Source organism: Pseudoalteromonas luteoviolacea, from assembly GCF_001750165.1.
Taxonomy (GTDB): domain Bacteria; phylum Pseudomonadota; class Gammaproteobacteria; order Enterobacterales; family Alteromonadaceae; genus Pseudoalteromonas; species Pseudoalteromonas luteoviolacea_G.
This window is the reverse complement of sequence record NZ_CP015412.1, coordinates 57672-115342: the sequence shown is the minus strand read 5'-3', so window position 1 is coordinate 115342 and position 57671 is coordinate 57672. Positions and strand designations below refer to the sequence as shown.

Below are 57671 nucleotides of genomic sequence, written 5' to 3'. Positions count from 1 at the left end.
TAATAATCGGCTCCTCACAAAACAACTCTTCGATCCAGACAGTACACTCAAATTAGACGCTTTTGTTTACAATAATGGTTATTTGGCGGTAGATGCCACCCTCAACACAGCAGCCATGCTTGATGATATATTCTATTGGGGTTCAGGCAGCGGTCTAACTTACTTCAAGCCAGACTACTTAGAAATTGAGCCGAGTCTAAGCACGCAGTTACTCGAAATAGCTTCCTTAGATAAAGATGGGGAATACAAATACCCATCGACCGAGTCAAAAAATAACGCTACTCTGTTTTCACCAGACACGTTGCAAATTTTATTCAAGTTCACTCATAATGATTGGTCTTCTCCAGAAAGAGCCATGTATCAAACTCGCTTACTTGGCAGCAGTGAAATTTGGAGCGAGCCGTCCATCTCAAGCGAGATCACTTATAATCACTTATCTCCTGGCGAATATGAGTTTCAGGTCAGAGCCAGTTCGCAAGATAAGTTTGGTGACCCTGTGAGCTACTCCTTCCAATTGTTAGCGCCGTGGTGGCAAACCAAGTGGGCATATGCGTTGATGCTAGCCCTTTTACTCATGTTTATGTATCAAGCTATGAAGTGGCGATTTAAGATTTTAGCAACACAACAAAGAATCAAAGATCGTGCAGAGTTTTCCGAAGCGTTACTGGCACGGAAAAAGCAGCTACTTGCCGAAGTTTCTCATGAGATCCGCACCCCATTAAGTGTATTGAAAATGTCCATTGAAGGTTTGGAGTACAACTTATTAGACGACAGTGAAAAAACTTACGAGCTGCTACACAGACGGATTGGAGATATTAATCAGCTTGTTAGTGACATTGAACAACTGGCAGTGAGCGAACTAGAAGAACGAGCGCTAAACTGTAAAGATATGGCAGTTAAACCTTGGCTCACAGCTTGGTGTCAAGATGCTCAAACAAGGGTGGCACAGAGACCAAATGTACAGTTTAATTTCAATATAAAAGTGCCTATAACAACAAAGATCTATGCAGATATCGACCGCCTTACACAGGTACTCTCTAATTTGCTATCTAACAGTCTCCGATATAGCGCTCCCCCCGCAACGATAGAGTTAAACGCCTATTTAAAACTTGGACAGCTTGTGATCTCAATTCAAGACAGTGCGCCTGGCGTATCAAGCTCTGAGCTCATAACGATATTTCAGCGAATGTATCAAAGTGAAAAAAATAAATCTCTTTATAAAGGGGGGACTGGGCTTGGTCTCGCTATTTGCCAAGATTTAATCACCCGCCATGGAGGCAGTATTTCCGCCACACATAGTGAGCTGGGGGGCGTTAATATGACCATTACCTTGAGCACTTTAAACTCAAAATAACGACAACTCTACAATTCATACAAGCATCTCCGTGCTCGCTAATTATTCAATAATAAAGCGCCCCCTCTTGAGTTTCTAAAGCGAATACAAGACAATAGATTTAATTGATAATGGTTATCAATTGCAATACCAAAAAGGAGATAAATGGGTATGTCGATAAAAACTATCAAGAAGGGTAAATCAATTTGGTCACTGGCCTTTGCAGGCTATTGTGGTTTTTCAAATGTCGCAATGGCAACTCCGGCAGATCAGCAACTCAGTGCTGAAGAGCGAGCATGTATGTCACTTAGGTTTGATGACTTCTCTAAACTCGAGCGTGGAGAGGCCGCTACAAATGTCATTGAATCCAGTTTCGTAAAAGGATATACAATGAGTGCCACGGAGTCAGAGTGGGCATATAAACACAGCAGACTCATGGGTGCACCAATCCCTAAATCGCAAACGAGCTTACCTGATCATTGCCTTGTTCGCGGCTATGTTGCACCAACAATACGTTTTGAACTGCGTCTACCGAGCCGAGCACTTTGGAATCAAAAGTATTTGCTCAATGCCTGCATGGGCTTTTGTGGTGATGTTAGTCCATATCCGCCAATGGCGGGCATTGTGAGGCACTACGCCACAATGAGCCATGACGGAGGTCATACTGCATATGGGTTTGATGGCAAATGGGCACGAAACAATGAACAGCTCAAAATAGACTTTGCGTATCGCGCAAACCATGTCGTTGCCGTTGCCGCCAAAGCAATCATTGAAAAGTTTTACCACTCACAGCCTCAATATTCATTTATTACCGGCTGCTCCAAAGGTGGACACGCAGGTGTGATGGCCGCAAAACGATATCCCAATGACTTCGATGGTGTGATTGCCAGAGGCCCCACAGTAAATTACACCGATGTAAATCTTATTAACTGCATGGATAATGCACTTGCAGTGCTCAATGACAGAAATGAACCGATTTTATCTTCGAATGATATCCCAATGATTGCCAGTGCCGTGATGACCGCATGTGACCACAAAGATGGGGTAATAGACGGTGTCATAAACGATCCCAAACTCTGTGATTTTGACCCACAAACACTTGCCTGTGCAGCTGGGCAAGTCTCTGAGTGCTTGTCTGCCCAACAGGTCGACGCTGTAAAGGCCCTTTACGCTCCGTCTAAAAATGTCCATGGTGAAGTGATTTATGGCGGATTACCCTATGGCTCAGAGCCTGAATGGGTTGGCTGGGTAACACCACTACTTAAACAGTTAAAACCTTTTGCCTATTATGCCGCTACAGAGTATCTAAAGTATATCGCTTACCCAGAAGCCCTTGATGTGGACTATGATTGGCGAGATTTTTCTTACCAAGATGAAAAAGATAACTTACAAGAAGTGAGTCAACTGATCGATGCTGATGATCCTGATTTACGCGAGTTCAAAGAAAGTGGTGGTAAAATGATCGTGTTACATGGCTGGGCTGATGCTGCGATCCCCGCCTATGCGACAATTGATTGGTATGAAAATGTCGATGCTTTTATGCAGAGTCATGATCACGAAGTCAGAGACTTTGCGCGCCTCTTTTTACTACCCGGTGTTATCCACTGTGGTATAGATGGACCGGGCAATGCCACTTTCGATGCCATCAGCGCTTTGGAAGCTTGGATAATTGGTGGTGTTGCACCAGATAGCCTGCTAACGCAAAAGGAAAATACACAGGGCACTGTAGTAAGAGAGCAGCCAGTCTACCCTTACCCACTGCAAGCTGTTTATGATGGCAAAGGCAATCCTGCAAAAGCGTCGAGCTATAATCCAGGTTTTCTGACACCTTAATTTAAATAGGAGCATTGATACACCTGTATCCTTGCTCCTCAATTAATCTATTCAGTAAACATACTAAGACACAAAGTATTGAATGACTTTGGCTTCATTCACTTATCAAAAGCTTTGCTCAGTATTTACCTCACTCGACTTAGCGCGAAGCAGCTTAATAAATATAACCAACATGATTGCCGCAAATAAGTTGAAGCCAATATGCGTATGCTCATGGGTCAGCGCAATGTAAAATGAAATAGGGCTTTCGAATGACCAAGAAAAACCAGATGTCTCGATACGTATCACTTGTATTAAGAAATAAAGCAAACCAACCCATAATGCCCAACGTTGATTTTTAAGCGTGTATATACCTGATACAATAGGCAAAACCGAGACACCAAACAAGAAAACTAATAGTAAGTTCAGCTCCATAGCTTTAAAGAAGAAATACCCAGTCAGCCCCAACCCAACGACCCCAGATATAATCAATGCCCAACCTGCTATTTTTTGTATCATACTACGTCTCCATATTTATTTTCTGCCATTAAAACCATTCTCTCTGTTTGTTCTGGCTAGATGAATACACCTAGAAAAAGTTACCCTATGAGCGGAGCGCACACATATTATTAGCAATTACTAAATAATGCACGTTTTTTGTACTTGATATGGAGAGAAATTCAACATGACCTAATTCAGTCTTTCTGGAAGCTAAAGTTGCCCTATACGTGTTGATTTTTGATGCAATAACGGTGCTTGTAACTACGAGTAAACCTTGCAAATGCAATGGTACTGACAAGCTCAATACCATTAATTTTATTACATTAATATCAAAATTACTAAAGACAAGGCTTGTGATAGCGTTTATTCAATTAACTCACGCTCCAAAATTGCGATCATTTTTTCGGACTGCCCCATATTAGATGAGGCCGGTAAAACCATTTGCTTTAAGCGCCACCCGTTCTTACCCTCTTCATTCAACGCTTCGTCAATATCTGGTGTGCCCTGTTTAAAAATGCCAAATTTGAATGGCAGTTCTAATGTTTTATATTCATACTTTGTCATTATCCTTGGCTCCTCATAGTCTAACTCGCTAATATCCAACTCTAATGCTGATGCAATCGCTTTTTTTGATTGTAACGATGCTGTACCTTCTGATTCGATCCTTTGCACCGTTCTTAGATTAAGCCCAGAAGCAATGGCTAATTCATCTTGAGACCATGCTTTTTCTTGTCTTTCACTAAGCACTAATTCAGCATTTATTTTCATATTTTTTATGACCGTTAATTCTCTGAGGTTTTATTATCTAGTATAGGCTCATATGCTGTTACGCAAGTTTACCGGCTGTTTTACGACATTAATACGACAGCATTGCTTGTATTCATTTATATTCTAGACTCAACTCATTGAAAGTTATACTTATAATTATTCATCTACAAATTAATGACAATCAGAACTTTAGCTTGGACTGCCTCTGTGTTCTAGCGCAATGCAAGCTAAAAGGACTCAAATCCACTAGGGTTTCTTAAGAGCCGCACTTTCTTTCAGTAAGATATAGCTAAAAGCAATAAGTGGTATATTGGTCGTAACCGGATTAAATGCTTCAATTAACAATTGAGGCTGCAGCACACAAACTGCGATGAGCAAGCCTATTAAACCAAGTATATTGAGTACATTGATAACTTTACTCTTATAGAGAAAGAAAAACACCAAACCAAATAACACCTCGCCTACCCCAGCCGCACGAGTAATCATCATTGACATCTCTTCTGAAAAACCTGCGCTAGAAACCATCAGGCGTTCCAGTGGTGCAACGTGAACTAACTTCGGAAATATACCGTGGTATATAACATATCGAGCAATTTGAATGGTAGGCAAAGCGGCTCCTCAAGTAACACGGTGTAAAATTATTAATTCCAATAAATTTTTTATTTAACTGATATATAATAATGGGATTATATCAAATGAGATTAATTTCAAAACACGATAAAAAATATTTGTCATGAAAGTCGATACTCTTAAGACGAGTACCCCATATTGTGAAGACTCCAAAATCGCGTTTTTTCTTAGTTTTATTTCATTAAATAACCAAGCGGTAATGACATCACATGCAGCCTACGGAGCCTCTTCTAGCGCCTATCAATTGCATAAGAACTATATTCTTTTGGGTTTAAGGCCATTGCAAACCCTATCCCTCAGGTTTTATAGCTCGCCCATTTCTCATAAACAAGCTAAAGAAAAAAGTTAAAACATAGAAATTAATAAAACACATTTTATACTCGTTACTGTCATCAAGTATAACCTTGTTCTCCTCAGTAGCAGCCAAAACGAAGCCTACTATCCTGCGCCCTGCTCTCGATTCACTTAGGAGAAAATAAAGTATTTTGAGTAAAAAGCGCACTATCTAGTGCGCATTATCATAGTTAGAGATAAGTAGTTAGAGCTTACTTACATCTACCGTCAATGAAGTTAGATGGTCTTTAATTTTTGGATTAACTTTCGATGATTGCATTCCTCCCAAGTGCTTCGCAAAAAAGGCCTCCATCGCAATAATTGAAGCTAACTTATTATCTTGTGACCTAAAACCATGCCCTTCATCTTTCGCTAGGATATACTCAACAGCTCTGTCAGTTTCAAATAGCTTTTTAGCAATCGTATCTGATTGATATTGTGGGATCCTCGGGTCATTTGCACCTTGAATTAACATGATTGGTGTCTTTATTTTGTCAACATAATTAATGGGAGAGCGTGACTCCATATCTACTCTGTCCTCCTCAATTAAAGGATCTCCAACACCCGCAAAAACAGTGCCCATATAAGGTCTAAAATGCGCAGGGAAAGACTCAACCATCGCCGTAAGGCTAGAAGGCCCAACATATGAAATCACTGCACTGTATACATCGGGTGTAAAAGTCGCGCCAGCTAAAGCGGCATACCCACCGTAAGAAGCGCCCATGATCCCTACACGCTGTTTATCCGCAATACCCATTTCAACAAGGTAATTAACGCCATCGGTTAAGTCTTGCTGCATAGTGCCAGTACCCCAATTTTTATTACCTAGTTCGATAAACTGTTTGCCAAAACCTGTCGAGCTTCTAAAGTTTGGTTGTAAAACAGCATAACCACGGTTTGCAAAAAAGTGGGCGACAGGCACAAAGTAATTACTTGAATACCCCCATTCGTCTCGAGCCCATGGGCCTCCGTGTGGCAGGATAATCGTAGGCAAATTTTGCTTTATTTGTTTTGGTAAAGTTAGATATGCTTGGATTTGAACACCATCTGCGGCGGTATAAGTTATCGAACTTCTGTCCCCCAATAAATCGGGGTTAAAACTTGGTGCTTGGTTCAACAAATCAGTCAATGTGCCCGAGTTGGTGTTATACACAAACTTTTCGTCAGGCCTATCAGCATATGATACTTTGAGATACCACTGCCCTTTATCATGCTCAATCTTTTCGACTAACAAATCATAGTCGCCACTGAGCTGTGCTTCTATTTTTCGCATTGTTGTGGCAGTGCTATTGCTCAAAGTATAATTGCGCAATCGACCACCATAATACGAAACAATCATCGGCTTACCCACTTTATCAAATATTACCTGATATAAATCAGATTGATTTTCAGGGTCTTTATGTGCGGTTTTTAGTTTGTGAGTCGTTAAGTCTAGCTCCAATAATTCCTCTTTATCCCGGCCCTGAATACTGCCAGAAATAAAGGCCTTATTACTGTCACTATCGTAACTGATCACACTGACATTTTCGCCCACTTCAGATTGAAACACTTCTTTCCAACCATCACCAAAACGTTTGTATACTGTGACAGAGTTGTCGGAGTTTAATTTAGCGGCAACAGCAGCATAGCCGTCATCATCCAATTGGGCAGTAAAAAATGAAATATCATTATCTTGCATCAAGGTGATTGCTTGCGTGTTGATATCAATATGGAATAGGTCCAATTGGCTGCTATTGTGATTGGCCAATACCGCTATTTTATTAGAGTCATTCTTTACCTGCTCGACAAGCATGTAATCAACATCATCTCTGTGAGTTAATCGTTTAATAACAGGTGCTAACTTCGTCTGCTTTGGAGAAAAACGCAAAGTAAAAATTTGGTCGTTCTCATTTCCCTCAAAATCTTTGTTAAACAGTATTTCATTACTATTTGCCGACCAGACAAAACCGTCGACCCCGTCAGAAAAATCAGTGAGTGCAACTGCATTCTCTAATTGTTCGCCCTGACGTAATACAAAAATATTTTGACCGCCGTTATTCATTTGCATAAAGGCTACCCACTTTCCATCGTTTGATAGAGATACCTTATTGATCTGATCTTGGCTGAATAAACTTTCTAGCTCTACCAACTCTGTGACTTGCTGAGTTTGTATCGCCTTGGCGCTGTCCAGCGTATTGGTAAATTGGCACCCTGTTAATAAAATACTTGAGCCGATAGCGGCACTGATAACGACCGATTTAAATGCAGATAGGTTCTTATTCATTATTTGGTTCTCCATTTGATTCTCCTTGGTAACTTGAAAACATCATTACATGAAATAAAATTATTGTAAAACAATAATTTTTTGTTTTTTTTCAGAAATAAATTTATGTGTGATACAGTTCATCACAAGAAGCAGGGCTGAATACGGATTACTCATGTCACAAACAATAGAAAAAATTCAAAGAAAGAGCGGAACGATCCGCTTGGTTGTCATCGCCATAACGGCACTGGTTATTGTGTTCAATATTTACCAACTCGTGATCAACAACCAAATTAATTATTTTGATAACGCACTCTTCACTATCTTATGGACGTCTGATCAGGTAAACCAGTGGGTGCTACTTTTAGCAAGCGCACCCATACTGCTGTTTGTCGTCGCTGCCATTTATTGGGTTTGTAAGCTGTTGTCATTATTTGAAAAAGGGATGTTTTTCTCTCATCAGTGCTTTCGCTGTTTCATCAACTTTATCTTCCTTAAGATTGCATCGACTGTTTACTACATCGCACTGACATTAGGTGTAGGGTTTTGGCATAAGGCGATTTTTGGTGATGCTGAAGTGGTCTTAACCATCGACTTTGATGAGCTGATCACACTGGGTTTGCTGGCAATTGTTGCCTACTTGCTAAAAGCAGCAAAAGAGATCGAAGATGAAAACAAGGAGTTTATCTAGCTATGGAGATCATCGTTAACCTTGATGTTGTAATGGCTATGCGAAAAGTGTCATCTAAAGAGCTCGCGAAAGCAATCGGTATTACAGAAGCGAACTTATCTCTGCTTAAAAGGGGCAAGGTAAAGGGCGTACGTTTCGAAACCCTAGCACAAATTTGTAATTACTTAGAGTGTCAACCAGGGGACATTTTGGCTTTCAAAAATGAAGATTAGCCTAGCGAATTGACAATATCATGGGTTTGTAATGCACTCAGGGACATAATGATAATTTGGCCGTAATAACATATCAAAATGATATGAGAGTCAGAACATGCTTGTTATGAACATGTACAAAGTCTCACATGGCGATTGGCGCTAAAGCGCTATGAGCAATTTAAAGGGTATGTTTACCATACACTCACAATCATGTACTCTTTGAAGCGCAACAAACAGCAAGCTCAAAGGATAAGAAGGGCAAGTTTGTTACGCACTCTCTTAGGCTAATCGTCTTCTTATGTGCTCATTTTACGAACTCATCATTCATAAATGTCAGAACGGCTCCTCAAGTATTTTTATAAAAAAACTTACAACAAGCCACCCTCAATTAAGCACCAATTACGTAATTCTGTACCTAAAATAACGCTAGTACTCTACATACCATGCTGTTGCTGATATTGATATAACCCAGACAGCGCATTAAATAGACCTGCAGCCATAGTAAAATCATGAGGATCATCATTAAACTCATTTAGCCTAAGCTCTAAATCAAGATTGCGATTCCTCTGTATTGTTTGTGAGAGTGAGTCATATACTTCGCGCATTTCTCCACCTTCACTACCGATGTTCATATACAAGTAATTTTTAATAGGTTGCTTAGAAGTAATGTACTTCTGTGTTGCTTTAGCTGTTTCTCTTGCCCCCCACCATACGGCAGGGCTAAAGGCTAAATGGCCTTGGAAAAGCTGTGGTCTAGATTGAAAACTGTGAATAACTAATAAACCAGCAATTGAGTGACCTGCTACAACATTAAAGCGGTTTGTACGATAAGTCTTATTAACCTGTGGAATGAGCTCCTTTTCAATAAAGTCTAAGAATTTATCACCGCCCCCACCTGCTCCCACAGGCCCTCTGGGATCTTTATTGATGGTTGGAGCGAAATCCCTAAGACGATCACGACTCGTAATACCTACAATAATGTGTTCATTCGCTCCGTTAGATAGATTCAACCTAGTTAGCATACCTTCAACTAACTCACCATTAAGTTCACCATCAAGTAGGTACAATACTGGGTATGCCTTTGTTGTGTCAGCTGCGTAAGATGAAGGGAGTGCAATAGTAATAGTTGGGAGCTCAGTTAAAAATTGCGATTTAGGTAACTCTAGGGCTTTAAAGCTAGATGCATCAACAGTAGTTGAGATAAGAATAAGCAGTGCCGAGATAATAATTTTCAAAATATAAAACTCCTTTATCGCTATTATTAGTGAAGCTAATTTTATTAAAACCAGCTGATATTAGACCTTAACTCAATACTTTTATACAAATTTTATTACACAAGAGGCATAAGCTATTAAATTACTATATTCATCACAAAATATAATGAACGAACAGCTCATCAATGTCTATCAAATTACGTTTTCTCAGAGTGATCATACATCAGCATAACCTAAACCTGCGACAGATGAGTAAGTCTTTTGTGCCCTATACAAGCAGGGTTACTTAGGTGATAGCACATTTTACTGTTTTAAAATTAAAAGAGACTTCATGTAAAGCACACATTATTTTAGCCTATTTACTCCTTACGAATTAATGACTACCTCAGTTAAATAATGAAAAGTAATACAGTGATAGAAAGAATATAAGAGCGAAGCTCCAAGTCTAAGGTGCGTCATAACGCACCATTATTCAGAACGTAATAAATGCAATATGAAAGACTGCGTATCGAGAAGCCACCTCGCCAAAAACCGGTTAAAATAGACAGATAATGACTAGAATGATGCACTTGAAAAAGTGAATAACCAGCCTCAACAATACGCCAAGCTCGCCCTGAGCTTCAAAATGTTCAACTGAACCATTATCAATCCTAACTTGCTTTCGAACCTCAATACTCGATAATTGACAGTTCGTGGTTTTTAGAAACTGTGCAGATACTACCAGGTTTTATTAGGTTACCCAGCTCTATAACCTAGTGATAAATCACCTAACCATGAATAACCCCTCACTTCCATACCAATTTACGCAATATTCGAAATAAAAAATTATATTCACTTTCAATTCAGATAATTAATAAATTTATTATCTCACACAAAATAAAAATTAAATTAATTTATTAATACAACTTCATTGATTAACAAATCACTTGGGTGTAATTTTTAATTCGCCATCGGCAGTAAGGTGGCTTTACAAAGATTGATTAAGACCAATTAACCCAAAGTTAGAGTAGATCATTTATGAAAGTTAAAAGAGAAAAAATTAAAGAGTTAACACAACAGCAGGCAAAGTCAATAGTTGGCGGCACTGGTGGAAACGGTGGTGGTCTAGAGCCCCCTCAGTTTGGTGACAGTTAGTTAACTCTACATAAAATCATGGTCAAATTGAAATATTCAATTCACCATATCTATCGATAAAGGGACAACCTTTATTACTGATACATCATTTAAATAGGATTTTATTTATGAAAAATAAAAATGAAAAACTTAAAGAATTAACACAGCAACAAGCTAAGTCAATAGTTGGCGGAAATGGCGGTGGCCAAGAGCCACCTCAATTTGGCGACAGTTAATCTCCATTAATTCTAGAAAATAATATTACTATTTTTTATCAAAAGTGTAGCTAGGATTAAATTTATAAAAATCAAATTTTATTAAAGGAATAAGTATATGAACAATAAAACACTAAAAGAATTAACACCGCAACAAGCTAAGTCAATAGTTGGCGGAAATGGCGGTGGCCAAGAGCCTCCTCAATTTGGCGACAGTTAATATCTATTAGATCTAGAAAATAATATTACTACTTTTTATCAAAAGAGTAGCTAGGATTAAATTTATAAAAATCAAAGTTTATTAAAGGAATAAGTATATGAACAATAAAACACTAAAAGAATTAACACCGCAACAAGCTAAGTCAATAGTTGGCGGAAATGGCGGTGGCCAAGAGCCTCCTCAATTTGGCGACAGTTAATCTCTATTAGATCTAGAAAATAATATTACTACTTTTTATCAAAAGAGTAGCTAGGATTAAATTTATAAAAATCAAAGTTTATTAAAGGAATAAGTATATGAACAATAAAACACTAAAAGAATTAACACCGCAACAAGCTAAGTCAATAGTTGGCGGAAATGGCGGTGGCCAAGAGCCTCCTCAATTTGGCGACAGTTAATCTCTATTAGATCTAGAAAATAATATTACTACTTTTTATCAAAAGAGTAGCTAAGATTACATTTATAAAAATCAAGGTTTATTAAAGGAATAAGTATATGAACAATAAAACACAGAAAGAGTTAACACAGCAGCAAGCTAAATTAATAGTTGGTGGGACCGGCGGTTTAGGTGGTGGTCAAGAGCCTCCTCAATTAGGCGATAAGTAACGCTGATATTTATACGAAACTTGTCTGGTCTTACACTAAAGCGCTGTTCTATTGCAAAAGTTCAGAGGAAAGTCTCTAGTGTGTTAGAAGTCTTACCAAGTTGAAATGATGCTGGAATTGGCACTAAACTCCCAATTCCAGTATTTTTGTCGTTACGCTTACAATGAGTAATAAAGCGTAAACTAGCTTTAATCAACCCATTTATTGCGAGTTAGGCCGAACTTTAAATCGCCAACATGAGACTTTTTAAGACCGGATTATGCGCTATGTTTTTTGGGCCAGCAGTCCGTACAAAGCCGAATCAGAAATTATACCGTTGATTTCCCAGCGCTCCCTTAACAAACCTTCTTTTTCAAAGCCTAATCGTTCTAGAGCTCTAGCCGAGGCAATATTATCGGGATCTATTTCGGCTTCAAGGCGACGTATTCGTAAGTCACTAAAAGCAAAATCAATCACAGCTGAAGCGGCCTCAAACACAATGCCTTTCCCCCAAAAGTCACTACTAATACCAAACCCCAACTCAGCACGCCTTGACTCCTTATCATAGTTAAACAACATGACCTTGCCTAACAACAACTCATTCTCTTTTGAGTATACGCCTAGAGTCAGTGCTGACTCAGTTTCCATGTTATCAGCGCTGGAGGATATAAAAAGAAGCGCTTGCTCAATCGAGCTCCAAGCATCCGTATTCCAGTACTTCATTACTTTTGGATCTGAGAAAATATTAAATAAGCCAGCAGCATCCTTTTCAGTCATTACTTTTAATGTTAAACGATCTGTATTTATTCTTGTTTGCAGCATATCCCTACCTTTCCCCTCTCTCAAACTTAATTTACTTAAAAACATAAAGTTGTGGTAAAACTATAATCCTATTTTGACTCCACATTTGAAACAACGGCTCGCTTTTTAACAACTATTGCTGAATGTTTTCTTTCCTGTATTGATAATATGACTCCAACGCTAGTGGCACAGAAATATATGGGTTTTCTTCATGGCCAGCACCGTCATTATAATTATGCTCAGACACTAAGTTTTTTGGTCCATGTGTTTGTATTGCTTTGAGTAACTGATTAAACGAACCGGTGATAATTTCATTTTCAGCACCGCCTATGCTCAAATATAAAAATTTTGGATCCCCTGAAACGTTGTGAAGTCCTTTTTCAAATTCAGTGACAACCACAGAATTGTCGTACCATGCAGCTGGGCTAAAAGCAAAATAACCAGAAAATAAACTAGGCTTGGTCACCATTGAATACAAAACAAAACTGCCCCCTGCAGAAAACCCGGTCAGCACTCTATTGTCATTAACTTTATAGCGCTGTTCGATGAATGGAATAACTTCTGTTTCAATAAATTCTAGGAATAAATCAGCTCTGCCAAATATTTCTGGTGCGTTGTCTTCTGGCGGTCGCGCATCAATTGCGACCTCTTTTCTGGCATATGGAGGAACAAGGTCTCTATTTCTGGTATCTGGCCAAAATAAATTGGGGATCGCGGCTATTATCGAGTCTTCGGCTTTGGCTTCTTGAGCAAGTTGTGAAATTGACTCATCCCAGCGGCTTAAATTAAAATTTCCGTCAGACTTAATGATAAGTGGATAGGACAGCGTACTATCATAATTTTTTGGAAGTCGAATAAAAACCTTTCTTCCTTCACCTAACACGTGCGAGTAAAAGTTATGGTCAATAAATTCAGAAGTATACATTTCTTTGTAACGACAGTAGAGATACGAAGTTGACAATATAAAAATCAGTACAATTATTAAACTTATTAACGCTCTTCTAGATCTTATCAAAACCACACCTTATGCTTGATATTAAATTGGAGGTATAACGAGAAGCTTGCCCAAAAATCTATATTATTTTTCGGAAATAATACTCTCAATTATAATAGGATAAGATATAGCTAGAGATCACATCGTATTTTTAACATGAACTGTTGCAGTATTCTTCCCACAAGTTCAGGTGACTCTTGATGAGCAGCATGCTCTGTAAATGGAACATTTGCAAAATCAGCGCCCGCCACTTTTCTCTGTAAAGCAACGGCCTCATCTAACGAGAATAAGAAATCATGATCTCCACGCATGATAAGTGTGGGGCATTGGATCTGAACTACCGCGTTATTTGGGTAACCAGACTCACTTGTATCTAGCCAAACCGTTTTTACTGCATCAACCAATTTATGAAAGTGTGGTGTTGGATTTGATAATTGATAATAAGCTACATCATCTGCAAACTTCTCCAACCAAAACTCTGCTGTTAAGCCTTTTAAAACCGGTATTGAAGGGTCCTCAGGTTCTAAACGCCACTGAGATCCAAGCGTTATAAGGCAGCTTACTTTTTCAGGAGATTGAGCTGCAATTCGATAGGCTACAATACCTCCATCGCTAAACCCAAACAATGAAAATTGTGATATTCCCAAAAAAGATAATATGGATAGCACATCATTTTGATATTGCTCATAACTCAGCTTGGTACTACCCAAGGTTGATTTACCATGACCTCTAAAATCAATACAAATTAAGCAGTATTCATCATCGAGATATTTATGTACTGGCGTCAGGTCTTCCATCGAGCCCAGCCCCCCGTGCAACAACACCAGTGGCTTACCTTTTAAGTTACCTGACATTTGATAGTAAATAGATGCATCATCGATTTTGATATAACCACTGGTGCTCATTCATTTCCCCTACACCTTCAGCTGAGTGCCTTTTGATAGATCCTTTTGACTTTACTTTGGAGCTCAGTAATAACTGACAATAATTCCTTACTAGATATTTTGAGAATTAATATTCAGTATACTATTTTACCTCTAACTTTCAGAAAAAATAAGAAAAAGCATGAAAATTTAACACCTCATTACATGATAATAGCTCATTAATACTATAACGTAATACTGCTTAAAAAAGAGAACCATCTTTGTATAGGTATACACTTAAAACTGAGAAAATTGAGGTAGATCAAAGTCACACTTAGCTGCAAAAAATGTCCCTTAGCCCCAAATCATGCTAAGTGCTCACTGCAAACAGATACAAATATAAAGAAATTAAAATATAATACACATCAAGAAAATTATATAAAGACATAAATTAAAAAAGCCACCTAAAATAACCCAAGTTAAATAGAGGCAGCTTTATTGATAAAAATTTATAGCTCTAGACTAAGTAACGCTATAAAAATTCACTTTAATCAATATTAACTTTCTTAATATTAATAGAAACATCACCTTTACTAGTTGCATCATTGCCAATCAAAAATAATTCGATCTCACCTTGAGTTTCGATATATTCAGATGAATAATCATTAACAGATCTAATTTCCTTTTGACCTTGATTATTCACATAACTTAAACCGACAGAGCGATATTTATCACCTTTATCATTATAAGTCATATTATTTTCAATAATACTTACTGAGTAGGTTATATTTGGCTCAACTGCATGAGTCAAAACTTCACCTGTGTGTGTTCCCAACGCATTTAATTGAGCATTCAAAGTAATCAAATCACCTTTGATTTTTGAAACACCGCTTACTTGAATCCGTACATCACTGATGGTTACACGTGGGTCAGTTGTAAATGGTGTAAATGCGATTTTTCCCTCTCTAATGAAGCTTTTAGCAAACCCTTCACTTTCATTGAAACACTGAGAGAAAGTAGGCCTTGCTAAGCTACCTGAGCTTGTGCTTGCGCGGTTATCACCTCTGAATGTTTCACTGTATACAAAGTATTTATACATTGATACACCGGCCATACCTGGTGTAGAGCCTGCACCCGAATACGCAGTATCCACTTCAAAACATACCGATTCAACAGAATTAAAATGTTTAGAAATATCTACATATGCTTTAGAAAACTCAGATAAATAACCAAGTTTTTTATTCGCATCATCCAGACCACTTTTATCAGATTCAGAATAGCTTAATGGAAAAGGTGATTTAACAACAGGAGTTAAATTATATGTAGAAATTGAAGCTTGAGCTGAAACAGAAAAAATGAATGCAGAAGTGAAAATTGCTTTATTAAGCATGTGTCGTCCTTTTTAATATATAAAAGCATAGCCCCTCTATGCTGGGGACGGATTATATATATTAAAAATATCATGTCAAATAAAAAATCACTGAAAGAATAAAATAAAATCCAGAAATACCTTTTCAAATAAAAACCAACCTCTTAGTACTTAATAAAAACTACGCAAAATAGATTTTCAAACCACATTCTTTACGTTTTATTATATAATTTACAACTCACTAAGCAGCTCCTATTTAAGGGTGCCAAAAAAAATTTAACACCCTGCACTCTTTTAAATCTAATCTAATTACCATTAACGCTCTTAATTAGAACGAGTTTTAATGAATCGTAAAGAAGTAATCAGCTCTATTTCTTAAATGCCTGACCAGCAGGCTTAAGTGCTACAAATAGTATCGAAATATCGTTGATTAAATGCTTGAGGCTCAACATTAATTGCTATTGTTTGTTTTGGTCTAGTAGCCCACTCATCAATTGGAAAAACTCGGTCTGAACTTTTAAACAAAGTGTGACCTTTTGCAGGCCCATCAGTTATGACTCTTATACGCCCTTGCGTAGTTGTAAATATTTCCGGTGCAACCAAGTACATAATTGCCGAAGAGTCATGTACATAAAACCCATCTAAACCAAGGTCATCATTGTAGAAATTTGCGTAAAACCGTGTAATGTCATAGATAAATTGACCATACTTTACACTGCTAGTCCGCATTATCTCTAAATACGCATTTGACATAAAAGTTTGCTGTGTAACATCTAACCCAATCATGGTGACTGGCCAATCCGCATTGATAACAATATCAGCAGCCAAAGGATCTCCATATACATTTGCTTCAGCAAATGGTGTCAGGTTGCCTGTGTGACCGTTGTGCCCAAAGGCACCTCCCATGATAATGACCTCTTTCACCAACCCACAGATTTCAGGCGACTTTTGAATTGCCAGAGCTAAATTTGTGAGTCTACCCACTGCAACTAACGTGATTTCTCCTGGCTGATTTTTAATTGTTTCGATAAGGTAGTCATGTGCAATAAGCGGTGATATCTGCGTGTTTATAACTTTGGGTATTTCAATATTTCCCAGCCCATTCTCACCATGTACGAGGGTGGCGGGCTCTGTTTTCACTTGATCTAGCGGTATGTTAACCCCTTTAGCAACCTCAGCAGACATACCAAACTTTTGTTTTAAATAAAGCGCATTGTGCGTTGTGTTCTCTATGCTTGCATTGCCAAAAGTAGTGGTAATACCAACTACTTCAATATCTTTACACGCATGAGCGAAAAGCAATGCCATCGCGTCGTCAATACCAGGATCTGTATCAAATATTATTTTTTTCATTTCACTCCCTATAATTTTGGAACGATACAAATAAAACATAATACAATACAGGTAAGCATTTAACTAACAATTAACCGAGTTTACACCAGAAAATAAATCTCGTTGGCCCCGATTACCTGTAGAGTGTTGATAACCCAACTGCAGTAAGCACTCCTGAGATCCATATTTAATTAACTATCTCAGCTAGATTTTAAAGATATAGCCATACTCTCAGAATTGAGCTTGAGATTTAATGTGATCTAAAAATGTGGTACTTGATGAACATTTTGTGTTAACGATGAAAGAGCATCTCAAAAGCTAACTGTGGCTTATAAATGGCTTAGCCTCACCTTAGAATCATTTCTGAATGTACCTATAGGCTTTTTATCCATACGCAGTTCCCCCTCATTTCAAATTGTGCACTCAAAATACTACTTTAGTGCAAGACACTAATTTATAAAAACTTATTAGATAAAACCTGAGGCTTTTGTATGACTTTACAAAGCATCTTAAATTGAAATGTGCAAATACTGTGAAAGTTGCAGTTGGCGCTTTGCGGTTGTGGCGATTTTAAGCTAAGTTCCTTTAACAGGCTTAAAATAGCAAACCTTTTGAAAAAAAGGGACGCAAAGCTTCCGGTCTAAGGTGAAAACTAAGATAGCGGGGTTGCTGAATGCCAACGTTTATATTGCTCAAAATGTGCATACGGTTTTTTGTATGCGCATTGTGTGATCTATCGGTATTCACGCCGTTGGCATGTCATGCCATAACTCCAACCTTTGGTATTACCTTATACCTGATTATTGCGTTTGTTATTACCGCCTGTGAGCTCTGGTCGTTCGACTATTTAGCGAAGAACAGCAGGGAATAACATGTCAATTGGCAATGTTTCGGGGAATTTTCATGAGACAACACAGATACAATAGCAAGCAGCTCAGTTTTTTAAAAACTGGCCTCTGTTTGATGGTTTTGGGGCACTCGATACACGGCTCAGCCGCACAATGCGAATTCAATGTGAAAAATGAATGGCAAAGTGGTTATACAGCTGAAGTCACCGTGTATAACAATACTAACTCGGTTATAAACGGCTGGGAAGTTGGGTTAGAGTTTAACCAAGGCGAATCAATTAATAATGCATGGCGCGCCCAATTGAGTGGCAATGGCCCATATCAATTTAGCAACCTCAACTGGAATAGCACTATTCAGCCGGGCTCATCCAAAGCGTTTGGTTTTAACGTCCAAAAGAGTAATGGACAAGTCGCTAATGCACCAAGATTATTTGGTATTTGCGAGGGCAGCGCACAAAATGATGGCGTCAAGGTTGTGGCATCAGCGTCCGAAAACCAAGGCACAGCACCCACAACTATCAACTTTACCAGCGAAACGGCAAATTTACCGTCAGATAATGTCAGTTATCGCTGGGATTTTGGCGATGGACATAGCTCCAATGACATAAATCCGCAGCATATTTTTGAGCAAGCTGGGGCCTACTCTGTTTTGTTGACCATCAATGATGGAACGAATGATTATCCAGCAGCCCCAATACAAGTTACCATTAGTGAAGCTCAACCTGAATCTGCACAATGTGCTTTTGAAGTTGAACAAGAGTGGATCTCTGGGTTTCGTGGCAAAGTCACCATTACCAACACTGAAGAGATTGCCATCTCTGACTGGAAAGTACTCATGGCATTCGCCGACAACACCAAATTGACGGGCGTATGGCATGCTAGGCACAGTGGCAATAACCCTTATGAAATCATCAATGAAAATTACAATCGCACCATAAACCCGGGCCAGAGTTTAGATTTTGGTTTCAATGCACAAAAAGCACAAGAAAATGACGCACCAACAACGCCTTCCCTTGGCGGTTTATGTTCGTTAGACGGTGGCATTAATCACGCACCCTCGGCGATTGCATCAGCCTCTATCACATCTGGTGACTACCCACTAACGATTAACTTTAATGGTGATGAATCTTCTGATTTAGACGGTGATACGCTCACATTTAACTGGGATTTTGGCAACGGACAGACTTCAAGCGAACCAAACCCTGCTTATATTTATGAAGAAGCAGGCACATTTACCGTCACATTAACGGTCAACGACGGCGTTATAAGCACAATCAGTGACCCAATCACGATTCAGGTTTCAGTACCAGAAGCGCCCCCCATCAGTGCACCATTTGTGTTAGACCCTCAAAGCTCTCACCTTTACTTCGTGTCGACCAAAAAACAGCACCTCGTAGAATCACATACGTTTAACAACATCAGCGGCAGCATTACACCAGAAGGGGTAGCAAGACTGGCTATTGATCTCAGCAGTGTAAATACCGCTAATGCCACCCGAGATGGCAGAATGAAAGAGTTTTTATTTGATACAGAATCATTCCCAACCGCCGAAGCCTTGCTTGCGATCGACTATGCCGCACTCGTTGCACTTCCCATTGGTAGCACGGAAAAGCAATCCATCTCAGCCACACTCAACCTCACTGGCGTTATAAAAGAAGTAAACGCGGATGTTGTTGTTCAACGTCTTGCAAACAATAAAATTATGGTGCAAAGCCTAACGCCAATTGTGCTAACCGCCACAGACTTTGGCTTAGAATCTGGCATTGAAACACTCAGAACATTGGCAAACTTATCGGTGATCAGTTACGCAGTGCCCGTGAGTTTTAACCTTGTTTTTGAAGCGCAGCAATAGGAGGGAGAGAAGATGAAACGCAATAATTTAACACGCTTTTTTACCTTGACTGATAATTGGCCGTGCACGCCTAAAATCGCTAAGTTCGCTGCCTGTTTAAGCCTACTAACCAGTGCCTCTTTTGTTCACGCTGCACAGTGCTCTTTCACAATTCCAGACAATTGGAACAATGGCTTTAAAACCGAGATCGTCATTGAAAATCAGTCAGACCATAACATTAATGATTGGTCCATCGAGCTTACATGGGATCAAGGTATTTCACTGCAAAACAGCTGGAACGGCAATTTCAACTGCCATGATACAGGCTGTACCATTTCGTCAAAAAGCCATACCATACACGCCAATCAGTCATTTGGTTTAGGCTTTGTCGCCAATAAAAATGGCTTAACTGGTGATGTCACCATGACTTTAAGTGGTGATATTTGCACAAATTCAGAGCCCACTACGCCACCGGATGATGTAACTGAAACGGGTTTATGGCAACTCGATAGCACCATGTCTTTACTGAGTTATGTATCAGTAAAAAAAGATCACGTTGCTGAGTTAAATCAGTTTGTTGCACAAAATAATGATACCCCCGCCCTGTCTGGCAGTATCGATGCAGACGGCCAAGTTAAACTCGCAATCGATCTGAGTACCATTTCCACTGGTGTTGATATCAGAAACAGTCGAATTTTAGACTTACTTTTTGAAACGGATTTAATGCCCGTTGCTTATTTCAGTACACAAATAGACAATGCGCTTTTGAGCGATATGGAAATTGGCCAACCGGTTATTCAAAATGTGACTGGTGAAATAAGCTTACACGGTGTTAATCATCAGATGACACTTGATGTGTTGGTTGTCAAACTTGCTACCGGTAAAGTAAATGTCAGCTCACTTTCACCCATGATCATCGACAGTAAAAGCTTTGAAATGGATTATGGTATAGAAGCTTTACGCGTAGTCGCCAATCTCTCAAGTATTGGTGAATCTGTACCTGTCTACTTTAACCTTACTTATTTATCTACTGAGCAAGACAGTTTTGAACCGGTTGCAATGGCCGACAAACCCGCGGCCCCGACAGAGCTCAGTGCAAGTGTGCTGTCAATCGATGCCAAAGCGCAATTGAACTGGCGTGATAACAGCAATAACGAAACCGACTATCTGGTTCGCTTTAAAAGTTTAGATGGTCGTTGGCAAACTGCCGCTGAGCTTGCATCAAACTCGAGCTTCTATGAGTCTGGGTTACCTGAGTCAGGCGAATTTGATTATAAAATCATTGCGCTCAATAATTCAGTTCCCTCAGAGCCAAGTAATATTGAACGAATTGTCGTTACCCAAACAGATCCGATTGCCAGAGGTATGCAACTATACCAAACAGGGTGTGCTGGTTGTCATGGTTCAGAAGCGGGCGGCTTAGGATCATTCCCTGCGCTTGATACTGAGCGAGACATACAAACCATGATTGACACCATTGTCACCACCATGCCGTATGGCACACCAAGTGCGTGTGATGAGCAATGTGCAACAGATATCGCGGCATATTTGCAAACACTTTGGCCCGCCCCTTTGACCTGTGATATCGGGGTTGCACCTGTGGCATATGGGGCAAGACAGTTGAAGATCTTAACGCAAACTGAGTACCAAAATACGGTCGAAGACTTGCTAGGTGTGAATTTTAAAGTTTCGGACGGACTATCGCCTGATTCTCAAATTGGCTTTTTCATCAACAATACCCACGCCAGCGTACAGCCTTCTAACTACAGTAATTACTTGTTGGTGGCTGAAGAGCTTTCACAATGGGCCGCTGAGAATGACTTTTCACCTGCTCTAAAATGCGATGCAGTGAACGAAGACTGTGCAAATCGCTTAGTGGATGAACTTGCACCGCAAATTTTCCGCCGTCCATTAACACAAGATGAGTCGCAAAACTACAAATTGATAGCCACTGGCTTTTTCAACAATGGAGATATTGAAGCGGGCATGACGCTCGCTTTAGAGGGGCTACTGTCTTCACCGCAGTTTATTTATCGCCATGAATTAGGTGAACCAAATCCTGACAACGCAGAGCTAGATGCGGATGCTTTCGAGTTGACCTCGTGGGAAATGGCCACCTTTTTGTCATACACATTCACTGGCTCAACACCTGATCAGCAACTCTGGCAAGCAGCAGCTCGTGATGAGCTGCGTGATGAAGCCAATATCTTCGTGCACGCAAATAGACTTGCAGAGAGCTCAAAGTCTGTACTTGGTGACTTTGTTGGCAGTTGGCTTGGCACAGGTAATTTAGAGGTGGCAACCAAAGATCAAAACATCTACCCGGGTTTTGCACAACTGGTCCCCGCCATGAAGGCAGAAATAAACGAAACCTTCTCGTACATCATGACCCAACCTGATGAGCGTTTCAGCTCGCTGTATACTGCAAACTTCACGTTCGTCAATCAGTTACTTGCCGAGCACTACAATATTGCAGGAGTCACTGGCGAAGAGTTACAAAAAGTCGATACGACTGACCGCGGTGGTATATTGGCCAATGGCGCATTTATGGCGCGTTGGGCTGAGGTTGCTGAATCACACCCGATTTTGCGCTCAGTGCGCGTTCGCCGCCGTATGTTGTGCCAAGATCAACCCGATCCACCAGCTGGCACCTTTGAAGCCAGAGAACAAAGACTGGCTGAACTGTCTGATATGCTGCAAGACCCAGCAACCACTAACAAGCTTAAGTATCACAGCTTAACTGAAGGCCAACCTTGTTCGGCTTGTCACGAAAAGTATATCAACCCGATGGGATTCGGCATGGAAGACTTTGACGCAGTGGGCAAAATCAGAAGTGCGGACAACAATGGCAATACCATAGATGCTACAGGTACCCTATTCGCTCCTGAAAAATACGCAGAAGTCAGTGAATCCATTCCCTTCAATGGCGCTAAACAATTAGGTACTGTGATCGCGGATCTATCCTCCGCTCAAAGCTGTTTACCACAGCAAATGTTCCGCTACGTCATGGGTGTTGGTCATGACTCACTCGATCCAACCAACGAAGAAGGTAGACGCCTATCTGAAACAGAAAAAGTCGGTTATATGTGCGAAATAGACACCTTGACAGATGCCATGATGCAAAACAGCCCAAGAGCCATGTTAGAGAAGTTTGGTTCATTAAAATCTGTCCGTTATCGTAAAGCTTGGTCCAGAAATGAATAGTGCGGGTCACAATACAGAAGGTTAATAAAATGAAAGACGAACATTTAAATAACATGATGATGTCGCGCCGTAGGCTATTAAAAGTGTTTATGGCCTCGGGGATTTCTACAGCCCTGATCCGCACTTCGCCATTAGTATCGGGCCTGTTATATGCCAGAGATGCAGATGCGCAAAGCGCTGGGCTGCCAAATAAAACCGTGTCGATCTATATACCTGGAGGGTCCATATCTTCGCTTTGGAACCCAACAGGTAGCGGTGAAAGCATGCAGCTAGGCGTGATGTCCGCAGGGTATGAACCGGTTAAAACCGAATGTAACTTTATGGTCAATATGTCACATTCCAACGCGGGCCACGGTCGTATGCCAATCTTGCTGGCTCAAAATTGGGGCAGCGACAGCTATGACGTAACTATGGGTAATGCACTTGGCCCTAACTTACCATTTCGCTACCTCAATTTGGGTGTGCACAGCAATGGTCAAGGACAATTAACCAAAGACAATCGCAATCACTTGCCGTTCCAAGAAAATCCATTCACCGTATTTAAAATGGTGTTTGGCAGTGCACAGGGCAGCAATAGCAAAACACCTATCATGAATGCGCACATGTCAGCAGCCAATGCAATTAAAAACCGATTAGCAGGTTATGAAGTGCAAAGGATGAATGACCACCTTGATGCGATTTCAGACACTCAGCGCCGCTTAGACGATCTCTACGGCGGTGTGTCTTGCGGTATCGCGCCGGATAATACGGAGTTTCCTCTGACCTTTGATACCTTCAGCCAACAAGCTCGTTTGCAAGCAGACATTGCCGTAGCGGCCTTACAATGCAACCTAACTAGCTCTGTATCATTGGCCTTTGGTAATCACCAAGCAGAGTTCCGTATACCTGAGTTGAATTTCCAAGGGCACTATCACAATGCAATTCACGGCGGGAGCAACGGCCAACCAAACTACCCTTATTACACTGAGATGCGAAGCCACTTAGGTAGCTTAAGCGCGTATTTGATCCAAAAGCTAAAAGCAGCAGGTATACTAGATAGCACCGTCGTACTAGAGACATCGGACATGGGACATGCAGATAAGCATTCTGCAAATCCTTGCTCTTACCTCATTGCCGGTGGCGGCGCACGTATTAATCGCGGCGTAGTCAGTAACATGGGCTCAGGTTATAACCAACATGATGTGCTGCACACGGCTGCTAAAGCCTGTGGTGTCGACCTTGGGTTTGGTAAGGAAATCCCAGGGATTATTGTGTAGGAGAAAAATGCCTCATAAGCCCCTTTAATTAGGGGCTTTCATTACTTTATAGGCACTGGCATTACAATATCGACCTACAACTTGGTAGATAGCCAAATCGCAAATTTTGTTGAATATTTAACAATGAATTTAATTGGGAAATATATCATGGCAGAGGAACCATTCAGTGAACCCAAATCATGATGCTGCTCCTCGTCAGCTTTAATACTTAAGACCGCTTTATGCGCATTTAAGTCATGCTGAGCCAGAAAGTTTAACTGCCACTCGAGATGGTGCAGAACTGTTGACTCTACAGCTTCTGTACATACCCAAATCGCTTTACGTCCTAAAAGTGCGGTAATAAAGCCTAAAACATATCCACCTAGTGACCAAAGCCAAAGTGCATGACAGTGTCTAACTTGATTAGACACAAGCCAGTAATTGAAGGTGTCGAAATGTTCTTTTTCATGCTCTAGCATTTCATCAAGCTGCACAACCATGTCTTTATAAAAAAAGCGGGCGATAAACCTTTGTGATTTATATATGCAAATAGCACCACGCTCACCAGCATGATCAACTCGGATTATTCTTTCAACTTCTTTTATTGATATATCAGCTATCTCTATGAACTTATAACACTCGAAAAAAGGGTTGGTTAGTTAAGCAAAGTTATAACCGATAAACGACTTTTTATATTTTGGGGTCTTCAAATTTAATGCCTTTGATACTGAGTGACTCTAACAGTTTTTTAAGCGACTCTGTTGCAAATAGCCAAATTGGTTTCCCATCTGGCTTTCTTGGTACTTTAAAAAGAAATATTGAGTCAAAGTTTATAGGCTTGAACACAATGGGATATATTGAAACCATATAGCCATCTAAATAATTACAACCACTTGCTTCGTAATCAATCGCGTCGATAACAACTGAAGTGTCAAAATAAAAATACTTTTTTTTAAGTATATACATTCAATCCATTGCCCTGAACCACATAACGGTTCATACAAAGCAAGATATAGCCTCTCGCTAACAAGTATGCCACCAGAGTAGAAATAAGGAACTACATCAACATTCAGTTCGTGCTTCCCTTGCGCTTTTAATTCAAAAACTTGCCCTTTTTTATATAACTTTTTACCTCTACAAATATCAAGAAATTCATTTAATTGTGAATCACAAATGGTTAAGCGAGCGGCTTCTGACTCATAGGAAATTTGAAAGATATGCTGTGTTCCATTAAAGTATAGCATCCAAAAATGAGCAGGTAATGCTTGGGGAAATTAATAATATACGAGCTAATTCAAGCTCTACTAGCCTATATATTAACGTGACTTTTAGATGTTCACCAGCGTCCACATAAAACAAACATAAAACCAGACAAACACTTTTATAAAACACCCATGAATTTGTGTCTGCCCAGTCGAAAGTATTTTCAAAGTCTAATGGAGCTACATTTTTCGCTTTTTAAATCGATAAGCAAATCGGTCTTGTAAACCTACAAAATCCCCCCAAGGCTTAGTGTGGTCGTCTTGCTTATTTCTTAATACTTTGGTTTCACCATCAAACACAAAACCCGCTTTTTCCATTTCAGCTTTAACGAAGTTCTCTCCAATCCGATGCAGATCACCTATATTAGCCAGCCCTGAATCAGGTTTTGCAGCGTTATCTAATATAATCACACTACCACCAGGCTTTAATGCTGCTTTTAAATTAGCTAATAGCTCATCACTCATTTCGTTATTCAGATACATATCATGCAATACAAAAAAAATGATAATTGCATCTAATTTATCGGATTGGATTTTGTTCTCAGTAAGCACCTTTCCATGTTCATTTAAAGAGTGCTCTCTAAGAGAAATAACATTTGGAAGTCTATTGTTTTCAAGACGCTCTTTTTTATACAGAAAGTGTGCGTAGACTTTACCTGAATTACCTACTAGAAATGACAATAGCTCAGTTGTATATCCGCCCCCAGCGCCAAGCTCAAGGACTTTATCGCCAGCTTTTATTTGGGTAAAAGGAAGAATATCTAGTGGTTTTCGCTTCTCATCGTAAGCGAAGTCACTTTTTAGCCTCTCTGGGTTGTTAACCACACCCTCATATACATTGCTCGCATTAACTTGAAAAGATAATGAAGCACCTAACATAATGAGTGATACAATGTTGAATAGCTTAACCTTACTTATTTTCATTTATTATTCCTTATTTTTTTATTTCGTAAGACAGTAATTAACAATCACTTATATCTATACTTTAACAAAGTGCCAGTAAGCGTCAAACAAATAACACCCTCGCATATTTTCCCTGTCTTTTTATTCAATAAATACACAACTCTTTTCTTAGAGGATTATTACCAACACTCTCCTGAAAATAACCCCAGAGGACCAAGCACAGGCGGTAAAAAGGTCATGCGTGGTGGGATGTTTTTACACGTCAGGAACTAGACGAACTCAATGTAGCCTATAGAGCAAGCGGCTTTAGATGTGCCTTACATCAAACACAACCTCTTTAACTTAAAAACGATTAAACCTTTAAACCTCATACTTTATAACGATTCACTTTCTCCTTTACCCTGTCCCTGATATGCTAGCGCATAAATTAATCATACTAAGGATAAGTAATTAATGATTAAAACTTGCTTTGCAAAAACCGCTTCTAATTTTCAGCCCTATCGTACTAAAAAACTCATGCTCGTTCCTTTCGCGAGCATATTGCTGAGTGGCTGTGAAGACCTTGGCCAGCGCATCGATAAAATCACGGGAGAGCAAGACAAACAAGTTCAAGCCTTGATTACGCGCACCAAAGCCCAGATGATTTTTGTTGAAGGCGGCAGCTTCATGATGGGAGATGGCGGTGGGCCCGACGATTTGCCTTGGACCATCGCGACAGATAACAAACCCGCACACAAGGTCACATTAACCAGCTACTCTATGGGTGCTTATGAAGTCAGTTATGGCGATTTTGATTTATACACTGCGGTGCATAATCTACCAAAAGCAGTATGGGACGAATGGGATAGAAAAGAAATCTGGCGAGGGCCCGAATATCCAGCTGGCGTGAGCTGGTACGGCGCAAAAAACTACTGCTTATGGATCGCGAAACTCACTGACTTACCCTTTGACTTACCCACTGAAGCACAGTGGGAGTATGCTGCACGCAACAAAGGCGAAAACCTATTTTTTGCTACTAATAACGGACAATTAGAATTGGGAATAAATTTCTCTCCTGCAACAAGTCCTGCAAGCTTTTATATTAGCGGTACTTACCCACCTAACCCGCTTGGCTTCTATGATTTGAGTGGCAATCTGAGCGAATGGGTAAACGACTGGTGGGCAGAAGATTATTACCAACACTCTCCTGAACATAACCCCACAGGACCAAGCACTGGCGAGAAAAAAGTCATGCGTGGTGGGATGTTTTTAGAATCTCCCGGAGCAAGTAATGTGTATATTCGCCAAGAGTCTGATGAACTCGATATTGCCTATCGAGCAACTGGATTTAGGTGCGCCTTACATCAATCACAACCTCTTTAATCTAAAAATGTCTGAACCTCATACTTTATAACGATTCACTTTCTCCTTTACCCTGTCCCTGATATGCTAGTGCATAAATTAATCATACTAAGGATAAGTAATTCATGATTAAAAAAGTCTTCGACAAAACCGCTTCAGATTTACTGCCCTATCGTACTAAAAAACTCATACTCGTACCTTTCGCAAGCATATTGCTGAGTGGCTGTGATGAGATTGCTCAGCGCATCGATAAAATCACAGGGGAGCAAGACAAACAAGTTCGGGCCTTGATTGCGCGCACCAAAGCCCAGATGATTTTTGTTGAAGGCGGCAGCTTCATGATGGGAGATGGCGGTGGGCCCGACGATTTGCCTTGGACCATCGCGACTGATAACAAACCCGCACACAAGGTCACATTAACCAGCTACTCTATGGGTGCTTATGAAGTCAGTTATGGCGATTTTGATTTATACACTGCGGTACATAACCAGCCAAAAGTGATGTGGAACGAATGGGATAGAAAAGAAATCTGGCGAGGCCCCAAATACCCAGCCGGCGTGAGCTGGTATGGCGCAAAGAACTACTGCCTGTGGTTAGCTAAGCTTACAAATTTACCCTTTGACTTACCCACTGAAGCACAGTGGGAGTTTGCTGCACGTAACCGAGGCGAAAACCTGTTTTTTGCAACAGATAATGGAGAAATTAATGAAGGTCGAAATTACGAATTGAATACAGACTACGCTGAACCTTCTGGTACCTACCCTCCAAGCCCGCTTGGCTTTTATGATTTGAGTGGCAATATGATCGAGTGGGTTAACGACTGGTGGGCTGAGGATTATTACCAATACTCTCCTGAACATAACCCCAAAGGACCCAACACAGGCGATAAAAAGGTCATGCGAGGCGGAATGTTTTTAGAATCGCCAAGAGGCAGTAATGTTTTTACACGTCAGGAACTAGACGAACTCAATGTAGCCTACAGAGCAAGCGGCTTTAGATGTGCCTTGAATCAATCACAACCTCTTTAATTTAAAAACGACTAAACCTTTAAACCTAATACTTTATAACTATTCACTTTCTCCTTTACCCTGTCCCTGATATGCTAGCGCATAAATTAATCATACTAAGGATAAGTGATTAATGATTAAAAAAGTCTTCGACAAAACCGCTTTTAATTTACAACCCTATCGGACTAAACAACTCATACTTGTTCCTCTGGCCAGCATGCTGCTGGGTGGGTGTGATGAGATTGGCCAGCGCATCGATAAAATCACAGGGGAGCAAGACAAACAAGTTCAAGCCTTGATTACGCGCACCAAAGCCCAGATGATTTTTGTTGAAGGCGGTAGCTTCATGATGGGAGATGGCGGTGGGCCCGACGATTTGCCTTGGACCATCGCGACTGATAACAAACCCGCACACAAGGTCACATTAACCAGCTACTCTATGGGTGCTTATGAAGTCAGTTATGGGGATTTTGATTTATACACTGCGGTAAATAATCTCCCAAAAGCAGTATGGGGCGAATGGGATAGAAAAGAAATCTGGCGAGGCCCCGAATACCCAGCAGGCGTGAGCTGGTATGGCGCAAAAAACTACTGTCTGTGGTTAGCTAAGCTTACAAATTTACCCTTTGATTTACCGACTGAAGCACAATGGGAATTTGCCGCACGTAACCGAGGGGAGAATATGCCTTTTGCCACTGATACAGGAGTACTAGACCTTGGTGTTAACTTTTCACCTTCGGTTAGCGATGAAAGCTCTGCAATTAGTGGCACGTACCCACCTAACCCGCTTGGCTTTTATGATTTAAGTGGAAATCTCATCGAATGGGTAAACGATTGGTGGGCAGAGGACTACTATCAAAACTCTCCCGAACACAATCCAAAAGGGCCTAGCACTGGCAGTCAAAAAGTTATGCGGGGCGGCATGTTTATTGAGTCACCAAATGGGAGTAATGTATACACACGTCAAGAGTCTGAAGAGCTAGATATTGCCTATCGCGTCACAGGGTTTAGGTGTGCTCTGAATAAATCACTACCACTTTAATCTAAAAATGTCTGAACCTCATACTTTATAACTATTCACTTTCTCCTTTACCCTGTCCCTGATATGCTAGCGCATAAATTAATCATACTAAGGATAAGTAATTAATGATTAAAATCTGCTTTGCAAAAACCGCTTCTAATTTTCAGCCCTATCGTACTAAACAACTCATACTCGTTCCTCTGGCCAGCATGTTGCTGGGTGGCTGTGAGGATCTTGGCCAGCGCATCGACAAAATCACGGGAGAGCAAGACAAACAAGTTCAGGCCTTGATTGCGCGCACCAAAGCCCAGATGATTTTTGTTGAAGGCGGCAGCTTCATGATGGGAGATGGCGGTGGGCCCGACGATTTGCCTTGGACCATCGCGACTGATAACAAACCCGCACACAAGGTCACATTAACCAGCTACTCTATGGGTGCTTATGAAGTCAGTTATGGCGATTTTGATTTATACACTGCAGTAAATAATCAGCCAAAAGTAATGTGGAACGAATGGGATAAAAAAGAAATCTGGCGAGGCCCCAAATACCCAGCCGGCGTGAGCTGGTATGGCGCAAAGAACTACTGCCTGTGGTTAGCTAAGCTTACAAATTTACCCTTTGATTTACCCACTGAAGCACAGTGGGAGTTTGCTGCACGTAACCGAGGGGAGAATATGCCTTTTGCCACTGATACAGGAGTACTAGACCTTGGTGTTAACTTTTCACCTTCGGTTAGCGATGATAGCTCTGCAATCAGCGGGACGTACCCACCGAACCCGCTAGGCTTCTATGATTTAAGTGGCAATATGATCGAGTGGGTTAATGACTGGTGGGCAGAGGATTATTTCCAACATTCTCCTGAACATAACCCCAAAGGACCCAGCACAGGCGATAAAAAGGTCATGCGAGGCGGAATGTTTTTAGAATCGCCAAGAGGCAGTAATGTTTTTACACGTCAGGAACTAGACGAACTCAATGTAGCCTACAGAGCAAGCGGCTTTAGATGTGCCTTGAATCAATCACAACCTCTAGATGGTTAGACACACCTTTAAATTGCTATGCTGTTGCGCTGAATGGTTCTGACTTCACCATTGCTACCTCAACAGAGCCCTCTTTAGCAGATGTAAAAATGGACAGGCACATTTTTGAGGCTCCATTAGCCCCCTCTTTAATTTAAAAAGCCTAAGCCTCAAACCTAATACTTTATAACTATTCACTTTCTCCTTTACCCTGTCCCTGATATGCTAGTGCATAAATTAATCATACTAAGGATAAGTAATTCATGATTAAAAAAGTCTTCGACAAAACCGCTGTTAATTTACAACCCTATCGGACTAAAAAACTCATACTCGTACCTTTCGCAAGCATATTGCTGAGTGGCTGTGAGGATCTTGGCCAGCGCATCGATAAAATCACAGGGGAGCAAGACAAACAAGTTCAAGCCTTGATTACGCGCACTAAAGCCCAAATGATTTTTGTTGAAGGCGGCAGCTTCATGATGGGAGATGGCGGTGGGCCCGACGATTTGCCTTGGACCATCGCGACTGATAACAAACCCGCACACAAGGTCACATTAACCAGCTACTCGATGGGCGCATACGAAGTCAGTTATGGCGATTTTGATTTATACACTGCGGTGCATAACCTACCAAAAGCAGTATGGGGCGAATGGGATAGAAAAGAAATCTGGCGAGGCCCCGAATACCCAGCAGGCGTGAGCTGGTATGGCGCAAAAAACTACTGTCTGTGGTTAGCTAAGCTTACAAATTTACCCTTTGATTTACCGACTGAAGCACAATGGGAATTTGCCGCACGTAACCGAGGGGAGAATATGCCTTTTGCCACTGATACAGGAGTACTAGACCTTGGTGTTAACTTTTCACCTTCGGTTAGCGATGAAAGCTCTGCAATTAGTGGCACGTACCCACCTAACTCGCTTGGCTTTTATGATTTAAGTGGAAATCTCATCGAATGGGTAAACGATTGGTGGGCAGAGGACTACTATCAAAACTCTCCCGAACACAATCCAAAAGGGCCTAGCACTGGCAATCAAAAAGTTATGCGAGGCGGAATGTTTTTAGAATCGCCAAGAGGCAGTAATGTTTTTACACGTCAGGAACTAGACGAACTCAATGTAGCCTACAGAGCAAGCGGCTTTAGATGTGCCTTGAATCAATCACAACCTCTAGATGGTTAGACACACCTTTAAATTACTATGCTGTTGCGCTGAATGGCTCTGACTTCACCATTGCTACCTCAACAGAGCCCTCTTTAGCACTGAATGGCAGCTGGCGCTGCCATGCATCAAACTGGGTCTGTTGAGAAAAATCTAAAATACTATTTAGTTGGTCTAGCCCCTCTTGCTTGGAACAATTTGTCCCCCCTTCCCCCATATGCCGCAGTACCTTGTTGAGTTCATGCCTGCACAATATATGCCTTAATATAACCAAGATGGCATTTTCTCTCTGCTCATTAAACCCTGACCAACTGTAGGAGTCTGTATCAAAATAACTCGCCAGATTACTATTAGCTAAGGCATTTAAAAAAGCACCTTTGGCCTCTGGCGGTGTAAATTTCAGCATTTCTGGATGAGCCACTAACTGATTAGCCAATGTTTTTACTTTAACATGTTGTATTATTTGTTTTCGCCATACCATATCAACTTTTCTGCCTGAGCTATACAAGAACTCCATGGCATTTTTCCCTGTATAAATCTGCAACATAACCGCCTTGTAAAGCACTTCAAACGCCAAAGGCTGAATGAAGCTCAAATAATCATAATCTTCATTTTTCAGCTGGTGATATACAAATTGTACTAATGTTAGCAACTCATCCACACCGACTTCACAGACAAGCTCTCCACCGGCGCCAACGCCCCATACAAGACTGGCTTTTGCTTTGATCTTAAACTTGCCATCTTCGTAGCCAATATAAAAGCCCCATTGTGCGCCTGCGCCTAAAGAGCCTTGCGCTTTGCCACCTATCTTTGCAAGATCACAAAATGCTGGACGCTTTTTCTTTTCTGGATTGTCCCACTGTAAGGCGCCTGCCAATTCACACCCGCCGGATACACCAACAAAAGCTTCTGCACCGCCTTTGACTGGCTCAAACATGCGGTCAGCTTTACGCATTTGCTTTTTCTCCTGCTCACTTAGACCGTTCACCATCATTTTGCCTTGCTTGAGCGAACAGCCCAAATTCACTGATGCTTGTAATTTTGCCCCAGCATAGCCAAACACGGATACGGTTGCACCTAGCCTCATCGCCCCCAAATTAACTTCGCGCTCTTGGGTGCTGTTTTTGAGCGGCATCATAAATGTCATTTCATATCCGCGCTTACTGGGTAAATAGCCACTGAGCTCCGCTTTTGCCTCCCCACGGCAAAGTCTGATTTAAAATCGCCTTGCAAAGCAAACACGCCATCTTTGGGATTAAATGCTGCGGCAATGCTGGCACCATGTGTATAGCGCATCAACCTTGCTTCTGCGCTCGCATCAAAATAATCGCTTTTTTCAAACCCTTTTATACTGAGGTTTTTGTTTAACTCTTTAGCCCAATCGCCCCACACTGCGGTATAGTCATCGAGTAGCTTGTGATCAAACTTAAAACTGGTCTTTAACTTACTTAAGTCATTCTTTAGGGCTTGAGCGAGTTTATCTTTATCAAGCTCTCCTTTGTCATTGCTAAAACGTCGGCCATCGCGAATATCGGTTTTAATTTTATATTTTCGAGTGTGGTTCGCGACTTTATCACTGCGTACATAGGTATATTTATTACCTTTATACCCTATCACTTCTGTGATGCTATTTGCGCTTGGCCCGCTCACTAAAGGCTTTAATGCACTGTTGAGCTCATCTTTGGCTTTAACCAGACTTTCGCTTGGCCCTTGACCAACAACATCTTGACTCTGCCCAGCGATACACTGCTTTAAATTTTCAATTAAGGGGTTAAGCTCGGCTCTTTGCGCATCTAAAATATCCGCCAGTGACTGGGTGACAGCAACAAAACTATGATCCGCAGGGATATAAATAATATCTACAATTTGTTGCTGCTCATTTGACTCAACAACCGAAAATTGAATGCGATGACTTGCGCCATCCGCATTGGCGGTGAGCTGATACTCGCCCTCAATAAGCGGCAAGGCAAGCGTGTACTCATACCCCGTATCAGGCTGATACTCACCATCAACGCGTTCTAACTCTGCGTGCATAGTTCCGGATGTTGGCCCTTGCCAACTAACTTCAACAGAACGACTGTTATAAAACTGACCTTTAACTAGCACATCATAGCCAGTATGTACTTTTATGGTGTCACCGGGTTTAGGTGGCTTTTTAGCGGTAATTTGTGGGTAGTTAAAGCCATATATTCGGCCAGTGTCGAGTGTCCCTGTGTACAGGTCCACCACACTTTCAACGGTTTCACCGGGTCGCATCACATGGTGCGCAAAACGCTTTTTAGTTTGCGCGCTTTGCTTTAAAACCAAGGTTTGCGCGTCTTTTGGCTGACTGATGATCACCGAGGGGGCAATGGTATCTGCATTTTTCGGCTGATTTTCAATGTGCTCTTTTGGCAGTGCGCCAGCGGCGACCGCCGCAGCATCTGATTTAAACATCGCGCTTGTCGGCTTGGCCGGCGCACCTGTTACAGCTTGGGTGGATACGCTCACGGGCGTTTTTTTAATAAACGCATACGTATCCGCTGATTGACTTTGTAACGCGGTACTAATTCGCTGTGTGCTGTTTTTATTAGCACAATACAACTGTTTGTCTGCGTGCAAATCAAATCCGGTATGCCAGTACCTTGCTGAACTTACCGGTACACGTATGTAGTTTGAATAGTGTGGCTTAAGCCCAGTTAAAATATCGCTGGGTACACCTCGCATGGGTAATTCACAATAAGGGGTTGGCGGCGTAGGTTCGGCGCACAATACTGGGTTGTCTTGCGCTGGTAAAAAGGGGGATAAATGTTGCTTGTCTTGTTCGAGTTGCCCCAAAAAGTGCTTCTGTTTTAACAACGTCATAAAAATGCTTCCTTGTAAATTTGCTGCCAAAAAACCTATATGGCTTGGCAGTGTAAAGCACAAAAAAACCTTTTCATAGAGAGGCAACGAGGGCAAAAACACCGACAATTTGCCCCTTTGCAATAATTGTTCAAACCCACGCTTCCCTACTACTTAATTCGTAAGGCCCGCACACCTTGTTACGCAGGTTTGTTAACCTTTAAGGTGCAACAATCTTTTTAAATATTATTTGCTTGCGCTTGTCTCAGCTCATGATTTAGCTGCTCAAAACCAATTTCACTGATTTTTAATACCAAGCTTTGACGCTTAACACTTAACTGCGAAACATGGCGAGAGATCACATCATATACGCGCCACTGACCTTGCGTATCTTGTTTAAACTTAAAGATCAGTTGCGAGTGTTCGCGATTGGGCTTATTTATATCAATGGCCGCCTCTGCAAACTTTCGGCCCTGATTAGTGTGTAAAGACTGCAACGACACATCAGCGCCTCTATAATCCACCAGCACTTGGGCATACATATTTACCAGTTGTGACTCAATCAGCCTTGTAAACTCAGCGGTTTGCTGTCTATCTAAACCGCGAACATGCTTACCTAGTAATTTTAAAGAAGAAAACTCCAAGTCTAAATGCGGTGCAAGCTGTGCGATTACGACTTGCATGGCAAACGTATCTCGTTCGTTGACAGGTAACAGAGCCAGTTGCTCAGTGGCTTGTTTAAACTGTAAGCTCAAATCTTGTGCTAATACATCTAGCTGACTCGCAGGTTGATTATCACTTTGACTGTGTGCAGAAAAACTTAGGCCGAATATCAATACTGCCACTAAGGCAAATGCTGAAAACCAAGTGCGCATTGTGTTGCTCTCTTTTGTTAAGGTGCGATTAAGGTAAGTGTACACCTCCTTTACAGTTAAAAAAGTCAACAAAATAGCAATTGATTGATGCCTATAATGCACAAATTAAAAATTAATAGAAAAACCAGATACTTATATTAATGATGCCATATTAGCACCAATAAATTGCTTTTTAGTTTCTGTTTAGACGCAAAAATACCGCGCACAATAACGCAAATTCTCTATTGAACCACGCGTTATGAAACACTTATCAGGCTTACTTTTATCTTTGGTTATGTCGGGATCAGCCTTGGCTAGCTCACCTCATGGTTACGGAGTACATTATATTCATGGCGAAGGTGATGTACGGGGCGTAAAGCTTGCTTATCAGTACCATACAAAGTCATGGCTGCCCGACAATTGGCATCATGTTGATATGTATTTTGAGTCAAGCGTCAACTTTTGGCGTTTTGGTGACAGCGGCAAGTACGATCAAAACTTGGTCTTAGCCATGTCTCCGGTGATCCGATACCCGGTCATGACACTCTATAACAGACCTTTGTCTATCGAGTTTGGCATTGGCTTGGCACTACTTGAAGATACTGAGTTTGCAGGAAAAAACGTGAGCACTCATTACCAGTTTGAAGACCGGTTAGGGCTCGTTTACAACTTAGGACAGGCCAATATCGCGATGCGATATATTCATTACTCTAATGCTGGCTTTAAAAGCCCAAACCCGGGATTGGACTTTTTATCTCTTTCTTACTCATCCAAATTTTAAACATAAAAAAGCCACAACCTAGGTTGTGGCTTTTTTTATACATGTTCGATTTTAATCACTGGCCGCTTTTGACACGACGCGGTGAGCAAGCAAGATAAAGTATCTTTTACGGCCTGCGCACTAAACTCAATGAGTTCTATGTCAGGTACTTTGATCTGACCTGATTTCACATCAGCTAGGAGCTTTTGCCCCATAAAGCATAAGTGCTGCTGTGCACAGAGATTATTTGCTAGCCAAGCACCACCAATTGACACAACACCAATGTTTGGCGACTTCTCAAACAACAACTCTTGAGGGATTTCACTAAACCCGTTCAAACAGGCTATGCGGCCACAAAAACGTAAGTGCTCTAAATCTGTCACAAACGAGTCGCCGCCAGAGGTGTTTAAAATACAATCAAATCCCTCTGGGCCAATCTCGCGCTTAATTTGGTCGCACACGTTTTCTGACTCACAGTCAAAAGCAAAATCAGCCCCTAACTTACGCAGTCGTTTATGATGCTCTTTTTGTGCAAAAGCAAAGACTTGTGCGCCCTTTTGCTTTGCGTATTGAATGGCAAAATGCGACACGGCACCCTGTGCGCTATTGATGGCGAGAGAGTCACCCTCTTGTAACTTTAACTTTTCGATGGCGAGTAACGCAGCCATACCAGCATTCGGTAAGATCACAGCCACTTCAGGGCTAATATCGGCTGGCAACTCAGAGACTGCGTGATTAGGTACCACGGCAAACTCTTTTAACATGCCTTTTTGTGCCAAGTTCGCATTAAACAACACTCGGGTGCCCGCTTTTGGAAATACCCCTTTACCAGCTTGGATCACAGTACCAACGGCATCCAACCCTAAAATATGCGGATATTCCCATTGGCTAAACCCATCTCTTGCCATTTTTGCATCTAAGTGATTGAGCGCAACATATTCAATGGCCACAAGTAATTCATTACTGCCCGGCTCAGGCATGGCGTGTTCGCTCATTACTAAGTCAAAGTCGAGCCCGTGCGAACGTAATTCAAGGGCTTTCATCTTAGTGTTTTCAATAGACATAGTATGTTGTATCTCCAAAAGTGGCGCTGTTGAAAGTCTTAAATACTTGCAACCAAAGCCTTAGACCATTGTCCGTTTAGTTCACCATATACACCTACCGACGAGCTAAGTAGCATATTTCTCATGGCCATTTGCGATTGTTGCGCTATTAAAACATCTTGTCGCGCATCCAACAACTCAAGATAGCCCAATTGCCCTTCTTTATACCCTGCGGTTGCTTGCTGATAAGCACTTTCGGCTGCAATCACTTGCTCATGTGCATAATTTAGTTGCACTCTAGCTTGTGACAAGGCACGTAATGAATACTCTGCCTGTGCCAAAACATGGGTTAAGGTTTGACGGTAGTCATAGTAGCTCGCCTCGCTCAGCGCCGCTTGCCTGTCTAACTGTGCCAATAATTGTGGGTAGCTAAACAAGGACCAGCTCAACGTGGGGGCTACCTGCCAACTAGATTGGGTATCATTAAAATTAACCCCAGTTGGATTAAGCACCCCAGCAAATGCCGAAAAACTAATGTCTGGATATAGCGCTCGCTCTGCACTTTGCGACAAGTAGCTTTGCTGTTTAAGCTTAGCAATTGCACTTTGTACATCACCGCGTTGCAGCAATGCATCTGATGCCGAATTTACGTTAATGGCAATCGCTAACGCTTCATAACGCGCTTGATCTAATGCATGCAGACCTAGTTTATCAATCGACTTGTTGGTCAACACGGCCAATGTCTGCTCTACTTGAGCCAGTTCTGTGGCAATGTGCGGTAAGCGTTGCTTGTGCTCAAAATATTGCGACTTGGTGCGGTTAAGCTCCAACTCCGTTGCCACGCCTTCTTTAACACGGATCTCAATAATGGCTATCGATTCTTCCAGTGCTGTAAGTTGCGCTTGAGTCAAGGCCTGAGTTTGCTTCAGCGCCTGCCATTGCAGGTAACTCTGGATGGTCGTTGTGACTAGCTCTCCAGCCAGAGCTTGATACTGACCTTGCTGCGCCTCTGCCGCGGATGCTGCTGCATCCGCCAACTTGGCAATACGACCCGATAAATCCACATCCCATGTTATTGCACCGCCACTATTTAGTGATTCATTAATTGGGCCTTGCAGTCCATTCGTAAGTACTGTGGTACCGCGCTGCGCGGCAAGATTAATATTACCTTGTGGTAGACGAGCGCGCTGAGCTTCACTTAACCCCGCCATTGCAGCGCGCAAACGCGCTGCAGAGGCTTTGAGGTTTTGGTTAGCAGACATCACATCCACCACCAGCTGATTTAAGTGCCTGTCCTCAAGTTGCTGCCACCAATTGGCTTCGTCAGAATTCGCAACTGAATTGAGTACCGCAGTGCCGTCAACTTGCGAGTTAAATGCCTGCTGACTTGCAACCACATCTTGCTCGTAGGAGGTGCTTGTACATCCCACCATTGCAGCAACAGCCAGACTTAAAATAGACAGTTTAATAATGCGCATGTTTATTGCTCCTTTGGCGTTACTAGACGATAAAATACAGGTGTAAATAGTAAGCCAAACACGGTTACCCCTATCATGCCGAAAAATACTGCGTTACCCATGGCTTGACGCATTTCTGCACCCGCGCCTGATGCCAATACCAGCGGGATAACACCTGCGGTAAACGCGATTGAGGTCATCAAAATTGGACGTAATCTTAGTCGACATGCTTCAATTATGGCCTCTAAATGTGTCGCACCTTGTACGTGCTTGTCTCTAGCAAACTCCACCATCAAGATGGCGTTTTTCGATGCCAATGCCACCAATACAATCAAGGCAATTTGCGTAAAGATATTGTTGTCACCACCTAGCATATACACACCAGCAAGTGCAGAGAATATCGTCATCGGTACGATTAAAATAATCGCCAGTGGTAAACGTAAGCTCTCGTACTGCGCCGCAAGTACCATGAAGACTAAAACCACAACCAATGGGAACACATACACCATAGTATTACCTGCCAAAATCTGCTGGTACGTGACTTCAGTCCACTCGTACGCCATGCCTTCAGGTAAAGTATTTGCCAGTACTTTTTCAATGGCTTGCTGCGCTTGATCTGAGCTGTAACCCGGCGCTGGGCTGCCGTTTAACTCTGCTGTGACATAACCGTTATAGTGCATCACACGATCCGGGCCAGTGGTTGCTTCAACGGTAACAACTGAACCCAGTGGCACCATGTTGCCCGCGGCATTGCGCACTTTCAGGTTATTAATTTGCTCTTTTTTCGCTCTAAATTCGGCATCTGCTTGCGCTTTCACTTGGTAAGTGCGGCCAAATAAGTTGAAGTCATTGACATAAACAGAGCCTAAATAAACTTGTAAAGCATCAAATACTTCCTGCAATGGAATACCTTGAATAAGCGCCTGCTCGCGGTCGATATTAATGTCCATTTGCGGCACTTGCACTCTAAAGCTGGAATAAAGGCCGGTCAGTGCTGGATCTTGCTGCGCCGCACCTATGGTCGATTGTAGCGCTGCAAACAATGCTTCAAACCCTTGGTTACCTCTGTCTTGAATTTGCAGTTTAAAACCACCGGTTGTGCCCAAGCCTAAAATTGGCGGCGGCGGGAATACCGCAACAAATGCCTCATCAATGGCTGCAAAGCGCATATTAAGCTGCATCGCAATTGCCTGCGCTGACAAGCTTGGGTCGTTTCTGTCTGCAAAGTCATCCAGTGGCGTAAACACAATGCCGCTGTTAGTGCTATTGGTAAATCCGTTTACAGATAAACCTGGGAATGCAACCGTGTGTGCAACACCCGGTACTTGCAGAGCAATTTCTTGCATCTGTTTAATCACTTCTTCAGTGCGGTCTAAGCTTGCAGCATCTGGTAATTGCGCCACGGCAACCAGGTATTGCTTGTCTTGCTGCGGAATAAAGCCACCCGGTACAGACTGGAACAAGCCAATGGTTGAGCCAACAAGTGCAAGGTAAACCACACCAACAACCACACTCATACGGATTAGCTTTTTAACGATGGCTTCGTAGCCTTTTGCACCTTTATCAAATAAGCGATTGAATGGCTTAAATAACCATGCGCCAAAAAGCTTATCTAGAATGCGTGTTAATCTGTCTTTTGGCGCATCGTGCGATTTTAATAAAATAGCGGATAGCGCAGGTGAAAGCGTCAGTGAGTTAAATGCTGAGATCAGCGTCGAAATCGTAATTGTAAGCGCAAATTGCTTGTAGAACTGACCCGATAAACCCGTAATAAAGGCCGTTGGAATAAATACTGCGCACAGTACAAATGCAATCGCGATAATTGGGCCTGTCACTTCCGTCATGGCAATTTTAGTGGCTTCGTATGGACTATGGCCATCTGCAATATTGCGCTCTACGTTTTCCACAACCACGATGGCATCATCCACAACAATACCGATTGCGAGTACTAGACCAAATAAAGATAAGGTATTAATTGAGACGCCTAACATTTGCATCACGGCAAACGTACCAATCAAAGATACCGGCACCGCAATCAATGGAATAATAGATGCGCGCCATGTTTGCAAGAACACCACAACCACTACAACTACCAATAAAATTGCTTCCATCAAGGTCATGATAACCGCGTCAATTGAACCGCGAACAAAAACAGTTGGGTCGTAAGCGATTTCATAAGTCATCCCCGCTGGGAATGTTTTCTCAAGACGTGCCATGGTTTCACGCACATCATCAGACAGTTCAATGGCGTTAGTGCCCGGACGCTGGAAAATCGGCATTGCAAGGGCTGGCTGGTTATCAAGCATTGCACGCAGTGCATAGTTTTCTTGTCCAAGTTCAACTCGAGCAATGTCTTTCAAGCGTGTCAGTGCGCCATTATCGCCCACTTTAATGATCACACTTTCAAACTCTTCAATGCTCTCTAAACGGCCTTTTACATTTAACAAAATTTGAAATTGGTTTTCTTCAGGTGTTGGTTGTGCACCCAATGAACCTGCTGCAACTTGTTGGTTTTGCGTACGCAGTGCATTGACCACATCTGACGCCGTTAAGTTACGTGCAGCCAAAGCGTCTGGGTCTAGCCAAACACGCATTGAATACTTTGCACCACCAAATAGCTGCAAATCACCCACACCCGGTAAGCGTTTGAGCTCATCTTTGATGTATAAGTCAGCGTAGTTTGCCATGTAAGCAGTATCTTGCTCACCATTGGGTGATACCAAGTGCACAACCAATGCAAGGTTGGGTGATGACTTTTGAGCTGTGACACCTAAGCGCTGCACCTCTTGCGGCAAACGCGGTAATGCATTGTTCACACGGTTTTGCACCTGTACCTGCGCTTGGTCAAGATCAGTACCTAGTGCAAACGTGACAGTCAACGTTAAACGCCCATCACTGGTAGCTTGCGAGCCGTGATACAACATATTCTCAAGGCCATTGAGCTCTTGCTCAAGTGGCGTTGCCACAGTCTCTGCGATGACTTTTGGGTTAGCACCCGGGTATGTCGCGTTAACAACAACTGTAGGCGGCACAACTTCTGGGTATTCACTGACCGGCAGTTGAAACAATGAGATAGCACCTGTGATGATAAAAATCATCGACAGCATGGCCGCAAAAATGGGCCTATTGATAAAAAAGTGGGAAAATTTCATAACGCTCTCTTAGTTTGCCGCACTGAGTAATAAAGAAGAGTCAGACTGTTTTAAAACAAACTGTGTATTTTCAAAGGCTAAACTGACAGAATTCGGGGTAATTGGCATACCTGGACCGACACGCGCAGGACCATTAACAGCAATGCGATCGCCCTCTTCTAAGCCCGATTTAATGGCACGAAACGCACCGTAGCGCTCGCCAAGCTCAACCAATCTGTACTGCAAGACATTGTTTTCATCGATGGTCAGGACAAAACGGTTTTTAAGATCTGTACCAATTGCACGCTCAGGCACAATGGCCATTTGCTGTGCATTTTGCGCACCGATTGAAACGCGAGCAAATGCGCCCGGCTTTAAGTGATGCTGCTGTGCATCAAATACTGCACGCACTCGCAATGTGCCAGTGTTGGGATTAATTTCGTTATCGATAAAATCAAGTTTACCTGCTACTTGTTTGGTCTCGCCCAAGCGCTGAAGCTGTACTGTGATCTGATCTTGTACAGATACACCAGCAAATTGGCGGCTCCATGTGCGCTCATCCACATCAAAATAGGCGTAAATTTCATCGTCAGAAACAATGGTCGTCAGCTCAGTTTCACCCGCTTTAACATAGTTACCTGTAGTGACGACTGCACGAGAAATAGTGCCGCTGATAGGCGCGGATACTTGGCTGAACTCTAAATCTAACTGCGCGCTTTGCAGACGTGCCTCAATGGCATTTTTGTTTGCAATCGCACTGCGAAGGGTTGCACTACGCTGTTCTGCTTCTTCTGTTGAAATGGCATTTTGTGCTACCAAACGATTTGCACGCGCGGCTTCACCTCGCGCTTGCTCTAAGCTTGCCTCAGCACTTTTTAACTGAGCGTTTAAAGTATCAATCTGAGCTTGGAAAGGTCTTGGGTCAAGGCTAAATAATAACTGACCTTTGTTGACGCGTTCACCCTCGGTGAATGCCATACGTTCAATTTGACCGGATACACGTGGTTTAAGTAAAACGCGTTCAGGCGCTTCTAAACGCGTGGTAAATGTGTGCCAAGATTGAACTTGTTCAAGCTCAACGCTTGCTACGTCAATAGTTAAAGGAGGCGGCTGTTGTCCTTGCTGTGCATTGGATTGACCACATCCACTTAAAACAAGGGCAAGGGCCACAGCACTGAGTGTAAAACCTAACTTTTTCATTTGTTGCTCCGCAGAAAATTAATATGCGGACATCGTACGCCTGTTATTAATGACGAAAAACAGTAGTTTTTTAAAAACATTAATGCCAGAATGGCACCAATAAACATTTATAGTGATGCCAAATATGGATACAACCAGTCGATTGATCATGTTGTTAGAAGTCGTTGAGCAAGGCTCTTTTTCAAAAGCGGCCGAAGTCAGAAACATAGATCGCTCAGTTATATCTAAACAAATCAGTAAATTAGAAGAGGAGCTTGGTGTACGTCTGCTCAACCGGACTACCCGCTCGTTTTCATTAACTGCCGCTGGCGCTGAAATGGTTAAAAAAGCAGCTGAGCTGAGAGTGTTGCTACAAGACACAGTGCAAATGGCAGAGAACTATCACCAAGAAGCCCGAGGTTTATTGCGTATCACCTCATCAAGTTACATCGGTAAATACTACCTGCTGCCGGTGATCAATGATTTCCAAAAACGTTTTCCGCAAGTCACCATAGAGTTAAGATTAGATGACCGCGTCATCGATATGGTATCCGAAGGCTTTGATCTGGCGTTTCGCGTTGGTGAACCGAGAGACTCGTCATTGATCGCACGTAAAGTGGCGCGAAACCGTATGTTAATTTTAGCCACACCACAGTTTATCGAGACCTATGGTGAGCCAAAAGACATGTCTGATTTGGCTGAGCTGCCAGCTGCTGCATACTCAAGTAACCACATCCGTTTTGAGTCTATCAGCTACATTGATGATAAAGGCAAACCTCAAGAGCAGCCTATTACGCCGGTGTTTAAATCTAACGATGGTGAAGCATTACTTGAAAAAGTGCTCTCGCATACTGCGTTTTGCACTGCGCCTGCCTTTTTCTTTGCCGATCATATCGATCACGCGCAGCTAGTACCTATGCTGACACATGTGAATTTACCTGACTACAGCGCCATGTATGCCGTTTATCCGCACCGCGATTTACCGGTCAGGACGCGATTATTTTTAGATGCTGCACGACATTATATCGGCGAAGCAGTGCCTCGTTGGGAGCACAATATCCCGGGTCTAGATAAGATGTATTTGCCGAAATAACCGAGTCAGAAAGCGAGTAACCCACTTTAAGAGTTTGATATAAACTACCGCTTTCTGACAAACGTATTTTGGCATATGCCATTTTCAAACAATTCACTTTCTGTGCAACTGAAATGAAGTGGCTCGGCTAACTCACCGAATAGACTCACCCCGCCCCCCAATATGATAGGAATAGTTGTAATGATCATCTTGTCAATCAAGTCTGATTTTAAAAAGCTTTGAATTGTAACGCCACCGTCTATATACAAATCTAAAAACCCTTGCGCATTCAATTTATCTACCAACTGGAGCAACCCTCCACTGACTAGCTTTACTTTGTCTTCATAACCTGAGGGAACACACTGCATGGTATTGCTCAAAACAAACACCGGCTTTGTATAAGGCCAATCGCAATCAAAGCCGCAAACTAACTCAAAAGTATTTCTGCCCATCACTAACCCGTCAATGGCAGCAATGTGATTGTCATACCCCAAATCCAGTTCTTGGGTGCCAGGAATTGAATGTAGCCACTCAATTGCGTTGTTTTTATCTGCAATATAACCGTCCAAGCTTGTTGCAATAAATACGATGTTCGCCATGACATCCTCATAGTTGATTTAAATAATAACTCCATTATTCTACGATGTAGAATATATAAATCAAATTAAGAATTCATAATGAGCAATACAGCCAAAAAACGCGGCCGTCCCCAAAAATCCCAAAGTGCACTAAGTAAAGCAGCTATCATTCGTGCCGCAAAAAACTTGATGGCAACAACAGGTAATATTCCCAGTATCCGCAAGCTATCAGCACAACTTGGGGTCGATGCGATGGCGATTTACCATTACTTTAAAAACAAAGATACCTTGTTAAAAGCCATTACCACCTCGCTAATTGAAGATATTTATACACCGCAAAACACAGAAGATTGGCAACAGGAGCTCAGTGCCCTATGCAAAAGTTACCTTGCGATACTGAGCCAGTATGATGGACTATTACACACTTTACTGAGCATGAAATCTGACAGCCCCGCAGAGGTCTTTATTAGCCGGTTTGAGCAAATTATCAGTGTCTTAGAACTAGATAGCAGCCAGTCTGAAGTTTTCTTACATCTGTTAGTAGACTACCTCCATGGGTTTTCACTGGCTATGAGCTGCGACAAAGGGAACACACTGAAAATTGATGGCATTGACAAACAGCTGGCATTTATTTGCCACTACTACCAACACTTAAAATCATGAGTCCTATGACTTTAATACACTTTTTAAAAAATAAGTGACTGATGTAAGCAAGCTTAACCGCTCACTTCTATTTTAAGACCGCTTAACTAGACAGCCACCCGCTTGGCACCTTTCCCATACTCAATATAACCAAGTACTTACAATAACAAAAAAAGGAAAATGCCATGAAAAGAATGAAACTAATAAATCACATAAAAACCATATCTATCACTATGGCCACGGCATTGTTGCTCACAGGCCCATGTGCCAATGCCAATGTAAATCTAGACCATAATGAAGGCGACAATCGCTTATCGCAATTACTAACAGACATTGAACAAGTACGAACTGTGCACAACATACCCGCTATAGGTGTCGCAATTGTTCAGCAAGGGCAATCTCCGATTACTCAAGGCTTTGGCTACGCCAACAAAGAAACAAATGAGCTAGCCACTGATAGACACTTATTTAGATTTGGTTCTGTCACCAAATTACTGCCCGGTATTGCAATTTTACAACTGCAATCCAAAGGCCTACTAGCACTTGATGACAGATTAAAAGATATTGCACCGAGTATTCAATTTAAAAACAAATGGCATAAAACCCACCCAATCCAAGTTCAGCACTTATTAGAGCATACCACAGGCTGGGACAGTCACGTGGCGGAGCAAAAAGCGCTAAATGATGACTCCATATCACTTGAGCAAGTGTTAACGCTTTACCCTGAAAGCCGAACAAGCCGCTGGGCACCAGGCACGAGAGTAGCATATAGTAATACAGGGCCAACCGTTGCCGCGAGAGTAGTTGAAGTTTTAACAGGCATGCGTTTTTCGGACTATGTTAATGAATATATATTTTCGCCACTATCAATGAAAAATAGCTCATTACTTAAACCTAAGAACTGGAATGAATTAGGCGCAATACCCTACTTAAACAATAACCTTCCTGTAGGCTACGAATATATGGCAACACGACCTGCCTCTTCTTTAACAGCTTCAATGCAAGATATATCAAAACTACTTATGCTATTTTTGCAACCTGAACAATCCGGAGTGCTCTCTCCCGCATCAGTATCTCGAATGCAAAAAATAGAAACAGAATTAGGAGTTAGTCTAGGTTTAAAATCATTTAAAGGGTTTTCACACAGTAAAGACATAATTAAGGGACAAACACTCTACGGTCACAACGGCGGGCTTCCAGGGGTAGTGAGTACTTTTAGATACCAGCCTCAGTTACAAGTGGGTTTTGCTATTGCCATGACAAAACAAAATGGCCCAGCATACCGAAAAGTAAAAGAGTTAATCACTGAATACTTACAACTACCAGAAAAAGTGAATCATGAGCCAAATTTACCTTTGAGTTATCATTTTTCCAACGCCAGTGGCCTATACACGCAACTTAATACAAGTATGAGTTTAGGCGATATCGTCGCCTATTTTAGCAATGCCGTGATTGTAACGACTCACAAAGAGCAACTATCATTTAAATGGCTATTAGGAGGCTATCAATTAAACTATTTTCAACAAGATGAGCAGCCTATACTTTATAACAAATATGGTGCAGCACAAGTTGCTTTTGCAGAAGATCCAATTGCAGGAAATGTGCTCGTTCGCAACTCTAAAATATACAAAAAGACACCAGCATGGGTATTCTATGCAAAGTTAGTATCACTCGCTTTAAGCGTGATTATTGTGCTTTCTAGCGTACTATGTCTGGTTTGTTCCTTACTAGTTAGTGTAGTAAAAAAACTATTAGGTAAGCCAAAATCGGCCTTTATAATTTGGAAAGCGTTAGCACTTTCTGCCTCTTTCATCGTTACGCTTACAGCGCTTCCTTTTATACTGTTAAGTGACTATATGTTACTAAATAATATGAGTTGGGTTTCACCTCTAGTGCAAGTTTGCTCAATATTATATCCCCTATTCGGTTTTGCTGCGGCAGCTTTTTGTTTATGCCAGTGGAAAAAAAGCATCAAAAGCTTTATAAATTATTACTTGGCTAGTATAGTAGCATCTCACTGTTTTTTATCTTTATTTTTAATAGGTTATAAATTAATAGGTGTCCAATTGGCATCTTAAAGCACTCATTGATATGGGCGTAAATTCGCCCAAACTTGCACTCACAAGTCTGGCTTTAAACAAAAACAACTATAAAAACTAATTACAGGCGCTTTCTATGTACTTTTTCCCACGAACATCTATTTTTTGGTTATATCATTTTTCCGCACTCATTATGATCATTAGTGTTGATTTGATCACCAGTATCGAGCATGGGAAAATTAATATGCATGTTTTAAAAGTATCTATGCTGTTTGCCTTTTTCTTTACTATTTCTACTCTCATATTTAGATATATATTCAACAATCGTGATTGGATCTCAGTACAATATCAAAAACAAATACCCAGATTATTAATCGCAGGAACAGTGTTATCTATTTTAGTTACTTTTTCGATAGTTACAGTCTGCTATTACGTCGATTTTTATAACTCTATTTATCTTCGCTATATTGGTGAAAATGTGTCATTGATTAATGCGTACACATCCAGCTTTATGTTAAGGCAATGCTTACAAACTCAATTATTTATTTGCTCTTGGATTTTTATTTATACAAGTATTACTCACCAAAAAAGAGCAATATCTGCAAAGCTACAAAGCTTGCAATTTGAAAACTCACTAAAGTCTGCACAATTAGAAAATTTAAACACGCAACTAAACCCTCATTTTTTGTTTAATACATTAAACAACATTCGCTTTATGATAGCCGAGTCAGTCGAAACGGCCGATGATATGATGGTCACTTTGTCCGAGCTGTTACGTTATGCACTGGAAATTACACAACAAGATAAAGTATCTCTTAACAGTGAGATTCAAATGCTAAATAAATACATGCAACTAATCAAAATACAGTACGAAGAAAAATTAATTTATTATACTGAGATTCAGAGTGGCCTATCAGAATATCAAGTACCGCCAATGATGCTACAGCTATTGGCTGAAAATGCAGTTAAGTACGGCATAGAAAGCTCAAAAACTGCTGGGAAAATCAACTTATCAATTACTCAATCGAAACAAAATTTAATTCTTCGACTGTCTAATACAATCCCTAAAGATATCAATACTACAACAACTAGCACGCAGATTGGCCTAGCAAATATTAGAGAGCGGTTATCACTACTTTATGGCCCTACAGGCTCCCTTGAAACACAGCTTAACGATAAGCAATTTATCGCGACTTTAACTTTGCCTAAGGAAGTGACATGTTAACAGCAGTTGTTATTGAAGATTCGAGGTTAGCCCGCAATGGCTTGATGCGTTTACTGGAGCCCTACACAGAAATAGACGTTATTGGTAGTGCAGATTGTGTTGCTAATGCATTAGAGTTGGTCAAAAGCTTTAGGCCTGAAGTACTCTTTTTAGATATCCATATGCCTGGAGAGAGTGGCTTCGATTTACTAGAACAGTTAGATTATTCTCCAAAAGTTATTTTTACAACAGCTTACAATGAGCATGCATTGAGGTCATTTGATTATAACGTTGTTGATTACTTATTAAAGCCAATTAATAAATCTCGGTTATGTGATGCTATTACCAAATTGACAGCATCAGACGTGGAGACACCTTCTGAAACTTTTCAAGAGCCAGAAATTGCGACCATGACTATGCAAAGTAAAGTATTTATTAAAGATGGTGGGCAATGTTATTTACTTCCGATAAAAGAGATTGATTATTTTGAAAGCTGTAAAAACTACACACGAGTTTTCTTTTCTAATAAAAATGCGTATATAAAAAAACCACTGAACAGTGTATTAAAACGCTTACCTGAATCAGACTTTTTTCAAGCGAACCGCCAACAGATCATAAATCTAAACTCAGTGACTAACACTGATTTAGGAGTTGGTGACACATGTGAAGTAACGCTTAATCATTGCACCTCAATTTCAGTTTCTAGGCGCAACTTACAAATAATGAAGGCTAAATTAGGTTTCTAATTTTAAGAAACTCTTTTTTCTCAACTTATGCTGGAAACTTATTTCATCTTGTACACCTATTTAACAATGTCTAAAAAGCGGATGCTATTCAATCAGCACAATTTCTTTTTTCTGAGAGATGCGCTTAACAAACAACCACTGAGTGTCACTGATATCTGAAATCGACGTAATACCGTTATCGACTTGCTTAAGCACTTGGTAGGCATGTTCTTTTAAATTATAACGCCACAACAAATTACCTTTTGTCAGCCCATATAGACGACCATCTCGCTCAACAAAGCCGGCCTTATGCGTATGCTGATTTAATAGCGCCAAAGCCACCACTTGGCCCTGATTTAAATGCCAAAATTGACCATTTGAATCTTGATAAACTAGCTCATGAGGCTTCAATAGCACTGCATCTTGTATTGCTACTTTAAGCAAATCCTCAATTTCCCCGTCTTCATTTCGAGTTGATAGGTGTACTATTGCCTCTTCCTCATAAGCCAATAAAGTATGCGTAGGCAGGTTCGACTGATATACACCGACTAACCTGTGCCCAGATAACAAGCTTTCATAATTTCCAGTTAAGTCATAGAGGTACAGCCCTTGGTTAGTCGCAACATATAACTTATTTTCATTAGCGCGCCACTCCACAGACAATGGATATTCAGCACCATTAAATTGTGTCAATCGCCTTGGCTCTCCTCCACTCGACAACCAAACTTGTTTTCTTCCTGAACGCTCAGAGATAAATGCGAGGTGTGCCGTGTTTTGACTCCATTTCCCTTGTTCTTCTCGCCTTATAGAGCGAACACTGGGTTTTGACTCACCCAGCACTTGGCCATCAACATAAGGCATAGTAATTAAGTCCGAATCGTAAGTACCATAAGTGCCAACTATCACATTGCTATGTGGGTGAAAATTAATACTATAAATATCCTGATAAAGGGGTAAAGTGATAGGCTTTACACTGCCATCAAAGTCCAGTTCAAACAAGGATTTACCACTACCATAAAGCAGCCTTTTTGAATCAGGGTCAAAATTGGGATAAATACGTGAACTGCCATCAAATGACGCGGGAAAATCAATGATATTTTGCGCCACAAGCTCACCGGTGGGTTTTAGCAAGCTCAATACTTGCCCACCTTCTTTGTTAAACCCTATCACGGCCAATAATTGATGAGTGGGTGAATACCTTAATACATACAAATGTAAGTTTTTATCTTCAAACAGCGTGGCGACTTGATGGTTATTTATATTGTGCAACGCAACACGTAACTGATTGTTTTGCAGTTCAAGTGTGGCAAATGAACCTTCAGTTAACCACTGTGGGTGATACATTTTGGTCGGCTTACATGCTTTTAGTACATGAGGTGTTTGCGGACTTTTCAAGGCTTCAGCAAAATTGATTGCCACCAAATCCCAGCAATTTTTTTCAGTGCTTTGGTATTCAATGGGCTCGTGCTCACATGCTCGGTTTTGCAAAAAACCCAGCTTTTCTCCATCTCGTGAAAACGTGAACCCCGTGAATTTAGCCCCGCTCAGTGTCAGCTTCATTGATTGCTCACTTGCAAGATTTTTAGCCCACAGCTCACTCTCGCAATACGTCAGGTGACGGTAAAATACCAAGTATTTACCATCAGGTGAAAATACCCCCGCGCCTTCTTGTACATCACTTGCAGTCAAAGAAGTTAACTGTGTAAACTCGGGCGCTTCGCTCTGCGGCTTTGCAAAATAAAACACACCAATCAAGCTGAGCATAAACAATACGATTGCCAAAAAAAGTACAGGCTTTGTGGCTTTCTTGGCATGTGTATGCGCCTTTATTACTGGCTTGGTTTGTTGTTCGCTCCATAAAACTTCAGCTTCTAAGCTATAGCCTTGCTTTGAGTGCGTTTTAATGATGGCCTGCGCTTTACCGTCATCGCCAAGTGCCTTTCGCAGTTCAGCAATAGCACGCTGTAGCGAATTAGGTGACACAACGACGCTGTTCCAAACCTCGTCAATCATCTCATCATGGCTGACCACTTGCCCCTGTCTTTTGGCCAAGCAATATAAAACCGCAATCACTTTAGGCGGCAAGATCTGCGGTTGGTTTTTATAGGTGATTTGATTTCTCGCGGTATCAATAACTCGCTCGTTTATTATTATTTTTTGTCGCACGTATTTTAGCCTAGCTTTTCTTATCGGTGCTCACATATACCCATAGTAAAACACAAATAAGTAATAATTTCATAAAGATATCAAGAAAATTTCAGGTCGATTTCATGTTTCCCTTGCTCAGTTTGTCACACTGTAGCCTCAAATATCACAATAATAATTCAGGAGCGTAACATGCAATTTGTATGGTACATATTAATTTTCATCGCGACTTTTTGTACACAAGCTAGCGTAAAACCAATCACAGAAACACCACTTATCGTTGGCAAAGCGCTCAGTATTTCCTCCAAATATATAAAAGAAACACCGAACTTTGATGTGTATTTACCCTCGGACTATCACACCACATCTGAAAAACGTACCTACCCACTGGTTGTTACGCTCGATGGTTGGCTAGTCTCTGAGGCAACAAATGGTATTTTAAGCCACCTCGGCGACACAGCTTCCATGCCCCAAGCCATTATAGTATCCATTCACTCCCATAATAGGTTTGCATGGGGACCTGAATTGTATGTAAGTAACAGCGGTTGGCAGGGGGAAAAGTCAGACCGCTTGGAAGGCTTTTCACAAGGACGCTCGCAGGACATGATTAACTACTTGCAAAAAGAGCTGTTTCCATTTTTAAAAAGTCAGTACCGCATCAATGATTTCCGTATTTTCATCGGTGCATCGCCAACAGCAGCTTTTGGTCTGCATACCTTAAATGTAGCGCCTAATCTATTCAACGCACATTTCCTATTTGCTGCAACCGATGTACTGGGATTGGGCTATACACCTGAGACCACTATGATTGATGCAATCGCTAAAAGCTTCGAGAAGACCTCCGACAGAAGCGGTTTTCTCTATGTCGCGTCAGCAAGGCGAGAAGCTGAGAGAAACCCAGTTAGGTACACGCTTGCCAAACAGCTTCGAGCAGCGCTCGCCCCTTATTCAAACACATTTAAGTTAAAAGTCGAACACATTGATGATTATGGTCACTACCCCATGATAGTGCCCGGCTTATTAAACGCCATCGGCTTTGTATTTCCGCGTAAAGACTGGGATATAGGCGCTAAGTTCATCGAGTTCACAAATAACGGGAATCAAACACTGACAGATATCCTCGCGCATTATCAAATACTTAGCAAACAAGTGGGGTTTGATGTCTACCCCAACTTAAACCTAAACAATAATGCAGCCTGTATTCGTGCTATCGCTCAGCGCTTACGAGCTCAAGGTCGCTATGGTGAAGCTGATGCGTTATTTAATTATTGGATATTACACTCGCCAAGCTCTGCGTCAGCTGTCGCTGGACTCGCCGTCAGCAAAGAGCTGCAAGGTGAAGAAAAAGAGGCGCTGACACTCTATCGTAAAGCGTTAAAGCTAACTGTTCCTGAAAATACCAGAAGAAAGGAGTGGTTAACGGGTAAGATAGAGACACTGACAAAAAAGTAAATTCTGCCCCTCATATAATGAGTGTGTAACCCATGAGGACCTGTTCCGTCAGGTCCTATTTACGCGCTTAATTACACTTATAACCATTTATCGAAACAGGGCAAGAATAGTTCGGGTCAGAAATTGGCCCACATCCCATCGCAGAAATGCCCCCTGCTATTTGGCGTGTTTTTTCTTGATTTAATGAAGCCATTGTCTGAGAAAGGTTTTTTACGCTCTTTTTGTTCATTTTTAATTTCATAGTTATATCCTTTACTTTGTTGAGCCATAATTGGCAAAAACAGTGTGTCGTTAATTTGCACAAGCAGGCACTATACAATCGTCTAATAAATAAACAAATTCAAAAACCGTCATATAGCCATACTCTTCATTTATTGATATAACATAACAATTACCGATTGATAAAGGACGCTATCATGGTCATGCAACACACACCTATGCCAAGTTATGGTCGGATACCGCTCCTAGACACTATTCGCGGTTTTGCCTTATGCGGCATCATATTTGCTAATTTAATGAGCTTTTTTGGGTTTTATTCATTAAATTATGCGCAAATAAGCCAGCTTCCTTTTGCTGACAGAGCCACGTTATTTGCTATTGATTGGCTGGTTGAGGGTAAATTTTATACCGTGTTCGCCATATTGTTTGGCGCAGGATTTGCGCTATTACATGAACAAAAGCAAGGCGCTGATTTTGCTTCGTATTGGCGCAGGAGAATGGGTGTTTTATTGTTCATTGGCCTCATCCACATGTTTTTTATCTGGCATGGCGATATTCTTGTTTTGTATAGCCTTTTAGGCATGACATTGCCTTGGTTTATACGCTTGTCTGCACCTCGCTTACTTTTTATCGCCCTCACGCTCCTGTTTATACCTTTACTCATTCACCTTATGGCCATGATCAGCAAAGATACCAGCTTTTGGTCAGCTCTAAAATTGATTGCGCTAAGTTTAAAATCAAATCTCGGGTATGAGCATACCAGCTTACTAAGCATGCGCACCTCAACCGAATTTATGGACGTATTTGTTGCAAACATTTATAGCGCGATCCCAAGACCCATGTCTTATCTTATTACGGGAAGGCCCTTTCAAGTTCTAGGACAATTTTTGCTTGGAATTTATTTTGTCAAAACGTTTATGAAACAGGGTCGTATCAACATCGTTATTTCGTGGCAGGCCATTGCTTTTTTAGCGCTTACAGGACTTTTACTGAATTTAGTGTACGCCGTTATCAAAGCCATGACAGGCAGCCCGTTTTCTCTTAACTTAATTGGTTTTATGCAAGGTGTATGTTACCACCTAGGCTGCCTACTCTTAGCATTAACGTACCTTGCTTGCATCGTCAAATTCATCGATAAATGCCACAGCAAGGTTGCACTTGGGCTTAATACTTTGGGACGTATGTCACTCACCATGTACTTAATGCAAACCACGTTCTGCGTCATGCTGTTTTATGGGTATGGCTTAGCACTGATGAATACGTTGCCATTTTATTTGATTGGTGTATTTGGTGCTGTCATTTTAGCTGCGCAAATATCTTTTGGGCTGTGGTGGCTTAATCAATTTCGACAAGGGCCGGTAGAGATGATGTGGAGAAAGGCGTTTTAAATATGTAAAAAAGGGCCAGTAAGCCAGCCCTTTTGGTCGATTCAAGAGGAGGTTATTTACACTCGCCTAGGTGTTTCCATACTGCCCAACGGCTAGAATATTGCGCGGGGTTTTGATTACGAGTCCACCACTTCGCTTGATATAACTGTCCATCAAGGCTGGCTTGCTTACCAGAGGTATACACACTACTTGCCTGCCATGCTGGTACATCACAGCTCGGTTTACTGCCATTCACTTTAAAGCGATTTGTCGAAGACTGTGTACTCAAGCCTTGTGCATCCGTTGCAATGGCAAATACACTGTAACTACCCGCCGATGTGGTCTTAAAGTTTGCACTGTATGGCGCTACACTTGATACCGCCACTTGCTTGCCATTCACAAAGTAAGTAATTTGCTTTAAATCATTGTCTTTGTCACTGGCGACAACTGACAGTGCAACTTGCTCACCAACATTAAATGTACTGCCATTTGCAGGGCTCGTTAAGCGCACACTTGGGGCTTCTGGTGTTGGCTGTGGCTCAGCATTTGTTACCGTAATGGTACGACTCACAGTCGTGGATTGTGCCTCATCATTATCATATGCAACCGCTGATAATTGATAGGTGCCTACTTCAAGTGGTTGATAGTTAAATGCATAAGGAGTGCGCGTTAGCTCAGTTAGCGCTTGACCATTGACACTCACTGCAACTTTAGCAATCTCTCCATCGCTGTCATTGGCAGCAAATCGCACCGACACTGACTCACCTAATTCAATCGCTACATTACTTGATGGTGATGTAACTGAAAGACTTGGCGCTTGGTTTGGCTTATCAGCCACACCGCCACACTCTAGCCCTTTTTTCCAAACGCCCCAAGAGCCTGAATTGCTGGCTGGACTTTGGTCTCGGTTCCACCACTTCGCCTCGTATTCAAAGCCATCAAATGCGACTTTGTTACCTTGGGTATAAACTTTCCCACCTTGCCAAGGCGCTGTTTGGCATTGGCTTGGGTCGATCAGGCTAAATGACACGGGCGCTGCATCTGTTGACAAACCTTCATCGTCGGTCACTTTGGCTGTCACCGTATATACACCTGTTTTATCTGTGTTAAATTGAGTCTCAAACGGCGCTTGTAGATCGGTATTATATAGTACCCCATTGACGAAGAACTCGACCTTCTCGACCGCTCCATACTCATCTTTAGCATCGGCTTTAAATGTGACGTCACTGCCTATCAGGTAACGTCCATTACTATCTGGGCTAGTAAGTGAGATGGTCGGCGCTTTATTTTCAGTACAAGCAAAAACACCTACCGCTTTAAACGCTTCTCCCACTGCTTTAGTATCGTAGCCCAAGTCAGCCGCAGCATCTGTTACGCCGCAAGCAAGCGATTCAAACTTACCATTGTAAACCCAGAAGTTTTTATTGGCATGAAGCATCACTTCATAAGCTTTTTTAACCCCCCAACCTTCACTATTTGCAAGTAAATAGAAAGCACGATTGAATACACCCGAACTGTGGTGAACACCCATGCCTATTTCAAATTTGCTGGCATGACCGATAGAACGACCATCTCGCTCTGGATTCTCCATATAACGAAGTGCCGTTCTATTTTTAAATATGCTTGCGCCAATCAGCCAATCGACCTCACAGGTGCCATCTGGTTTTTGATTCATAAAGCACTCAAGTGCTTCAGAAGTCATATCTGAAAATGACTCATTCACGCCACCAGACATATTGCTATACACCAATTTAGAGTTTTGATGCGTCACACCATGACCGATTTCATGGGCAACAACCCCTAGAGACGTAAATGGATAAACGCCGTAATTATCTAAATCACCATCACCAAAAGTGACTTCTTTACCATTCCAAAACGCATTCAAGTAATCTTTACGATAGTGAATTCGCATTACAAGGTCGCCCGACAATGCACGGCTATCGAACCAATCATTAAACATGTCTATGGTTGCTTGGCCATAAAACATCGCGTCGTTAAGTGGCGAATAAGCACCATTTACATGCTTATGAGTATTTTCGTGACATGGGAACTGATACGTTTGCGTATTCGTTGTGCCATGTTCCATATCGATAACACGAATATCTGTATGAGACATTTCACAATTTCCATTATTCAGCTCCTTTGCGTGGAACTTTGGCATATCATCACCATAATAGTGCTTGCCAATTTTCTCATTACCGCCCGGACCCATGCCAATTTTTGAGTGATTAAGTGTGTCAATGCGCGACAGCACCACACCTGTATGTGCATCAATTGCAAATTCAGGGCGCATTGGTGCATGCTCAGTTTCAGCAAATAAGGTCACTAGATAAGCAAGTTTTGCTTTCCCGTGGTGAGGATAAATTACTAGCTCTACTTGTTCATCTGATGTTGCAAGCAGCTCAGCAATTTGCTCTTTTGCAAACTCAATGGCTTGCTTGTCCGAAATACTTGCTTTAACAGTAGCAAGCGAGATATTTGGAACCACAGAGCCACTGATTGACGTGATTTCTCCTTCAGGTTGAAACCAAACACTTAAAAAGTTTTGTTCATTATGATGAGTGACAATTTCACCGCCATACACGCGCACGCCTTTATAATATTGGCTACGGCGCATATGACGCCCATCTTGCGTTGCTTGGTGAGTGATAAACTCTAAATCTTGCTGATCGTCACTTGACGCTGCTCTAAAAAAGCTTTGATGTTGTGACAACTGCGATTTGATGTTTGCTTTTAATTGTTCATTGTTGTGCAGGCTTACAGGCTCGCTGGCCAATGCCGCGAACGTTGAAAAAACACCAACACTTGCCGCGACCAGTAGTGCTATTTTTTTTGCTTTTAACATGGATATTTACTCTGTACTTGTTGTTATAGTAAGAAGGTGCATCCATGCACCAGAATGAACTCAGTTAATTAACCTGTTATAGCTTGCGCCATACAGAA

The 57671-nt window shown here is 41.5% G+C and carries 45 protein-coding genes and 1 riboswitch (2 of these 46 cut by a window edge); of the genes, 20 read left to right on the top strand and 25 right to left on the bottom strand.

The window, feature by feature from the left end; translation table 11 throughout:
• Together S4054249_RS21255 and S4054249_RS21250 are read left to right on the top strand one after the other, a co-directional pair.
• On the top strand, positions 1-1354 hold the end of the coding sequence (locus tag S4054249_RS21255) for a sensor histidine kinase (protein WP_145925107.1). It extends 1880 nt beyond the left edge of the window; only the last 1354 of its 3234 coding nucleotides appear in the window; its start codon lies off the left edge, out of view; the stop codon is at positions 1352-1354.
• A 150-nt stretch (positions 1355-1504) separates the two neighbouring features.
• Positions 1505-3166: a tannase/feruloyl esterase family alpha/beta hydrolase gene (locus tag S4054249_RS21250; RefSeq protein ID WP_230851929.1), complete on the top strand. Its 1662-nt coding sequence runs from the start codon at positions 1505-1507 to the stop codon at positions 3164-3166.
• Positions 3167-3271: 105 nt separating this feature from the next.
• Here the strand turns inward: S4054249_RS21250 and S4054249_RS21245 are convergent, their stop codons facing one another.
• The 4 genes from S4054249_RS21245 to S4054249_RS21225 form a co-directional block, all read right to left on the bottom strand.
• On the bottom strand, positions 3272-3664 hold the full coding sequence (locus S4054249_RS21245) for a hypothetical protein (RefSeq protein WP_046357381.1): 393 nt from the start codon (positions 3662-3664) through the stop codon (positions 3272-3274).
• Positions 3665-4009: 345 nt separating this feature from the next.
• Positions 4010-4414, bottom strand: coding sequence for a DUF4177 domain-containing protein (locus tag S4054249_RS26830; protein ID WP_046357380.1), 405 nt, complete (start codon positions 4412-4414; stop codon positions 4010-4012).
• Between the two features lie 246 nt (positions 4415-4660).
• Positions 4661-5023, bottom strand: coding sequence for a DoxX-like family protein (locus S4054249_RS21235; RefSeq protein ID WP_046357379.1), 363 nt, complete (start codon positions 5021-5023; stop codon positions 4661-4663).
• A 559-nt stretch (positions 5024-5582) separates the two neighbouring features.
• Positions 5583-7655: a S9 family peptidase gene (locus S4054249_RS21225; RefSeq protein ID WP_052961063.1), complete on the bottom strand. Its 2073-nt coding sequence runs from the start codon at positions 7653-7655 to the stop codon at positions 5583-5585.
• 139 nt (positions 7656-7794) lie between these two features.
• Between S4054249_RS21225 and S4054249_RS21220 the strand changes: the two genes are divergently transcribed.
• Both S4054249_RS21220 and S4054249_RS21215 read left to right on the top strand, forming a co-directional pair.
• Positions 7795-8310, top strand: coding sequence for a DUF2975 domain-containing protein (locus S4054249_RS21220; protein WP_046357377.1), 516 nt, complete (start codon positions 7795-7797; stop codon positions 8308-8310).
• Between the two features lie 2 nt (positions 8311-8312).
• A complete protein-coding gene (locus S4054249_RS21215) occupies positions 8313-8522 on the top strand; it encodes a helix-turn-helix domain-containing protein (RefSeq protein ID WP_046357376.1) in 210 nt (69 codons plus the stop codon).
• 416 nt (positions 8523-8938) lie between these two features.
• On the opposite strand, the gene S4054249_RS21210 is transcribed toward S4054249_RS21215, so the two are convergent.
• From S4054249_RS21210 to S4054249_RS21185, 6 genes are all read right to left on the bottom strand, one after another.
• Positions 8939-9739: an alpha/beta hydrolase gene (locus S4054249_RS21210; protein WP_230851928.1), complete on the bottom strand. Its 801-nt coding sequence runs from the start codon at positions 9737-9739 to the stop codon at positions 8939-8941.
• Between the two features lie 2397 nt (positions 9740-12136).
• Positions 12137-12673: a GNAT family N-acetyltransferase gene (locus tag S4054249_RS21205; RefSeq protein ID WP_046358508.1), complete on the bottom strand. Its 537-nt coding sequence runs from the start codon at positions 12671-12673 to the stop codon at positions 12137-12139.
• A gap of 112 nt (positions 12674-12785) precedes the next feature.
• A complete protein-coding gene (locus S4054249_RS21200) occupies positions 12786-13577 on the bottom strand; it encodes an alpha/beta hydrolase (RefSeq protein WP_187301409.1) in 792 nt (263 codons plus the stop codon).
• Positions 13578-13777: 200 nt separating this feature from the next.
• Positions 13778-14551, bottom strand: a complete 774-nt coding sequence (locus S4054249_RS21195; protein WP_046358510.1) for an alpha/beta fold hydrolase — start codon at positions 14549-14551, stop codon at positions 13778-13780.
• Between the two features lie 505 nt (positions 14552-15056).
• The gene (locus S4054249_RS21190; RefSeq protein WP_046358511.1) at positions 15057-15899 is read right to left on the bottom strand and encodes a hypothetical protein; all 843 of its coding nucleotides are present in this window, start codon (positions 15897-15899) and stop codon (positions 15057-15059) included.
• A 375-nt stretch (positions 15900-16274) separates the two neighbouring features.
• Positions 16275-17231 (bottom strand): nucleoside hydrolase, encoded by a 957-nt coding sequence (locus tag S4054249_RS21185; RefSeq protein WP_046358512.1) that lies wholly within the window; start codon positions 17229-17231, stop codon positions 16275-16277.
• Between the two features lie 570 nt (positions 17232-17801).
• Positions 17802-17884, top strand: a riboswitch (cyclic di-GMP riboswitch).
• A 229-nt stretch (positions 17885-18113) separates the two neighbouring features.
• Between S4054249_RS21185 and S4054249_RS26210 the strand changes: the two genes are divergently transcribed.
• Genes S4054249_RS26210 through S4054249_RS21170 form a run of 3 tightly spaced genes read left to right on the top strand, consistent with a single transcriptional unit; the run spans position 18114 to position 24349 of the window.
• Positions 18114-19910 carry a cellulose binding domain-containing protein gene (locus S4054249_RS26210; RefSeq protein WP_052961181.1) on the top strand — a complete coding sequence of 599 codons (1797 nt, stop codon included), beginning with the start codon at positions 18114-18116 and terminating at the stop codon, positions 19908-19910.
• 12 nt (positions 19911-19922) lie between these two features.
• The gene (locus S4054249_RS21175) at positions 19923-23093 is read left to right on the top strand and encodes a DUF1592 domain-containing protein (protein WP_046358513.1); all 3171 of its coding nucleotides are present in this window, start codon (positions 19923-19925) and stop codon (positions 23091-23093) included.
• Between the two features lie 29 nt (positions 23094-23122).
• Positions 23123-24349, top strand: coding sequence for a DUF1552 domain-containing protein (locus S4054249_RS21170; protein ID WP_052961182.1), 1227 nt, complete (start codon positions 23123-23125; stop codon positions 24347-24349).
• A 74-nt stretch (positions 24350-24423) separates the two neighbouring features.
• Here S4054249_RS21170 and S4054249_RS21165 read toward each other — a convergent pair whose 3' ends face one another.
• From S4054249_RS21165 to S4054249_RS21155, 3 genes are all read right to left on the bottom strand, one after another.
• Positions 24424-24873 carry a demethoxyubiquinone hydroxylase family protein gene (locus S4054249_RS21165; RefSeq protein ID WP_230851953.1) on the bottom strand — a complete coding sequence of 150 codons (450 nt, stop codon included), beginning with the start codon at positions 24871-24873 and terminating at the stop codon, positions 24424-24426.
• Positions 24874-25018: 145 nt separating this feature from the next.
• The gene (locus S4054249_RS26390; protein WP_145925108.1) at positions 25019-25294 is read right to left on the bottom strand and encodes a hypothetical protein; all 276 of its coding nucleotides are present in this window, start codon (positions 25292-25294) and stop codon (positions 25019-25021) included.
• Positions 25295-25770: 476 nt separating this feature from the next.
• Entirely contained in the window at positions 25771-26514 is a 744-nt protein-coding gene (locus S4054249_RS21155) for a class I SAM-dependent methyltransferase (RefSeq protein ID WP_046358516.1), read from the bottom strand.
• Positions 26515-26946: 432 nt separating this feature from the next.
• Between S4054249_RS21155 and S4054249_RS21150 the strand changes: the two genes are divergently transcribed.
• The 5 genes from S4054249_RS21150 to S4054249_RS21130 all read left to right on the top strand — a co-directional run bounded on the left by S4054249_RS21150 (position 26947) and on the right by S4054249_RS21130 (position 32059).
• Complete coding sequence (locus tag S4054249_RS21150; RefSeq protein ID WP_080928481.1) at positions 26947-27855, top strand: formylglycine-generating enzyme family protein; 909 nt, start codon at positions 26947-26949, stop codon at positions 27853-27855.
• Between the two features lie 104 nt (positions 27856-27959).
• On the top strand, positions 27960-28862 hold the full coding sequence (locus S4054249_RS21145; RefSeq protein ID WP_081333501.1) for a formylglycine-generating enzyme family protein: 903 nt from the start codon (positions 27960-27962) through the stop codon (positions 28860-28862).
• 112 nt (positions 28863-28974) lie between these two features.
• Positions 28975-29883 (top strand): formylglycine-generating enzyme family protein, encoded by a 909-nt coding sequence (locus S4054249_RS21140; protein WP_081333500.1) that lies wholly within the window; start codon positions 28975-28977, stop codon positions 29881-29883.
• Positions 29884-29987: 104 nt separating this feature from the next.
• Positions 29988-30902 (top strand): formylglycine-generating enzyme family protein, encoded by a 915-nt coding sequence (locus S4054249_RS21135; RefSeq protein ID WP_080928278.1) that lies wholly within the window; start codon positions 29988-29990, stop codon positions 30900-30902.
• 242 nt (positions 30903-31144) lie between these two features.
• Positions 31145-32059, top strand: a complete 915-nt coding sequence (locus S4054249_RS21130; protein ID WP_081333499.1) for a formylglycine-generating enzyme family protein — start codon at positions 31145-31147, stop codon at positions 32057-32059.
• Positions 32060-32075: 16 nt separating this feature from the next.
• Here the strand turns inward: S4054249_RS21130 and S4054249_RS21125 are convergent, their stop codons facing one another.
• The 3 genes from S4054249_RS21125 to S4054249_RS21115 form a co-directional block, all read right to left on the bottom strand.
• Positions 32076-33185 (bottom strand): hypothetical protein, encoded by a 1110-nt coding sequence (locus S4054249_RS21125; RefSeq protein ID WP_052960988.1) that lies wholly within the window; start codon positions 33183-33185, stop codon positions 32076-32078.
• Positions 33182-34882: a hypothetical protein gene (locus tag S4054249_RS21120; protein WP_052960989.1), complete on the bottom strand. Its 1701-nt coding sequence runs from the start codon at positions 34880-34882 to the stop codon at positions 33182-33184. Before S4054249_RS21120 ends, S4054249_RS21125 begins: the two co-directional genes overlap by 4 nt.
• Positions 34883-35100: 218 nt before the next feature.
• Positions 35101-35736: an ABC transporter substrate-binding protein gene (locus S4054249_RS21115; protein ID WP_046356487.1), complete on the bottom strand. Its 636-nt coding sequence runs from the start codon at positions 35734-35736 to the stop codon at positions 35101-35103.
• Positions 35737-35974: 238 nt separating this feature from the next.
• On the opposite strand from S4054249_RS21115, the gene S4054249_RS21110 reads away from it, so the two are divergent.
• Entirely contained in the window at positions 35975-36496 is a 522-nt protein-coding gene (locus S4054249_RS21110) for an acyloxyacyl hydrolase (RefSeq protein ID WP_046356488.1), read from the top strand.
• Between the two features lie 35 nt (positions 36497-36531).
• On the opposite strand, the gene S4054249_RS21105 is transcribed toward S4054249_RS21110, so the two are convergent.
• The 4 genes from S4054249_RS21105 to S4054249_RS21090 are packed head-to-tail and all read right to left on the bottom strand — an operon-like array spanning position 36532 to position 43306.
• Positions 36532-37539 (bottom strand): zinc-binding dehydrogenase, encoded by a 1008-nt coding sequence (locus S4054249_RS21105; RefSeq protein ID WP_046356489.1) that lies wholly within the window; start codon positions 37537-37539, stop codon positions 36532-36534.
• A 38-nt stretch (positions 37540-37577) separates the two neighbouring features.
• Positions 37578-38996 carry a TolC family protein gene (locus tag S4054249_RS21100; protein ID WP_046356490.1) on the bottom strand — a complete coding sequence of 473 codons (1419 nt, stop codon included), beginning with the start codon at positions 38994-38996 and terminating at the stop codon, positions 37578-37580.
• Between the two features lie 2 nt (positions 38997-38998).
• Positions 38999-42127, bottom strand: a complete 3129-nt coding sequence (locus S4054249_RS21095; protein WP_046356491.1) for an efflux RND transporter permease subunit — start codon at positions 42125-42127, stop codon at positions 38999-39001.
• Positions 42128-42136: 9 nt separating this feature from the next.
• A complete protein-coding gene (locus tag S4054249_RS21090) occupies positions 42137-43306 on the bottom strand; it encodes an efflux RND transporter periplasmic adaptor subunit (protein WP_046356492.1) in 1170 nt (389 codons plus the stop codon).
• A 124-nt stretch (positions 43307-43430) separates the two neighbouring features.
• On the opposite strand from S4054249_RS21090, the gene S4054249_RS21085 reads away from it, so the two are divergent.
• Positions 43431-44378, top strand: a complete 948-nt coding sequence (locus S4054249_RS21085; protein ID WP_046356493.1) for a LysR family transcriptional regulator — start codon at positions 43431-43433, stop codon at positions 44376-44378.
• Between the two features lie 44 nt (positions 44379-44422).
• On the opposite strand, the gene S4054249_RS21080 is transcribed toward S4054249_RS21085, so the two are convergent.
• Positions 44423-44956: a dihydrofolate reductase family protein gene (locus S4054249_RS21080; protein ID WP_046356494.1), complete on the bottom strand. Its 534-nt coding sequence runs from the start codon at positions 44954-44956 to the stop codon at positions 44423-44425.
• A 78-nt stretch (positions 44957-45034) separates the two neighbouring features.
• On the opposite strand from S4054249_RS21080, the gene S4054249_RS21075 reads away from it, so the two are divergent.
• The 4 genes from S4054249_RS21075 (at position 45035) to S4054249_RS21060 (ending at position 49566) form a co-directional block, all read left to right on the top strand.
• Positions 45035-45598 carry a TetR/AcrR family transcriptional regulator gene (locus S4054249_RS21075; protein ID WP_046356495.1) on the top strand — a complete coding sequence of 188 codons (564 nt, stop codon included), beginning with the start codon at positions 45035-45037 and terminating at the stop codon, positions 45596-45598.
• A gap of 164 nt (positions 45599-45762) precedes the next feature.
• On the top strand, positions 45763-47655 hold the full coding sequence (locus S4054249_RS21070; RefSeq protein WP_046356496.1) for a serine hydrolase domain-containing protein: 1893 nt from the start codon (positions 45763-45765) through the stop codon (positions 47653-47655).
• A gap of 154 nt (positions 47656-47809) precedes the next feature.
• Entirely contained in the window at positions 47810-48841 is a 1032-nt protein-coding gene (locus tag S4054249_RS21065; protein ID WP_235611280.1) for a sensor histidine kinase, read from the top strand.
• Positions 48835-49566 carry a LytR/AlgR family response regulator transcription factor gene (locus S4054249_RS21060; RefSeq protein ID WP_046356497.1) on the top strand — a complete coding sequence of 244 codons (732 nt, stop codon included), beginning with the start codon at positions 48835-48837 and terminating at the stop codon, positions 49564-49566. The genes S4054249_RS21065 and S4054249_RS21060 overlap by 7 nt, the downstream gene beginning before the upstream one ends.
• Positions 49567-49650: 84 nt before the next feature.
• On the opposite strand, the gene S4054249_RS21055 is transcribed toward S4054249_RS21060, so the two are convergent.
• Entirely contained in the window at positions 49651-51711 is a 2061-nt protein-coding gene (locus S4054249_RS21055) for a winged helix-turn-helix domain-containing protein (protein ID WP_046356498.1), read from the bottom strand.
• Positions 51712-51882: 171 nt separating this feature from the next.
• Here S4054249_RS21055 and S4054249_RS21050 point away from each other — a divergent pair, with 171 nt between their 5' ends.
• On the top strand, positions 51883-53142 hold the full coding sequence (locus S4054249_RS21050) for an alpha/beta hydrolase-fold protein (protein WP_046356499.1): 1260 nt from the start codon (positions 51883-51885) through the stop codon (positions 53140-53142).
• Positions 53143-53209: 67 nt separating this feature from the next.
• On the opposite strand, the gene S4054249_RS26705 is transcribed toward S4054249_RS21050, so the two are convergent.
• The gene (locus S4054249_RS26705) at positions 53210-53383 is read right to left on the bottom strand and encodes a hypothetical protein (RefSeq protein ID WP_155401385.1); all 174 of its coding nucleotides are present in this window, start codon (positions 53381-53383) and stop codon (positions 53210-53212) included.
• 175 nt (positions 53384-53558) lie between these two features.
• Between S4054249_RS26705 and S4054249_RS21040 the strand changes: the two genes are divergently transcribed.
• Complete coding sequence (locus tag S4054249_RS21040; RefSeq protein ID WP_046356501.1) at positions 53559-54749, top strand: DUF418 domain-containing protein; 1191 nt, start codon at positions 53559-53561, stop codon at positions 54747-54749.
• A 52-nt stretch (positions 54750-54801) separates the two neighbouring features.
• Here the strand turns inward: S4054249_RS21040 and S4054249_RS21035 are convergent, their stop codons facing one another.
• Positions 54802-57573 carry an Ig-like domain-containing protein gene (locus tag S4054249_RS21035; RefSeq protein WP_046356502.1) on the bottom strand — a complete coding sequence of 924 codons (2772 nt, stop codon included), beginning with the start codon at positions 57571-57573 and terminating at the stop codon, positions 54802-54804.
• A gap of 76 nt (positions 57574-57649) precedes the next feature.
• Positions 57650-57671, bottom strand: the 3' end of a protein-coding gene (locus S4054249_RS21030; RefSeq protein ID WP_046356503.1) for a glycosyl hydrolase family 18 protein. The gene runs 2621 nt beyond the window's last position; 22 of the gene's 2643 nt are visible here — the last part of the coding sequence; the start codon falls outside the window, past its right edge; it ends in the stop codon at positions 57650-57652.

Excerpts from the sequence above, each read along its gene's own strand:
- S4054249_RS21250 (WP_230851929.1), top strand. The coding sequence starts at position 1,505 with ATGTCGATAAAAACTATCAAGAAGGGTAAATCAATTTGGTCACTGGCC.
- S4054249_RS21245 (WP_046357381.1), bottom strand. The coding sequence starts at position 3,664 with ATGATACAAAAAATAGCAGGTTGGGCATTGATTATATCTGGGGTCGTT.
- S4054249_RS26830 (WP_046357380.1), bottom strand. The coding sequence starts at position 4,414 with ATGAAAATAAATGCTGAATTAGTGCTTAGTGAAAGACAAGAAAAAGCA.
- S4054249_RS21225 (WP_052961063.1), bottom strand. The coding sequence starts at position 7,655 with ATGGAGAACCAAATAATGAATAAGAACCTATCTGCATTTAAATCGGTC.
- S4054249_RS21220 (WP_046357377.1), top strand. The coding sequence starts at position 7,795 with ATGTCACAAACAATAGAAAAAATTCAAAGAAAGAGCGGAACGATCCGC.
- S4054249_RS21215 (WP_046357376.1), top strand. The coding sequence starts at position 8,313 with ATGGAGATCATCGTTAACCTTGATGTTGTAATGGCTATGCGAAAAGTG.
- S4054249_RS21205 (WP_046358508.1), bottom strand. The coding sequence starts at position 12,673 with ATGCTGCAAACAAGAATAAATACAGATCGTTTAACATTAAAAGTAATG.
- S4054249_RS21200 (WP_187301409.1), bottom strand. The coding sequence starts at position 13,577 with ATGTATACTTCTGAATTTATTGACCATAACTTTTACTCGCACGTGTTA.
- S4054249_RS21195 (WP_046358510.1), bottom strand. The coding sequence starts at position 14,551 with ATGAGCACCAGTGGTTATATCAAAATCGATGATGCATCTATTTACTAT.
- S4054249_RS21190 (WP_046358511.1), bottom strand. The coding sequence starts at position 15,899 with ATGCTTAATAAAGCAATTTTCACTTCTGCATTCATTTTTTCTGTTTCA.
- S4054249_RS21185 (WP_046358512.1), bottom strand. The coding sequence starts at position 17,231 with ATGAAAAAAATAATATTTGATACAGATCCTGGTATTGACGACGCGATG.
- S4054249_RS26210 (WP_052961181.1), top strand. The coding sequence starts at position 18,114 with ATGAGACAACACAGATACAATAGCAAGCAGCTCAGTTTTTTAAAAACT.
- S4054249_RS21175 (WP_046358513.1), top strand. The coding sequence starts at position 19,923 with ATGAAACGCAATAATTTAACACGCTTTTTTACCTTGACTGATAATTGG.
- S4054249_RS21170 (WP_052961182.1), top strand. The coding sequence starts at position 23,123 with ATGAAAGACGAACATTTAAATAACATGATGATGTCGCGCCGTAGGCTA.
- S4054249_RS26390 (WP_145925108.1), bottom strand. The coding sequence starts at position 25,294 with ATGTATATACTTAAAAAAAAGTATTTTTATTTTGACACTTCAGTTGTT.
- S4054249_RS21155 (WP_046358516.1), bottom strand. The coding sequence starts at position 26,514 with ATGAAAATAAGTAAGGTTAAGCTATTCAACATTGTATCACTCATTATG.
- S4054249_RS21150 (WP_080928481.1), top strand. The coding sequence starts at position 26,947 with ATGATTAAAACTTGCTTTGCAAAAACCGCTTCTAATTTTCAGCCCTAT.
- S4054249_RS21145 (WP_081333501.1), top strand. The coding sequence starts at position 27,960 with ATGATTAAAAAAGTCTTCGACAAAACCGCTTCAGATTTACTGCCCTAT.
- S4054249_RS21140 (WP_081333500.1), top strand. The coding sequence starts at position 28,975 with ATGATTAAAAAAGTCTTCGACAAAACCGCTTTTAATTTACAACCCTAT.
- S4054249_RS21135 (WP_080928278.1), top strand. The coding sequence starts at position 29,988 with ATGATTAAAATCTGCTTTGCAAAAACCGCTTCTAATTTTCAGCCCTAT.
- S4054249_RS21130 (WP_081333499.1), top strand. The coding sequence starts at position 31,145 with ATGATTAAAAAAGTCTTCGACAAAACCGCTGTTAATTTACAACCCTAT.
- S4054249_RS21125 (WP_052960988.1), bottom strand. The coding sequence starts at position 33,185 with ATGACATTTATGATGCCGCTCAAAAACAGCACCCAAGAGCGCGAAGTT.
- S4054249_RS21120 (WP_052960989.1), bottom strand. The coding sequence starts at position 34,882 with ATGACGTTGTTAAAACAGAAGCACTTTTTGGGGCAACTCGAACAAGAC.
- S4054249_RS21115 (WP_046356487.1), bottom strand. The coding sequence starts at position 35,736 with ATGCGCACTTGGTTTTCAGCATTTGCCTTAGTGGCAGTATTGATATTC.
- S4054249_RS21110 (WP_046356488.1), top strand. The coding sequence starts at position 35,975 with ATGAAACACTTATCAGGCTTACTTTTATCTTTGGTTATGTCGGGATCA.
- S4054249_RS21105 (WP_046356489.1), bottom strand. The coding sequence starts at position 37,539 with ATGTCTATTGAAAACACTAAGATGAAAGCCCTTGAATTACGTTCGCAC.
- S4054249_RS21100 (WP_046356490.1), bottom strand. The coding sequence starts at position 38,996 with ATGCGCATTATTAAACTGTCTATTTTAAGTCTGGCTGTTGCTGCAATG.
- S4054249_RS21095 (WP_046356491.1), bottom strand. The coding sequence starts at position 42,127 with ATGAAATTTTCCCACTTTTTTATCAATAGGCCCATTTTTGCGGCCATG.
- S4054249_RS21090 (WP_046356492.1), bottom strand. The coding sequence starts at position 43,306 with ATGAAAAAGTTAGGTTTTACACTCAGTGCTGTGGCCCTTGCCCTTGTT.
- S4054249_RS21085 (WP_046356493.1), top strand. The coding sequence starts at position 43,431 with ATGGATACAACCAGTCGATTGATCATGTTGTTAGAAGTCGTTGAGCAA.
- S4054249_RS21080 (WP_046356494.1), bottom strand. The coding sequence starts at position 44,956 with ATGGCGAACATCGTATTTATTGCAACAAGCTTGGACGGTTATATTGCA.
- S4054249_RS21075 (WP_046356495.1), top strand. The coding sequence starts at position 45,035 with ATGAGCAATACAGCCAAAAAACGCGGCCGTCCCCAAAAATCCCAAAGT.
- S4054249_RS21070 (WP_046356496.1), top strand. The coding sequence starts at position 45,763 with ATGAAAAGAATGAAACTAATAAATCACATAAAAACCATATCTATCACT.
- S4054249_RS21065 (WP_235611280.1), top strand. The coding sequence starts at position 47,810 with ATGATCATTAGTGTTGATTTGATCACCAGTATCGAGCATGGGAAAATT.
- S4054249_RS21060 (WP_046356497.1), top strand. The coding sequence starts at position 48,835 with ATGTTAACAGCAGTTGTTATTGAAGATTCGAGGTTAGCCCGCAATGGC.
- S4054249_RS21050 (WP_046356499.1), top strand. The coding sequence starts at position 51,883 with ATGCAATTTGTATGGTACATATTAATTTTCATCGCGACTTTTTGTACA.
- S4054249_RS26705 (WP_155401385.1), bottom strand. The coding sequence starts at position 53,383 with ATGAAATTAAAAATGAACAAAAAGAGCGTAAAAAACCTTTCTCAGACA.
- S4054249_RS21040 (WP_046356501.1), top strand. The coding sequence starts at position 53,559 with ATGGTCATGCAACACACACCTATGCCAAGTTATGGTCGGATACCGCTC.
- S4054249_RS21035 (WP_046356502.1), bottom strand. The coding sequence starts at position 57,573 with ATGTTAAAAGCAAAAAAAATAGCACTACTGGTCGCGGCAAGTGTTGGT.